At 72.0% G+C, this 54,453-nt stretch carries 56 protein-coding genes and 1 tRNA gene (1 of these 57 only partly in view); 26 read left to right on the top strand and 31 right to left on the bottom strand.

Annotated elements, in window-relative coordinates:
• The 5 genes from fabF to ACZ7DY_RS11355 form a co-directional block, all read right to left on the bottom strand.
• Positions 1-971, bottom strand: the 5' portion of a protein-coding gene (gene fabF / locus ACZ7DY_RS11375) for a beta-ketoacyl-ACP synthase II (RefSeq protein WP_471133087.1). 292 nt of this gene lie to the left of the window's left edge; the window shows 971 of its 1,263 coding nt (coding positions 1-971); its start codon is at positions 969-971; its stop codon lies beyond the left edge, outside the window.
• 70 nt (positions 972-1,041) lie between these two features.
• Positions 1,042-1,290 carry an acyl carrier protein gene (locus ACZ7DY_RS11370; RefSeq protein ID WP_398297354.1) on the bottom strand — a complete coding sequence of 83 codons (249 nt, stop codon included), beginning with the start codon at positions 1,288-1,290 and terminating at the stop codon, positions 1,042-1,044.
• A gap of 97 nt (positions 1,291-1,387) precedes the next feature.
• Positions 1,388-2,389 (bottom strand): beta-ketoacyl-ACP synthase 3, encoded by a 1,002-nt coding sequence (locus ACZ7DY_RS11365; RefSeq protein ID WP_471133085.1) that lies wholly within the window; start codon positions 2,387-2,389, stop codon positions 1,388-1,390.
• Positions 2,390-2,416: 27 nt separating this feature from the next.
• The gene (locus ACZ7DY_RS11360; RefSeq protein ID WP_471133083.1) at positions 2,417-3,328 is read right to left on the bottom strand and encodes an ACP S-malonyltransferase; all 912 of its coding nucleotides are present in this window, start codon (positions 3,326-3,328) and stop codon (positions 2,417-2,419) included.
• Between the two features lie 89 nt (positions 3,329-3,417).
• Positions 3,418-4,662: a PucR family transcriptional regulator gene (locus tag ACZ7DY_RS11355; RefSeq protein WP_471133081.1), complete on the bottom strand. Its 1,245-nt coding sequence runs from the start codon at positions 4,660-4,662 to the stop codon at positions 3,418-3,420.
• Between the two features lie 70 nt (positions 4,663-4,732).
• Between ACZ7DY_RS11355 and ACZ7DY_RS11350 the strand changes: the two genes are divergently transcribed.
• The gene (locus ACZ7DY_RS11350) at positions 4,733-5,395 is read left to right on the top strand and encodes a pirin family protein (RefSeq protein WP_471133080.1); all 663 of its coding nucleotides are present in this window, start codon (positions 4,733-4,735) and stop codon (positions 5,393-5,395) included.
• A gap of 9 nt (positions 5,396-5,404) precedes the next feature.
• Here the strand turns inward: ACZ7DY_RS11350 and ACZ7DY_RS11345 are convergent, their stop codons facing one another.
• Both ACZ7DY_RS11345 and ACZ7DY_RS11340 read right to left on the bottom strand, forming a co-directional pair.
• On the bottom strand, positions 5,405-6,226 hold the full coding sequence (locus ACZ7DY_RS11345) for a serine hydrolase domain-containing protein (RefSeq protein WP_471133078.1): 822 nt from the start codon (positions 6,224-6,226) through the stop codon (positions 5,405-5,407).
• A gap of 47 nt (positions 6,227-6,273) precedes the next feature.
• Complete coding sequence (locus tag ACZ7DY_RS11340; protein WP_471133076.1) at positions 6,274-6,756, bottom strand: GNAT family N-acetyltransferase; 483 nt, start codon at positions 6,754-6,756, stop codon at positions 6,274-6,276.
• 115 nt (positions 6,757-6,871) lie between these two features.
• Between ACZ7DY_RS11340 and ACZ7DY_RS11335 the strand changes: the two genes are divergently transcribed.
• Positions 6,872-7,345, top strand: coding sequence for a MerR family transcriptional regulator (locus tag ACZ7DY_RS11335; protein WP_471133073.1), 474 nt, complete (start codon positions 6,872-6,874; stop codon positions 7,343-7,345).
• Between the two features lie 134 nt (positions 7,346-7,479).
• Positions 7,480-8,421: an aldo/keto reductase gene (locus ACZ7DY_RS11330; RefSeq protein WP_471134496.1), complete on the top strand. Its 942-nt coding sequence runs from the start codon at positions 7,480-7,482 to the stop codon at positions 8,419-8,421.
• 34 nt (positions 8,422-8,455) lie between these two features.
• Here the strand turns inward: ACZ7DY_RS11330 and ACZ7DY_RS11325 are convergent, their stop codons facing one another.
• The 3 genes from ACZ7DY_RS11325 to ACZ7DY_RS11315 form a co-directional block, all read right to left on the bottom strand.
• Positions 8,456-9,337 carry a DUF4429 domain-containing protein gene (locus tag ACZ7DY_RS11325; RefSeq protein WP_471133071.1) on the bottom strand — a complete coding sequence of 294 codons (882 nt, stop codon included), beginning with the start codon at positions 9,335-9,337 and terminating at the stop codon, positions 8,456-8,458.
• Positions 9,338-9,412: 75 nt separating this feature from the next.
• Complete coding sequence (locus ACZ7DY_RS11320; RefSeq protein ID WP_471133069.1) at positions 9,413-10,624, bottom strand: alpha/beta hydrolase; 1,212 nt, start codon at positions 10,622-10,624, stop codon at positions 9,413-9,415.
• A gap of 226 nt (positions 10,625-10,850) precedes the next feature.
• Positions 10,851-11,471 carry a TetR/AcrR family transcriptional regulator gene (locus ACZ7DY_RS11315; protein ID WP_471134494.1) on the bottom strand — a complete coding sequence of 207 codons (621 nt, stop codon included), beginning with the start codon at positions 11,469-11,471 and terminating at the stop codon, positions 10,851-10,853.
• 202 nt (positions 11,472-11,673) lie between these two features.
• Between ACZ7DY_RS11315 and ACZ7DY_RS11310 the strand changes: the two genes are divergently transcribed.
• Positions 11,674-13,284, top strand: a complete 1,611-nt coding sequence (locus ACZ7DY_RS11310) for an MFS transporter (protein WP_471133067.1) — start codon at positions 11,674-11,676, stop codon at positions 13,282-13,284.
• Positions 13,285-13,394: 110 nt separating this feature from the next.
• On the opposite strand, the gene ACZ7DY_RS11305 is transcribed toward ACZ7DY_RS11310, so the two are convergent.
• The gene (locus ACZ7DY_RS11305) at positions 13,395-14,048 is read right to left on the bottom strand and encodes a DUF3159 domain-containing protein (RefSeq protein WP_471133064.1); all 654 of its coding nucleotides are present in this window, start codon (positions 14,046-14,048) and stop codon (positions 13,395-13,397) included.
• A 260-nt stretch (positions 14,049-14,308) separates the two neighbouring features.
• Positions 14,309-15,247: a GlxA family transcriptional regulator gene (locus ACZ7DY_RS11300; RefSeq protein WP_471133061.1), complete on the bottom strand. Its 939-nt coding sequence runs from the start codon at positions 15,245-15,247 to the stop codon at positions 14,309-14,311.
• 211 nt (positions 15,248-15,458) lie between these two features.
• Here ACZ7DY_RS11300 and ACZ7DY_RS11295 point away from each other — a divergent pair, with 211 nt between their 5' ends.
• The 3 genes from ACZ7DY_RS11295 (at position 15,459) to ACZ7DY_RS11285 (ending at position 17,122) form a co-directional block, all read left to right on the top strand.
• Complete coding sequence (locus ACZ7DY_RS11295; RefSeq protein ID WP_471133059.1) at positions 15,459-16,148, top strand: DJ-1/PfpI family protein; 690 nt, start codon at positions 15,459-15,461, stop codon at positions 16,146-16,148.
• 115 nt (positions 16,149-16,263) lie between these two features.
• Positions 16,264-16,620 (top strand): hypothetical protein, encoded by a 357-nt coding sequence (locus ACZ7DY_RS11290; protein ID WP_471133056.1) that lies wholly within the window; start codon positions 16,264-16,266, stop codon positions 16,618-16,620.
• 127 nt (positions 16,621-16,747) lie between these two features.
• Positions 16,748-17,122, top strand: coding sequence for a peptidase inhibitor family I36 protein (locus ACZ7DY_RS11285; RefSeq protein ID WP_471133053.1), 375 nt, complete (start codon positions 16,748-16,750; stop codon positions 17,120-17,122).
• A gap of 302 nt (positions 17,123-17,424) precedes the next feature.
• Here ACZ7DY_RS11285 and ACZ7DY_RS11280 read toward each other — a convergent pair whose 3' ends face one another.
• On the bottom strand, positions 17,425-18,243 hold the full coding sequence (locus tag ACZ7DY_RS11280; RefSeq protein WP_471133051.1) for a potassium channel family protein: 819 nt from the start codon (positions 18,241-18,243) through the stop codon (positions 17,425-17,427).
• Positions 18,244-18,356: 113 nt separating this feature from the next.
• Positions 18,357-21,089, bottom strand: a complete 2,733-nt coding sequence (gene aceE, locus ACZ7DY_RS11275) for a pyruvate dehydrogenase (acetyl-transferring), homodimeric type (RefSeq protein WP_471133049.1) — start codon at positions 21,087-21,089, stop codon at positions 18,357-18,359.
• A gap of 369 nt (positions 21,090-21,458) precedes the next feature.
• Here aceE and ACZ7DY_RS11270 point away from each other — a divergent pair, with 369 nt between their 5' ends.
• From ACZ7DY_RS11270 to ACZ7DY_RS11245, 6 genes are all read left to right on the top strand, one after another.
• The gene (locus tag ACZ7DY_RS11270) at positions 21,459-21,890 is read left to right on the top strand and encodes a DUF3052 domain-containing protein (RefSeq protein ID WP_471133048.1); all 432 of its coding nucleotides are present in this window, start codon (positions 21,459-21,461) and stop codon (positions 21,888-21,890) included.
• A 180-nt stretch (positions 21,891-22,070) separates the two neighbouring features.
• A complete protein-coding gene (locus tag ACZ7DY_RS11265) occupies positions 22,071-22,538 on the top strand; it encodes a peroxiredoxin (protein ID WP_471133046.1) in 468 nt (155 codons plus the stop codon).
• Between the two features lie 112 nt (positions 22,539-22,650).
• On the top strand, positions 22,651-23,226 hold the full coding sequence (locus ACZ7DY_RS11260; RefSeq protein WP_471133044.1) for a TerD family protein: 576 nt from the start codon (positions 22,651-22,653) through the stop codon (positions 23,224-23,226).
• Positions 23,227-23,340: 114 nt separating this feature from the next.
• Positions 23,341-23,916, top strand: coding sequence for a TerD family protein (locus tag ACZ7DY_RS11255; RefSeq protein WP_471133041.1), 576 nt, complete (start codon positions 23,341-23,343; stop codon positions 23,914-23,916).
• Between the two features lie 64 nt (positions 23,917-23,980).
• The gene (locus ACZ7DY_RS11250) at positions 23,981-25,126 is read left to right on the top strand and encodes a DUF475 domain-containing protein (protein ID WP_471133038.1); all 1,146 of its coding nucleotides are present in this window, start codon (positions 23,981-23,983) and stop codon (positions 25,124-25,126) included.
• 147 nt (positions 25,127-25,273) lie between these two features.
• A complete protein-coding gene (locus ACZ7DY_RS11245; protein ID WP_471133035.1) occupies positions 25,274-26,014 on the top strand; it encodes a TerD family protein in 741 nt (246 codons plus the stop codon).
• Between the two features lie 40 nt (positions 26,015-26,054).
• Here the strand turns inward: ACZ7DY_RS11245 and ACZ7DY_RS11240 are convergent, their stop codons facing one another.
• Positions 26,055-26,918, bottom strand: a complete 864-nt coding sequence (locus ACZ7DY_RS11240; protein WP_471133033.1) for a TerD family protein — start codon at positions 26,916-26,918, stop codon at positions 26,055-26,057.
• A gap of 245 nt (positions 26,919-27,163) precedes the next feature.
• Here ACZ7DY_RS11240 and ACZ7DY_RS11235 point away from each other — a divergent pair, with 245 nt between their 5' ends.
• The 4 genes from ACZ7DY_RS11235 to ACZ7DY_RS11220 all read left to right on the top strand — a co-directional run bounded on the left by ACZ7DY_RS11235 (position 27,164) and on the right by ACZ7DY_RS11220 (position 32,029).
• Positions 27,164-28,348 (top strand): HpcH/HpaI aldolase/citrate lyase family protein, encoded by a 1,185-nt coding sequence (locus ACZ7DY_RS11235; protein ID WP_471133032.1) that lies wholly within the window; start codon positions 27,164-27,166, stop codon positions 28,346-28,348.
• A gap of 122 nt (positions 28,349-28,470) precedes the next feature.
• Positions 28,471-30,975 (top strand): phosphoribosyltransferase, encoded by a 2,505-nt coding sequence (locus ACZ7DY_RS11230; RefSeq protein ID WP_471134492.1) that lies wholly within the window; start codon positions 28,471-28,473, stop codon positions 30,973-30,975.
• The gene (locus ACZ7DY_RS11225) at positions 30,972-31,865 is read left to right on the top strand and encodes an HAD family hydrolase (protein WP_471133030.1); all 894 of its coding nucleotides are present in this window, start codon (positions 30,972-30,974) and stop codon (positions 31,863-31,865) included. The genes ACZ7DY_RS11230 and ACZ7DY_RS11225 overlap by 4 nt, the downstream gene beginning before the upstream one ends.
• Positions 31,814-32,029 carry an FmdB family zinc ribbon protein gene (locus ACZ7DY_RS11220; protein WP_471133028.1) on the top strand — a complete coding sequence of 72 codons (216 nt, stop codon included), beginning with the start codon at positions 31,814-31,816 and terminating at the stop codon, positions 32,027-32,029. The genes ACZ7DY_RS11225 and ACZ7DY_RS11220 overlap by 52 nt, the downstream gene beginning before the upstream one ends.
• 52 nt (positions 32,030-32,081) lie before the next feature.
• On the opposite strand, the gene ACZ7DY_RS11215 is transcribed toward ACZ7DY_RS11220, so the two are convergent.
• The 4 genes from ACZ7DY_RS11215 to ACZ7DY_RS11200 form a co-directional block, all read right to left on the bottom strand.
• Positions 32,082-33,041 carry a sugar kinase gene (locus ACZ7DY_RS11215; RefSeq protein WP_471133025.1) on the bottom strand — a complete coding sequence of 320 codons (960 nt, stop codon included), beginning with the start codon at positions 33,039-33,041 and terminating at the stop codon, positions 32,082-32,084.
• The gene (locus tag ACZ7DY_RS11210; RefSeq protein ID WP_471133023.1) at positions 33,038-33,670 is read right to left on the bottom strand and encodes a bifunctional 4-hydroxy-2-oxoglutarate aldolase/2-dehydro-3-deoxy-phosphogluconate aldolase; all 633 of its coding nucleotides are present in this window, start codon (positions 33,668-33,670) and stop codon (positions 33,038-33,040) included. The genes ACZ7DY_RS11215 and ACZ7DY_RS11210 overlap by 4 nt, the downstream gene beginning before the upstream one ends.
• Positions 33,671-33,790: 120 nt before the next feature.
• Complete coding sequence (locus ACZ7DY_RS11205) at positions 33,791-35,143, bottom strand: hypothetical protein (protein ID WP_471133021.1); 1,353 nt, start codon at positions 35,141-35,143, stop codon at positions 33,791-33,793.
• A 302-nt stretch (positions 35,144-35,445) separates the two neighbouring features.
• On the bottom strand, positions 35,446-36,306 hold the full coding sequence (locus tag ACZ7DY_RS11200; protein ID WP_471133018.1) for a DUF4097 family beta strand repeat-containing protein: 861 nt from the start codon (positions 36,304-36,306) through the stop codon (positions 35,446-35,448).
• A 173-nt stretch (positions 36,307-36,479) separates the two neighbouring features.
• On the opposite strand from ACZ7DY_RS11200, the gene ACZ7DY_RS11195 reads away from it, so the two are divergent.
• Positions 36,480-36,551, top strand: a tRNA-Val gene (locus tag ACZ7DY_RS11195).
• 55 nt (positions 36,552-36,606) lie between these two features.
• Here ACZ7DY_RS11195 and ACZ7DY_RS11190 read toward each other — a convergent pair.
• The 3 genes from ACZ7DY_RS11190 to ACZ7DY_RS11180 form a co-directional block, all read right to left on the bottom strand.
• The gene (locus ACZ7DY_RS11190) at positions 36,607-36,819 is read right to left on the bottom strand and encodes a hypothetical protein (protein WP_471133017.1); all 213 of its coding nucleotides are present in this window, start codon (positions 36,817-36,819) and stop codon (positions 36,607-36,609) included.
• 92 nt (positions 36,820-36,911) lie between these two features.
• On the bottom strand, positions 36,912-37,211 hold the full coding sequence (locus ACZ7DY_RS11185) for a hypothetical protein (protein WP_471133015.1): 300 nt from the start codon (positions 37,209-37,211) through the stop codon (positions 36,912-36,914).
• Between the two features lie 73 nt (positions 37,212-37,284).
• A complete protein-coding gene (locus ACZ7DY_RS11180) occupies positions 37,285-37,653 on the bottom strand; it encodes a hypothetical protein (protein ID WP_471134491.1) in 369 nt (122 codons plus the stop codon).
• Between the two features lie 116 nt (positions 37,654-37,769).
• Between ACZ7DY_RS11180 and ACZ7DY_RS11175 the strand changes: the two genes are divergently transcribed.
• Positions 37,770-37,991 (top strand): DUF2277 domain-containing protein, encoded by a 222-nt coding sequence (locus tag ACZ7DY_RS11175; protein ID WP_471133012.1) that lies wholly within the window; start codon positions 37,770-37,772, stop codon positions 37,989-37,991.
• Positions 37,992-38,089: 98 nt separating this feature from the next.
• Here the strand turns inward: ACZ7DY_RS11175 and ACZ7DY_RS11170 are convergent, their stop codons facing one another.
• Entirely contained in the window at positions 38,090-38,716 is a 627-nt protein-coding gene (locus ACZ7DY_RS11170; protein WP_471133010.1) for a DedA family protein, read from the bottom strand.
• A 261-nt stretch (positions 38,717-38,977) separates the two neighbouring features.
• Here ACZ7DY_RS11170 and ACZ7DY_RS11165 point away from each other — a divergent pair, with 261 nt between their 5' ends.
• The gene (locus tag ACZ7DY_RS11165) at positions 38,978-39,625 is read left to right on the top strand and encodes a superoxide dismutase family protein (RefSeq protein ID WP_471133008.1); all 648 of its coding nucleotides are present in this window, start codon (positions 38,978-38,980) and stop codon (positions 39,623-39,625) included.
• Positions 39,626-39,649: 24 nt separating this feature from the next.
• Here ACZ7DY_RS11165 and ACZ7DY_RS11160 read toward each other — a convergent pair whose 3' ends face one another.
• The 4 genes from ACZ7DY_RS11160 to ACZ7DY_RS11145 form a co-directional block, all read right to left on the bottom strand.
• A complete protein-coding gene (locus ACZ7DY_RS11160) occupies positions 39,650-40,108 on the bottom strand; it encodes a DoxX family protein (protein ID WP_471133005.1) in 459 nt (152 codons plus the stop codon).
• A 90-nt stretch (positions 40,109-40,198) separates the two neighbouring features.
• Complete coding sequence (locus ACZ7DY_RS11155) at positions 40,199-42,244, bottom strand: FAD/NAD(P)-binding protein (protein WP_471133004.1); 2,046 nt, start codon at positions 42,242-42,244, stop codon at positions 40,199-40,201.
• Positions 42,245-42,554: 310 nt separating this feature from the next.
• Positions 42,555-44,297: an alkaline phosphatase D family protein gene (locus tag ACZ7DY_RS11150; protein ID WP_471133001.1), complete on the bottom strand. Its 1,743-nt coding sequence runs from the start codon at positions 44,295-44,297 to the stop codon at positions 42,555-42,557.
• A gap of 89 nt (positions 44,298-44,386) precedes the next feature.
• A complete protein-coding gene (locus ACZ7DY_RS11145) occupies positions 44,387-45,040 on the bottom strand; it encodes an HNH endonuclease family protein (protein WP_471132998.1) in 654 nt (217 codons plus the stop codon).
• Between the two features lie 615 nt (positions 45,041-45,655).
• On the opposite strand from ACZ7DY_RS11145, the gene ACZ7DY_RS11140 reads away from it, so the two are divergent.
• The 3 genes from ACZ7DY_RS11140 to ACZ7DY_RS11130 all read left to right on the top strand — a co-directional run bounded on the left by ACZ7DY_RS11140 (position 45,656) and on the right by ACZ7DY_RS11130 (position 48,111).
• Entirely contained in the window at positions 45,656-46,234 is a 579-nt protein-coding gene (locus ACZ7DY_RS11140) for a TMEM165/GDT1 family protein (RefSeq protein ID WP_471132995.1), read from the top strand.
• Between the two features lie 280 nt (positions 46,235-46,514).
• Positions 46,515-47,198 (top strand): HAD family hydrolase, encoded by a 684-nt coding sequence (locus tag ACZ7DY_RS11135; protein WP_471132993.1) that lies wholly within the window; start codon positions 46,515-46,517, stop codon positions 47,196-47,198.
• Positions 47,199-47,367: 169 nt separating this feature from the next.
• Positions 47,368-48,111 (top strand): GAF and ANTAR domain-containing protein, encoded by a 744-nt coding sequence (locus ACZ7DY_RS11130; protein ID WP_471132992.1) that lies wholly within the window; start codon positions 47,368-47,370, stop codon positions 48,109-48,111.
• A 465-nt stretch (positions 48,112-48,576) separates the two neighbouring features.
• Here ACZ7DY_RS11130 and ACZ7DY_RS11125 read toward each other — a convergent pair whose 3' ends face one another.
• Complete coding sequence (locus ACZ7DY_RS11125; RefSeq protein WP_471132990.1) at positions 48,577-48,741, bottom strand: peptidoglycan-binding domain-containing protein; 165 nt, start codon at positions 48,739-48,741, stop codon at positions 48,577-48,579.
• On the opposite strand from ACZ7DY_RS11125, the gene ACZ7DY_RS11120 reads away from it, so the two are divergent.
• Positions 48,740-49,156, top strand: a complete 417-nt coding sequence (locus tag ACZ7DY_RS11120) for a hypothetical protein (protein WP_471132987.1) — start codon at positions 48,740-48,742, stop codon at positions 49,154-49,156. The two genes, ACZ7DY_RS11125 and ACZ7DY_RS11120, sit on opposite strands and share 2 nt — an antisense overlap.
• A 983-nt stretch (positions 49,157-50,139) precedes the next feature.
• Positions 50,140-52,206 carry a DHA2 family efflux MFS transporter permease subunit gene (locus ACZ7DY_RS11115; RefSeq protein WP_471132986.1) on the top strand — a complete coding sequence of 689 codons (2,067 nt, stop codon included), beginning with the start codon at positions 50,140-50,142 and terminating at the stop codon, positions 52,204-52,206.
• Positions 52,207-52,217: 11 nt separating this feature from the next.
• Here the strand turns inward: ACZ7DY_RS11115 and ACZ7DY_RS11110 are convergent, their stop codons facing one another.
• The 3 genes from ACZ7DY_RS11110 to ACZ7DY_RS11100 all read right to left on the bottom strand — a co-directional run bounded on the left by ACZ7DY_RS11110 (position 52,218) and on the right by ACZ7DY_RS11100 (position 53,753).
• Positions 52,218-52,535: an antibiotic biosynthesis monooxygenase family protein gene (locus ACZ7DY_RS11110; RefSeq protein WP_471132985.1), complete on the bottom strand. Its 318-nt coding sequence runs from the start codon at positions 52,533-52,535 to the stop codon at positions 52,218-52,220.
• Between the two features lie 149 nt (positions 52,536-52,684).
• Entirely contained in the window at positions 52,685-53,068 is a 384-nt protein-coding gene (locus ACZ7DY_RS11105) for a hypothetical protein (RefSeq protein WP_471132983.1), read from the bottom strand.
• Positions 53,061-53,753 carry a hypothetical protein gene (locus ACZ7DY_RS11100; RefSeq protein ID WP_471132981.1) on the bottom strand — a complete coding sequence of 231 codons (693 nt, stop codon included), beginning with the start codon at positions 53,751-53,753 and terminating at the stop codon, positions 53,061-53,063. The genes ACZ7DY_RS11105 and ACZ7DY_RS11100 overlap by 8 nt, the downstream gene beginning before the upstream one ends.
• Before the next feature lie 327 nt (positions 53,754-54,080).
• On the opposite strand from ACZ7DY_RS11100, the gene ACZ7DY_RS11095 reads away from it, so the two are divergent.
• On the top strand, positions 54,081-54,453 hold a 373-nt coding region (locus tag ACZ7DY_RS11095; RefSeq protein WP_471132979.1), incomplete at its 3' end, for an FHA domain-containing protein.

Genomic DNA, 54,453 nt, shown 5'->3' with positions numbered 1-54,453 from the left:
GCCTTGATCTCGGCGACGTCACCCTGCGGCGTCGAGGTCGCGTGCGCGTTCACGTGCACGATCTCGGCGGGCTTGAGGTCCGTCGTGTCGATCAGGTTCTGCAGCGCCGCGGCGATGCCGTTGCCGGACGGCTCGGGCTGCGTGATGTGGTGGGCGTCGGCCGAGATGCCCTGGCCGACGGCCTCCGCGTAGATCTTCGCGCCGCGGGCCCTGGCGTGCTCCTCCGACTCCAGGACGATCACGCCGGCGCCCTCGCCGAGCACGAAGCCGTTGCGGTCCGCGTCGTAGGGGCGCGAGGCGCCCTCGGGGTCGTCGTTGTTCTTGGACATCGCCATCATGTTGCCGAAGGCGACGATCGGCAGCGGGTGGATCGCCGCCTCCGTGCCGCCCGCGACGACCACGTCGGCGCGGCCGGTGCGGATCATCTCGACGGCGTAGCCGATGGCCTCCGCGCCCGAGGCACAGGCCGACACCGGGGTGTGGACGCCCGACCGGGCGCCCAGCTCGATGCCGACGTTGGCCGCCGGGGAGTTGGGCATCAGCATCGGCACGGTGTGCGGGGAGACGCGGCGTACGCCCTTCTCCTTGAGCACGTCGTACTGGTCGAGGAGCGTGGTCACGCCGCCGATGCCGGAGGCGATGACCGCGCCGAGGCGGTGCGGGTCCACGGCCGGGTCCTCGCCCGCCTTGGCGGTGTAGCCGGCGTCCGCCCAGGCCTCCTTGGCCGCGATCAGCGCGAACTGCGCCGAACGGTCCAGCTTGCGGGCCTGCGGGCGGGGGATGACCTCGCCCGGCTCCACGGCGATCTGACCGGCGATGCGGACGGGCAGCTCGGCTGCCCAGTCCTGCTCCAGCGCGCTGACGCCGGAGCGGCCCGCGAGCAGGCCCTCCCACGTCGACGCTGCGTCGCCACCCAGCGGTGTGGTTGCGCCGATACCGGTGACGACCACGGTGCGATTGGTCGAGTTCACAGGAAATTTCTCCACGGTGTTGAGGGGATCAGCGGCGCCACCGCCGGGTGGCGACTGAGCACGAGCTGGGTCAGCTCTGGTGCTCGAGGATGTACTTGGTCGCGTCGCCGACCGTCTTCAGGTTCTTGACGTCGTCGTCGGGGATCTTGACGTCGAAGCGCTCTTCGGCGGCGACGACGACCTCGACCATGGACAGCGAGTCGACGTCCAGGTCGTCGGTGAAGGACTTGTCCAGCTGGACGTCCTCGACCGGGATGCCGGCGATCTCGTTCACGATCTCCGCGAGACCGTCAACGATCTCCTTCTCAGTGGCGGCCATGTTGGCGCTCCTTCGCATGTATCAGAGGGTGTGGCGCCCGCCGCGGCAGCGGCAGGTTGGGTCAAGCCGTACGGATCGGAAGATCCGGACGAGATGCCTAGGGGAGGGTAACGACCGTGGCGGCGTACACGAGACCCGCCCCGAAGCCGATGACGAGCGCGGTGTCGCCGCTCTTCGCCTCGCCGGTCGCCAGGAGCCGCTCCATCGCGAGCGGGATCGAGGCGGCCGAGGTGTTGCCGGTGGTGCGCACGTCACGGGCGACCGTGACGTGTTCGGGCAGTTTCAGAGTCTTCACCATCGAGTCGATGATCCGCTCGTTGGCCTGGTGCGGAATGAAGACATCCAGGTCGTCCGCGGTGATTCCGGCCGCGTCCAGCGCCTGCTGGGCGACCTTCGCCATCTCGAACACGGCCCAGCGGAAGACCGCCTGGCCCTCCTGCGTGATGGCCGGGAACTTGTCGGGCGCGCCGTTGCGGTACGCCTCCCAGGACTCGGTCTGCTTGATGGTCTCGGCCTTGTCGCCCTCCGAGCCCCAGACCGTGGGACCGATCCGCGGCTCCTTGGAGGGACCGACGATCACGGCGCCCGCGCCGTCGCCGAACAGGAACGCCGTCGCGCGGTCGCTCAGGTCGGTGAGGTCGCTCAGCCGCTCCACGCCGATCACAAGCACGTGCTCGGCGGAGCCCTCGACGACCATGCCCTTGGCGAGCGTCAGACCGTAACCGAAACCGGCACAGCCCGCGGAGATGTCGAACGCGGCGGGCTTGCCCGCCCCGATCTTGTCCGCGATCTCGGTGGCGATGGCGGGGGTCTGCTTGAAGTGCGAGACGGTGGAGACGATCACCGCGCCGATCTGCTCGGGCGTGATGCCCGCGTCGGCGATGGCCTTGCCCGAGGCCTCCACGGACATCGCGGCCACGGTCTCCTCGTCGGAGGCCCAGTGGCGGGTGGCGATGCCCGAACGGGAGCGGATCCATTCGTCGGACGAGTCGATCGTCTCCAGGATCACCTCGTTCGGCACGACGCGCGTGGGACGGTAGCCGCCGACGCCCATGATCCGTGCGTACGGGTGGCCCTGGCCGGCCTTGATCTTCGACATGCGCTACGGCTCCTTGTCTGTCGTCGGCTAGGAATGCTCGGCGACGAGCGCGCGGGCCGCGTCGAGGTCATCGGGGGACTTCACCGCGAGCGTCTTGACGCCCTTGAGGGCACGCTTGGCGAGACCGGTCAGGGTGCCGCCGGGGCACACCTCGATCAGCGCGGTCACGCCGAGCTCCTGGAAGGTCTCCATGCACAGGTCCCAGCGGACCGGGTTGGCGACCTGGCCGACCAGGCGGGAGATCACGTCGGCGCCGGTGGTGACCGGCCTGCCGTCGCGGTTGGAGATGTAGGTGAGCTTCGGGTCCGCGGGGGTCAGGCCGCCCGCGGCTTCCTCCAGGGCCGCCACGGCCGGGGCCATGTGCTCCGTGTGGAAGGCGCCCGCGACCTTGAGGGCGACCACCTTGCGCACGCCCTCGGGCTTGTCCTCCGCGAGCGCGGCGAGCTGCGCCGCGGTGCCGGCGGCCACGATCTGGCCCGCGCCGTTCACATTGGCCGGGGTCAGGCCCAGCTTCTCCAGGTGCGGGACGGTGGCCTCCGGGGTGCCGCCGAGCAGCGCGGCCATGCCGGTCTCGGTGACGGCGGCGGCCTCGGCCATGGCCAGACCGCGCTTGCGCACGAAGCGCAGCGCCTCGTCGTCGGTGAGCACACCGGCGTAGGCGGCGGCGGTGATCTCGCCGACGCTGTGTCCGGCGACGGCGCCCGGCGTGAGGTCACCGAGTGCCGTGGCGGAGAGCAGACCGGCGGCCACCAGCAGCGGCTGGGCCACGGCGGTGTCGCGGATCGCGTCCGCGTCGGCCTGCGTGCCGTAGTGGGCAAGGTCGAGCCCGATGGCGTCGGACCAGGCGGCGAGCCGGTCTGCGGCGCCGGGGAGGTCGAGCCAGGGGGTCAGGAAGCCGGGCGTCTGAGCGCCTTGGCCGGGAGCGACGAGTACGAGCACTCTTACACTCTCTCTTGTGGACGGTGGGGCCCGCCCGTGGGGACAGGGACGAAGAACGGCTGGGGGAATTGTAGGGGGTCCACAAAACCCTACGACTGGGGATCCCCGTCGGCCAGACGCCCGAGGATGAGCGCGATCCGCAGCGTGAACGCGGAGCGCACATCGGAGGGCGACCAGCCGGTGACGTCAGTCACACGTCGGAGCCGGTAGCGCACGGTGTTGGGGTGGACGAAGAGCATCCGGGCCGCCCCCTCGAGGCTGCTCGCCTGCTCCAGATAGACGCTGAGCGTCTCCAGGAGCGCGGAGCCCGCCTCCTCCAGCGGTCTGTAGATCTCCTCCACCAGCTGATCGCGGGCCGCCGGATCCCCGGCCATCGCGCGCTCCGGCAGCAGATCGTCCGCGAGGACGGGACGCGGGGCGTCCTGCCAGGCGGCGCACGCCTTGAGCCCGGCGGCCGCCGCCTGCGCGGAACGGGTCGCCGCGAGCAGGTCGGGCACGATCGGCCCGGCCACCACGGGACCGGCCGCGTACGGGCCGATCAAAGCCTTCGCCACGTGCAGCGGATTGTCGTTGCCGCCCGCGATGACGACCAGCCTGGCGCCGAGCACGCCGGTCAGGACCTGCAGCTTCGCGTGCCGGGCCGCGCGGCGGATGGCCTCCACGGTGAGCTCGCTGTCGCCGTCGGGGGCGGTGCCGAGGACCACGCAGACATGGTCGGGGGAGTTCCAGCCGAGGGCGGCGGCCCGGGAGACGGCACCCTCGTCGGCCTCGCCGGACAGGACCGCGTTGACGACCAGCGACTCCAGGCGGGCGTCCCAGGCACCCCGTGCCTCGGCGGCCTGCGCGTACACCTGCGCGGTGGCGAAGGCGATCTCGCGGGCGTAGACGAGGAGCGCCTCCCGGAGCACCGACTCGTCCCCGGGCGCCGCGACCTCGTCGATCGCGGACTCCATCACCTCGATCGTCGTACGCACCATCTCCACGGTCTGGCGCAGGGTGATCGCCCTGGTCAGCTCGCGGGGCGCGGTGCCGAAGACGTCGGTGGAAATGGCCTGGGGCGCGTCGGGATGCCGGAACCACTCGGTGAACGCGGCGATACCGGCCTGCGCGACGAGACCGATCCAGGAGCGGTTCTCCGGTGGCATCGCCCGGTACCAGGACAGCGTCTCGTCCATGCGCGCGATGGCCTGCGCCGCGAGGCTCCCGGACGACTTCTCCAGACGCTTCAGGGTCGCCGCGTGGGCATGGGCACTCCGGCGGGCGTCCTGGCCGGACTCCCGGTGGGGCTCCTGGCGGGACTCCTGGTGGGCTTCGTTCGCTGAGGGTTCGGGCACGGGACAAGACTGCCTCATCGGGGCGGGGACGTGCGGTGCCGGGGCCCGCACAGGCCCTACCGTGGGGTGCGTGATTGATGTACGGCGCTCCGGCGACCGGTACCGCGGCGGGGAGATCGCGGCCGGCATCGAGTCCTTCCACGCCCTCTCCTTCGGGCCGCACTACGACCCCGGCAACCTCCGCTTCGGCGCGATCCTGGCCTGCAACGAAGAGCGCCTCGCCCCCGGCGCCGGCTTCGACGAACACCCGCACAGCCACACCGAGATCGTGACGTGGGTGGTCGAGGGCGAGCTCACCCACCGCGATTCGACGGGCCACGAATCGCTGGTGCGCCCCGGCGACGTCCAGCACCTGTCCGCCGCGGGCGGCGTGCGCCACGTCGAACGCAACGACGGGCCAGGCCCCCTGGTCTTCGTCCAGATGTGGCTGGCCCCCCTCGCCCCCGGCGGCGACCCGTCCTACGAAGTGGTCCGCGGCATCGCCGACTCCACGCCGTACGCGGTCCCCGGGGCGGGGGCGCTGCTCCACGTGCGGCGCCCGGCGGCGGGGGAGCGGCTGGGCATCCCGGACGCGCCGTACGTCTATCTGCACCTGGTGCGCGGAGAACTGGACCTCGCCGGCGAGCGCCTGGGCCCGGGCGACGCCGCGCGGATCACCGGCGAGACGGGGCTCGAAGGCGTGGCCGCGGGCGCCGCGGAACTGCTGCTCTGGGAGATGACGGGCAGCCCTTAGGGGCCGCGGTCACCCGCGCAGGTCGGAGAGGACCGCGTCGGTGAACGGGGGCCACACCTCGACGGCCCACGGTCCGAAGGGCCGGTCGGTGAGCGCGACGCAGGCCGCGCCCGCGTCCGGGTCGACCCACAGGAACGTCCCGGCCTGCCCGAAGTGCCCGAACGTCCGCGGCGAGGACGAACTCCCCGTCCAGTGCGGCGCCTTGGAGTCCCGGATCTCGAACCCGAGCCCCCAGTCGTTGGGGTTCTGATGCCCGTACCCCGGCAGGACGCCCTTCAGCCCCGGGTACGTCACGGTCATCGCCGCGGCCACGGTGCGCGCGTCGAGCAGCCGCGGCGCCTGCACCTCGGCCGCGAACCGCACCAGGTCGTCGACGGTCGACACCCCGTCCTTGGCGGGCGAGAGGTCACCTTCGAGCGCGGTGGACGTCATGCCGAGCGGCACGAGGACGGCCTGGCGCAGATACTCCGCGAAGGGGATGTCGGTCGCCTTGGCGATGTGGTCGCCGAGCACCTCGAACCCCGCGTTCGAGTAGAGCCGCCGGGTGCCCGGGGCGGACGTCACCCGGTGCTCGTCGAAGGCGAGCCCGCTGGTGTGCGCGAGCAGGTGCCGCACCGTCGAACCCTCGGGCCCCGCGGGCTCGTCGAGCTCGATCGCCCCCTCCTCGTACGCGACGAGGGCCGCGTACGCCGCGAGGGGTTTGGTGACCGAGGCGAGGGCGAAACGCCGGTCCGTGGGGCCGTGCGTCCCGACCACCGTGCCGTCCGCGCGGACGACGGCCGCGGCAGCGGTGGGGACCGGCCAGTTCTCGATCAACGCCAGGCTCTGCATGCCCCCGAGCCTAAGCGCCCCATGGAGTCAGCCGCACCGAGGGGGTCTCACAGGGTCAGCCGCATCGACGGATCGGGTTTGCGCACGAAGCCGAGCGACGCGTACAGCGGCTCGGCCTCCGGCGACGCGTTGAGGTCCACGCTGGCCGCGCCGCGCTCACGGAACCAGTCGAGCAGCACCGTCATGCAGGCCCGCGCGTACCCCTTGCGCCGCTGCCCGGGATCGGTGGCGACGCTGAACACGCAGCCGACCAGCCCGTGCGGATTGCCCGCACGCCCGATGCGGTAGTCGAGGGTCCCCGCCACCAGCGCGGCGAGCCCGCCCGGCCGCTCCGGGTGGTCGACGACGAACGCCGCGAAGTCCCCGTCGGGCTCGCCGAGCCGCTGCCGTACGGTCACCAGGGACTCGGCGTGCCAACTGGTGTCGGACTCGTCCGCCGAGCGCCCGGCGAAGACGGAATCGATCATCACCTGCCGCAGTCGGAGCAGCTCCCCGGCATCCTCCGGCGTGGCACGTCGTACGAGACTCATGCCCGGCACGGTAGTGACCATGAGGTGAGACGTCTCGCGATTTTTCCCCGTGATCCCTGTGCCCGGAGCGGAATCCACTTGCTTGGAGCGCACTCCAGGGTTCTAGCGTGAGGGCATGACGGTGATGGAGACCACGACCGCTTCGCCCCGCCCCGCCCCGGCGGCCGACATCTGCGCCGCGGCGCCGCTCGGGCCACCGCGCCCGGCGGGCCAGGACCACTACACGATCAGCGAGGTCGCCGCCTTCACCGGCCTGAGCGCGTACACCCTGCGGTGGTACGAGCGGATCGGCCTGATGCCGCACATCGACCGCTCCCACACCGGGCAGCGCCGCTACCGCAACCGCGACCTGGACTGGCTCGCCTTCGTCGGGAAGCTGCGCCTGACCGGGATGCCGGTGGCGGACATGGTCCGCTACGCGGAGCTCGTGCGCGAGGGCGAACACACCTTCGCCGAGCGCCAGGAGCTCCTGGAACAGACCCGGCGCGACGTCCGCAGCCGCATCGCGGAGCTCCAGGACACCCTCGCCGTCCTCGACTACAAGATCGACACATACGCGGGCGCCCGCCGGGCGTCGGAGAGGTCCTGACACCGATGGCCCAGAACATACGCGCGGCGGCTGAGGACTCGGCCGAAGCCACCCCTCCCCACTCCTTCGAGAAGATCGACCGGGTGCGGCTCGGCGCCACCGGGCCCGAGGTCGGGGCCCAGGGCCTGGGCTGCATGGGCATGAGCTTCGCCTACGGGCCCACGGACACCGGCGAGGCCAGGGCCACCCTGGAGCGCGCCCTCGAACTGGGCGTCACCCTCTACGACACCGCCGACGTCTACGGCATGGGCGAGAACGAGGAATTCCTCGCCCCGTTCGTCGGGGCGCACCGCGACGAGATCGTCGTCGCCACCAAGTTCGGCCTCGGCATCGACCCGGGCGCGTCGGCGAAGCGGCGCATCGACAACAGCCCCGCATACATCCGCGCCTGCGTCGACGCCAGCCTGCGCCGCCTGGACACGGATGTCATCGACCTCTACTACATGCACCGGCGCGACCCGCGGGTGCCCATCGAGGAGACCGTCGGCGTCATGGCCGAGCTGGTCGCCGCGGGCAAGGTCAGGCACCTGGGTCTGAGCGAGGTCACCGCGGCCGAGCTGCGTGCCGCGCACGCCGTGCACCCCATCGCCGCCGTCCAGTCGGAGTGGTCGCTCTTCAGCCGCGACATCGAGCGGGCCGTCGTCCCCGCCGCCGCGGATCTCGGCGTGGCCCTCGTGCCGTACTCCCCGCTCGGCCGCGGCTTCCTCACCGGCTCGTTCGTCAACGCGGACGACGAGTTCGGCGAGGACGACTTCCGCCGTCAGCAGCCGCGCTTCACCGGCACCAACGCCGCCGCCAACGCGGCCCTGCTCGCCCCCGTCCGCACCGTCGCCGAGGCCCGCGGGGCGAGCCTCGGGCAGATCGCGCTGGCCTGGCTCCAGCAGCGGGCCGCACTCCACGGCCTGCCCGTCGTCCCCATTCCGGGCACCCGCAAGCCGAGCCGGGTCGAGGAGAACACCGCGGCCACCCGCCTCACCCTCACCGACGACGAGCTGGCCCTGCTCGACCCCATCGCCGCCGGCGTCTCGGGCGACCGCTACGCCGACATGACCTTCACCTCGGCGGGCCGCGAGTGATCCCCCGCCCGCCGGACCGCCCGGCGGGCACGGGTCAGAGCTCCGCCAGCAGCTCGGCCTTCTTCGTCGTGAACTCGTCATCCGTGAGCAGCCCGGCCTGGTGCAGCTCGCCCAGGTGCCTGATGCGGTCGGCGATGTCCGCGGGGTCGCGCCGCACGGGCGGCGGGGCGGTGACGGCCGGGCCGACGCCGTCGGGGTGCGGCGCCGGGCCCGAGGCGCGCACCGCGGCGAGGACCGACGCGGCGAACGGCAGCGACTCGTGGACCGGGCCGTAGCCGAGGCCGAAGACGACGGCGGCCGGGTCCTGGTCGGCCTGGCTGGGCTGGGCGACGGGGCTCTCGCGGCGCAGCAGCCGCAGGTGGCCCTCGAAGACCTCCGGGGAGCGCCATTCGATGCCGCACAGGTCGGTGACGAGGAAGCTCTGGTCACCGGCCTTCCACTTCGCCGACGACGCGCCCGTCCAGAACCAGCGGAAGGAGACCGTCTTGCCGTCGAAGGACGCCTTCCCGTCGTACGCCTTGAACTGCAGGGGCGCCTCGGGGGCGGCCACCAGGAAGCGGTCCGCCGGCTCGCCGTCGTCGGCGCGCAGCTGGGCCCGCAGCTCGTCCGCGTAGTACTCCGCAAGAGTCTCCCGCTCGGCGGGCAGCACGAGGCGGTACGGGTCGCAGCCCTCCTTGAGCTGGCCCGCGGCCGCCTCCATCAGCGGATCGGCGCCCGGTCTCGGCACGGCATGCAGAACCACCGTACCGCGTTTGCCGGGGGAGAGTGTCACCGCCGCGATCGCCTCAAGGGGGATGCGCCGTTCACCGAGGGTCTGGAAGAGCCTCGGCGTGCGGATTCCCCGTTCGAAGCGGATGAGCACGGAGTCGGACTGGAACTCCCAGGCGGCATGAAATCCGGCCAGTACGTCACCCATGCGGCTCATCGTAGGCGGCACGAGCGCCTCCGTCCCTCCTGCGGCGGGCCGCTGTTTCATCGATTTCTACGCGCGTCAGGTCGCTGCCGCGCCGGAAATACCCTTCCGGCAGGCGCTGTCCGCGCTCGCGCAGCGCACCCCGTGGTACGCACCGGTACCGATTTCCGCGAAGTTGCGCAGACTCTCCGTGCCCGGCTCGAAATAGCCGGTGTGGCCCTTCGCGCCGGCGGCGGACAGCACCCGCGCGCCGAAGCCGCCGGAGACCGGGTCGGCGCCGTGGCCGAGCCCGCCGAATTCCATGTTCGGGACATCCTGGATCCAGTCGTCGCCGTCCCGGGTGGCCCAGATCCGGGCCCCCGTGCCCAGCTGCGACGCCGTGTCGGCGCGCATGCCGGGGCTGCCCGCCACCGCGATGTCGGTGACCCGGGCGGGCAGCTTCCGTGCGGCCACCCCGCACACCACGGAGCCGTAGCTGTGGCAGTACAGCGCGACCGGGGTGCGGCCGGGCAGGCCGCGCACCATGGCTTCGAGGCGCTTGGCCCCCTCCTCCGCGCGCATGGCCGTGGCCGCGTCCACGCCGATCCCCACGGGCGCGGTGTAGTCGGCCCAGGCGATCACGGCGGTACGCGCGCGTGGGTTCACCGCGTGCTCCGCGCGGTAGAGCGATCGCGCCATGCCCACCGGGGCGGAGTACTTGCGGAACGTACGCTCGAACGTCAGGACGTTGGTGTCGACGCCGGGCACGACGACCGAGACGCGGCGGGCCCTGTCGAGGTCCCCGAAGACCTCGGCCATGCGGCCGGAGCCCATCGGGTCGAAGGCGATGACCTGGCGTTCCGGGCGCATCATGACCCCGAAGCGCTTCATCCTGCGCTCGGCCTCCTGCTGCCCCAGGGGCGAGAGGCGCTTGTCGTGCATGCGTTCGTGCTCGATCTTGCGGGCCTGCCCGAGGGCGATGCGGTTCGCGCGGTAGCGCAGCTCGGCGGGGGCACCGTTCATGTTGCCGACCGCGAGCGGGTAGCGGGCGGCGAGCCGGTGGCGCTGCCGGGTGTCGAGCGAGGCGAAGAAGTGCGCGAGGCGGCCCGCGGGGGCGTCGACGTCGGGCAGTGCCCGTCCGCCGATGTGGCCGTGCTCCCACGCCGAGCGCGCGGCTTCGAGGGGCGAGGCGTCGCCCCTGTCGTGTCGCACGGCGGTCCAGCCGGTGGTCGCCAGCATGACGAACACGACGGCGAGCGCGAGCAGGGCGCGCCAGGCGTTGAGTTGAGGGGAGGAGTCGAAGGAAGTCACTACGGAACACCCTAGGAGAACCGTGATGTTTACCGTGCATCGCGTGAGGCAGATCACGTTTCTTGACGGGTAATTGAGGCAAAGCGGGCGCATATTGAGTCATTCCGTCACGCTCTGTAGGCGGTTTCGGAACGGAATGAACAGCCTGACGATCACCGTGGGTACGCGTGCCGTGGCTCAACCCTTGGGGGCAGCCCATGGGTTGACCGGCGCCGCGCGGCGGGCGTTATGGGCGGGGGCGCCAGTCTTCCGCGAGCGCGGGCCCGAGGTGGTCGAGGTACTCCTCCGTGAGCGCCCGGATCGACTCCAGGCTGGAGTCCTCGCCCGCCCCCCACAGGCGCCCCGTCACCCGCATGACGCCGCTGAAGGCGGCCACCGCGACGCGCGGGCGCGGGTCGCGGTCCAGGTCGAGCCCCTCGCGCTCGGCGATCACGCGGGCGACCTCGTCCTCCATCTCGATGGAGCGCCGCAGGTGGACGGCGAGCAGGGAGGGCGTGGACTCGATCATCTGGTAGGTGCGCATGTGGAGTTCGACCGGGACGACCTCCTCGATGGACTGCCCCATCGCCTCCCAGGCGCCGAGGACGGCGCCGCGCAGGGCCGTCAGCGGGGCCTCGTGGGCCGGGCGGTCGCGCACGGCCTCGACGAACCGCGCCTCGATCATCTCCTGGACGGCGAAGGCGGCTTCCTGCTTGTTGGCGAAGTACCGGAAGAACGTGCGCTGGGAGACGTCGACGGCCTCGGCGATCTCGTCGACGGTCGTCTCCTCGTACCCCTTGGTCGTGAAGAGTTCGAGCGCCACGCGCAGGAGGGCGTCGCGGGTGCGCTGCTTCTTGCGCTCGCGCAGCCCCGGCCGCGAGGGCTCGGCGGCGGGGTCGCGGGCGGTCTCCGTGCGCGCCGCCGGGGCGTCCGTCGCTCGCTGCGTGGTCTTCACACCCGGCCCTCTTCTCTCACCGTTCGCGCAGTTCACCCTACCTGTGAGGCACGTGACAGTCACCGACTTGTGAATTTGTTTGTCAACTGTCAGACGCTGTCACTAACCTCGGGACATGACTAGTCAGACCACCGTCGACAAGGCGGGCAAGGCACCGGAGCCCACGCCGGTTCCGGACCCGGCCAAGGGGCTCCGCGGCCACCCCTGGCTGACACTCTTCGCCGTCGCGATCGGCGTGATGATGGTCGCCCTGGACGGCACCATCGTGGCGATCGCCAACCCGGCCATCCAGAAGGACCTGGGCGCCACCTTCGCCGACGTCCAATGGATCACCAACGGCTACTTCCTCGCGCTCGCCGTCGCACTGATCACCGCCGGCAAGCTCGGCGACCGCTTCGGCCACCGGCAGACCTTCCTCATAGGCGTCGTCGGATTCGCCGCCGCCTCCGGAGCCATCGGCCTCTCCGACAGCATCGCGCTGGTCGTCGCCTTCCGCGTGCTCCAGGGGCTCTTCGGCGCCCTGCTGATGCCCGCCGCGCTCGGCCTGCTGCGCGCCACCTTCCCGGCCGAGAAGCTCAACATGGCCATCGGCATCTGGGGCATGGTCATCGGCGCGTCCACCGCGGGCGGCCCGATCATCGGCGGCCTCCTCGTCCAGCACGTCAGCTGGCAGTCCGTCTTCTTCATCAACGTGCCGGTCGGCGTCCTCGCCCTCGCCCTCGGCCTGGTCATCCTCAAGGACCACCGCGCCGAGAACGCGCCCCGCTCCTTCGACGTCCTCGGCATCGCGCTGCTCTCGGCGGCCATGTTCTGCCTGGTCTGGGCGCTCATCAAGGCGCCGGACTGGGGCTGGGGCTCCGGCCTGACCTGGACCTTCATCGGCGCCTCCGTGCTGAGCTTCGTACTCTTCGCGCTCTGGGAGACGAAGGTCGCGGAACCGCTCGTACCGCTGGCCCTGTTCCGCTCCGTGGCGCTCTCCGCGGGCGTGGTCCTGATGGTGCTCATGGCCGTCGCCTTCATGGGCGGGCTGTTCTTCGTCACCTTCTACCTGCAGAACGTGCACGGGATGAGCCCCGTCGACAGCGGCCTGCACCTGCTGCCCCTCACCAGCATGATGATCGTGGGCTCCCCGGTGGCGGGCGCCATGATCACCAAGGTGGGCCCGCGCATCCCGCTCGCGGGCGGCATGGTCTTCACCGCCGTCGCCATGTACGGCATGTCCACGCTGGAGGCGGGCACCGGCAGCGGCCTCATGTCGCTCTGGTTCGCGCTCCTCGGCCTCGGCCTCGCCCCGGTGATGGTCGGCGCCACGGAGGTCATCGTGGGCAACGCGCCGATGGAGCTCTCCGGTGTCGCCGGCGGCCTCCAGCAGGCCGCGATGCAGATCGGCGGCAGCCTCGGTACGGCCGTCCTGGGCGCCGTCATGGCCTCCAAGGTCGACAGCGACCTGCCGGACAACTGGGCCGCGGCGAAGCTGCCGCCGCTCAGCGAGACCCAGCTCGACAAGGCCGCGGAGGCCGTCCAGGTCGGCGTGGCGCCGGTCCCGCCGAAGGCCCCGCCGTCCGTCGCCGACCAGATCACCTCGGTCGCGCACGACACCTTCATGTCGGGCATGGGCCTGGCCTGCCTGGTCGCCACCGGGGTCGCCGTCGCCGCCGTCTTCGTCGCGTTCCTGACCAAGCGCGGCGACAACGCCGAGGCGGGCGCGGGCGTGGGCCACATCTGAGACGCGGGACGGACCGCGGTCGCCGCTCGATCCGTTGCGGCCCGACCCGGGTCCGGAACCGGTGGAGAACCGGCCCCGGACCCGGGTCACGTCACACACCCCGGGTCATGTCACACACCTGCGTCAGGATGTCCGAGCGTGCCCCGAGCCGGTGAGAGGGCCGCCGGAGCCGGTGCCGGGGCAGCCGTCCGCTCCCTGGTCACCGCCCTGCGGGAGAGCACCACGGAGAGCGCCGTGACGGCGGCCCATATCGGGCCCATGAGGATGTGCAGGAGCGCGAGCCCGGCGACCTCACTCCAGTGGTACAGCGCCACCTGTGCGGCCAGGCTCGCCAGACTCACCAGCGAGATCACCAGCGTGATCATCGCGTAGAAGCGGTGCAGTCTCCGGTGCGAGCGCCACTGCGGCGGACCGCCCACGATCCGGTTGGCCACCAGACCGGCCAACGGCCGGCCGGCCACGATCGACAGCAGGCACGCCGCCGTGGCCAGGGCCGGGAGCAGCATCGGCAGCAGGAAGAAGCCGCGCGTGTCTCCGGTCCCCGCGGCCACTGCCGCGCAGGCTGTGGCCAGCAGGGCGCCCACGACGGCGTCCCGGACCTGCTGGCGGGCCCGTAGCCGCCAGGCGAGTACGAGCAACGCGGTCACGGTCGTGGCGACGACCGCCGGGCGCATGCCGCTGACCTGGTTGGCGCAGAGGAACACGAGCGTGGGGGCCGCTGCCGCCACAGCGGAGGTGATGGACGCCGCGCTCGGCGCTTTCATCGCCCGTTCCTCTCCACGCCGCCGGTTCGGCGACCGCCGGCTCCAAGGACACGGTGACCCCGCCCGGGTCCACCCCGGCGGAAAACGCGACTGTGAACGTACATGTGAGAGACCTTCGTCGGACCTGATGCCGGCGACCGCCGGCTCCCGGTCCGACGCTACGAGGCCGCGGGCACGGCGTTCATAGGCGTAAGTGACACGTTGTGACGGGATCTCGCCACGGCGCGCCCCCCGCCCGGTCGACGGGTCCCGGACGGGGATCAGCGGAAGGTGCGGCGGTAGGTGTGGGGGCTCACGCCCGTGGTGCGTTTGAAGCGGTCACGGAAGGCCGTGGGGGAGCCGAAGCCGACCTGGGCGGCGATGCGCTCGACGGAGTGGTGCGTGGTCTCCAGGAGGTGCTGGGCCTGGCGGATACGGGCCCGGTGGAGCCACTGGAGCGGGGTGGTGCCGGTCTGTTCGCTGAAGCGGCGTATCAGGGTCCGGGTACTGAACCCGGCGCGGGCGGCGAGGTCGGCGAGGGTGAGGTCGCGGCCGAGGTTGTCCTGGAGCCAGGTGAGCAGGGGTTCCAGGGCGGAGCCCTGCGGAGTGGGCGGGTGGTCGTGGACGATGAACTGTGCCTGGCCGCCTTCGCGTTCGAGCGGCATGACGGACAGGCGGGCCGCGTCGGCGGCGACGGCCGAGCCGTAGTCGCGGCGGATCAGATGCAGGCACATGTCCAGGCCGGCGGCGGCGCCGGCCGAGGTGAGGAACTGCCCGTTGTCGACGTACAGGACGTTCGGGTCGACGTCGATGTCCGGGTGGGCGGCGGCCAGGAGGCCGGCCGCGGACCAGTGGGTGGTGGCCCGCAGGCCGTCCAGGAGCCCGGTCGCGGCCAGGGGAAAGGCGCCCGAGCAGATGGAGGCGATGCGCGTGCCGCCGTCGGCGGCCGCCCGCAGCGCCTCGCGGACGCTCGACGGGAGCGGGGCCGAGGGGGTGGCGGTGCCGGGCAGGATGATCGTGTCGGCGCCGCTGAGCCCGTCGAGACCCCAGGGCGCGCGCAGGGTGAAGGCCCCGGCGTCGATCTCCGGCCGTTCGGCGCACACCCGGATCTGGTAGCCGGGGCGCCCGTCCGGAAGCCGGGTACGGGTGAAGACCTCGATCGGGGTGGAGAGGTCGAACGGGATCACCTGGTCCAGCGCGAGAACGGCGATGGTGTGCATGGCCGGACCATACTGCTCCGCAGACCGGCGTATCTGCTCCCGGGACCGTCGAAATCCCGGTCAGCCGCAGTTCAGCGGCCTTTTCCCTCGCCTTGTCACTATCCCGTTGAAGAGTGTCACTCACGCCACTGGGTGACCGGGGTGGCAGCTCGTTAGGTTCGTGGCACGTCCGGCGACCGGCCGGACTCTCCGGACCTCGAAGGGCCCCTCCATGCACGCCCAGATCGTCTTGTTCGACGGATTCGATCCGCTCGATGTCATCGCTCCCTACGAGGTGCTGTACGCGGGCGGCACCGCGTCCGCGGGCGCGGTGAGCGTGGAACTGGTCTCCGCCGAAGGGCCGCGCGAGGTGGTCAGCGGCACCGGCGGGCTCGCCCTGCGCGCCACCGGCACCCTCGACCCCGGGCGCGCGGGCCTGATCCTGGTCCCCGGCGCGTCGGGCCGCGTCGGAGAACCCGGCGACACCCCCGCCCACGACGCGGGGGCCGGGGAGCGGCAGCAGGACGAGACCATTCCCGTACTGCTGGGCCGCACCCTGACCACCGAACTGCCCGCGATGCTGACGGCCGCGATGGAGAACCCCGAGGTGACGGTCGGCACCGTGTGCGGCGGCTCGCTCGTCCTGGCCATGGCCGGGCTGCTGGAGGGACGTCATGCCACCACCCACCACTTGGGCCTGGACATGCTCGACGCCACCGGAGTCCACGCGGTGAGCGCCCGCGTCGTCGATGACGGCGACCTCGTCACCGGCGCCGGCGTCACCTCGGGGCTCGACCTCGGCCTGTATCTGCTGGAGCGCGAGGTGGGCCCGCGGATCGCCCACGCCGTCGAAGGGCTGTTCGCCCATGAGCGCCGCGGCACGGTCTGGCGCGCCGAGGGCCCGGAGCCCGCCCGGCTCTGACCTGCCGTCCCTCCTCCGTACTCCGGTACTTCCGTACTCCGGTACGCACTTACTGCCGTACTCCCGTATTGCCGTACCGCCCACCGTCACCACACCGTCAGAGAAGAGCAGCAGCATGTCCGTCGAAGGCACCTGGGACCTGTCCATCTCCACCCCCATCGGCAGGATCAAGGCCGTGACCGAGTTCCGGCGTGAGGACGGTGGCCTCGTCGGGGTCGCCCGCGCGGCGGGAGACGGGGAGGAGGTACCGCTCACCGACGTCGCCCTCGACGCCGACCGGCTCACGTGGAAACAGGCCACCACCAAGCCCATGCGGCTGAACCTGACCTTCACCGTGACGGTGGACGGCGACACCCTGACGGGAATCTCCAAGGCCGGGCGCCTCCCGGCCTCCAAGGTCAGCGGCGAACGCCGCACGCTCCGAGCGGGAACGGCGCCTCAGGGGTCGTCGGGGGAAGCCTCTCAGGGATGACCCCTCGGGGATGACCTGGGGGGCTTTCGCCTATCCGGGTGACGCACATTCGTACCCCTTCCGAGGGCCCGGCCGCCGGGTCCAGAGTGCAGGGAGAAGATCCGCACGCCACACGGGGGTTGAACAGATGCGTACGACCATGCCCACGACCGTCGCCGCGGCCGCACTCGCCGCGGTGATCCTCACACCCGCACACGCGGGCGCCGCCGCCCCGCCGACGCTCCGCGGCTGCGGACCCGGCGAGCTCTGCCTCTGGGAGAAGGCGGAGTTCCGGGGCGCCCGCCATGTGTACGAACTGGCCGGCATCGACATCGAGAGCTGCGTCGCGCTGCCGGAGGGGGGCAGCGCGCAGGCCCTCGCCAATCGCACCGGCCGGCCCGTCACCGTCTACCAATCGGCGGAGTGCGCCGAGACCGGCGAGTTCAACACCTATCCGGGCAGCGGCACCTGGGCACCCGAATCTCCCTACCGGGTAAGGGCGTTCAAGGTCTGGGAGAGATGAACGGGGGTACTCGTCGAGACAGGCCCGGACCGGCCGACTCGAGGAGTGATGATGGCGGGCTTCGGACACACCACGCGCAAGCACCCCGGCTCACGCGGCCGTACGTGGTCGCGGAGCCGGCAGGACCGCGCGACGCTCGGGGCCGCAGAGGGGCCGGTGCCCGCCCGGTACCCGCCCTGGCGGCCCTCGTCCTCGGCGTGATCGGCACCGTCCTGGCTCTCATGGCGATGGCGGGGACGGCCACGACGAGCGGCTTGCTCTGAGCCGCGGCACGTCCTGAACCGGAGGTCTGCCACCCCGGTTCAGGACACCGCCGCCGCTCCACCGCCTCCTTCGCGAGCCGGTGACCCCGCGCCGCCGCCCTCACCCCGGCCGGGCCCGGGCACCGCGCCCGGCTCGGTGGGGGACAGCGCCGCCACCTGCGCGCGCAGCGCCCGTACCTCCGCCGTCAGCGCCTCGATCGCCGCCGTCTGGCGCCGTTCCTCGACGTCGTCCTTCTCGAAGCGGGAGATGAACCACGCCGCGATGTTCGCGGTGACGACACCGAGCAGGGCGATGCCCGACAGCATCAGACCGACCGCGAGCACCCGGCCGAGGCCCGTCGTCGGCGCGTGATCGCCGTAGCCGACCGTCGTCATCGTGGTGAAGGACCACCACACCGCGTCACCCAGGGTCTTGATGTTCCCGTGCGGCGACTCCCGCTCCACGGAGAGCACCGCCAGGGAGCCGAACATCAACAGCCCCACCACCGAGCCCGCGACGTACGTCGTCAGCCTGATCTGCGACGCCATCCGGGCCCGCCGGCCGACGAGCGCCAGCGTGGCGACGAGGCGCAGCAACCGCAGCGGCTGAATCATCGGAAGGAGTACGGCGCACAGGTCCAGCCAGTGGGCGCGGACGAACCGCCCGCGGTGCTCGGTGAGGAGAAGACGCACCGCGTAGTCGAGAGCGAAGGAGCCCCAGACGAACCACTCCACCCAAGAACAGGTCCGCGCCACGGCCCTGCTCGCGTCGGGCGCCACGATCGGCACGGCGTAGGCGACGGCGAAAGCCACCGCCAGCGCGAGGAGCGGGCGTTGGGTGCGCTGCTCCCAGCGGATCTGGGCCGGTTGTTCCTTCATGGGCGCATCGTAGAAAACGTCGGGGAAAACGCCGGAGGGCGGCGGGCCCGATGGCCCGCCGCCCTCCGCACGAGGCGCCGTGCTGACGCGCGCGCACGCCGCGCGTGTGCTCCCTACGCGTCGCCGCCGGCCGCACCCGGGTCGGCGGCCGTGACGTCGAGCAGCTGGTAGCGGTCGATCGCCTGCTTCAGGAGCGAGCGGTCGACCTTGCCCTCACGGGCCAGTTCGGTCAGCACGCCCACCACGATCGACTGCGCGTCGATGTGGAAGAAGCGCCGGGCCGCACCGCGCGTGTCGGCGAAGCCGAAGCCGTCCGCGCCCAGCGACTGGTACGTGCCGGGCACCCAGCGGGAGATCTGGTCGGGGACGCTCCGCATCCAGTCGGAGACGGCCACGAACGGTCCCTCGGCGCCGGACAGCTTCTGCGTGACGTACGGGACGCGCTGCTCCTCCTCGGGGTGCAGGAGGTTGTGCCGCTCCACGTCCACGGCGTCGCGGCGCAGCTCGTTCCAGGAGGTCGCCGACCAGACGTCCGCCTTGACGTTCCACTCCGAGGCGAGGATCTGCTGGGCCTCGACCGCCCACGGCACCGCGACGCCGGACGCGATGATCTGGGCCGGGATGGCGCCCCGCTCACCGGACTTGAAGCGGTAGATGCCCTTGAGGATGCCCTCGACGTCCACGTCGGCGGGCTCGGCCGGGTGCTGGATCGGCTCGTTGTAGACGGTGAGGTAGTAGAAGACGTCCTCGCTGTCGGGGCCGTACATCCGGCGCAGGCCGTCCTTGACGATGTGCGCGATCTCGTACCCGAAGGCCGGGTCGTAGGCGACACAGGCCGGGTTGGTCGAGGCGAGCAGCTGCGAGTGGCCGTCCGCGTGCTGCAGGCCCTCGCCGGTCAGCGTGGTGCGGCCGGCGGTGGCGCCGAGGACGAAACCGCGCGCGAGCTGGTCGGCCATCTGCCAGAACTGGTCGCCGGTGCGCTGGAATCCGAACATCGAGTAGAAGACGTAGACCGGGATCAGCGGCTCGCCGTGGGTGGCGTAGGCCGAACCGGCGGCGATGAGGGAGGCCGTGCACCCCGCCTCGGAGATGCCGTCGTGCAGCATCTGGCCCGTCGGCGACTCCTTGTAGGCGAGGAGGAGTTCGCGGTCCACGGCCTCGTACTGCTGGCCGAGCGGGTTGTAGATCTTCGCGCTCGGGAAGAACGCGTCCATGCCGAAGGTGCGGTACTCGTCGGGGGCGATCAGCACGAAGCGCTTGCCGATCTCCTTGTCCCGCATGAGGTCCTTCAGGATGCGGACGAACGCCATGGTGGTGGCGATCGACTGCTGGCCCGAGCCCTTCTTCGCGGCCGCGTACGTCTTGTCCTCGGGGAGCGGCAGCGACTTGGCGCGCACCACGCGGGTCGGGACGTAACCGCCCAGGCCCTTGCGGCGGTCGTGCATGTACTGGATCTCTTCGGAGTCGCGGCCCGGGTGGTAGTACGGCGGGGCGCCGTCCTCAAGCTGCTTGTCCGTGATCGGGATGTGCAGGCGGTCGCGGAAGCCCTTGAGGTCGTCGACCGTCAGCTTCTTCATCTGGTGCGTGGCGTTGCGGCCCTCGAAGTTCGGGCCGAGGGTCCAGCCCTTGACCGTCTGGGCGAGGATCACCGTCGGCTGGCCCTTGTGGGCCTTGGCCGCCGAGAACGCAGCGTAGATCTTCTTGTGGTCGTGACCGCCGCGGCCCAGGTGGAGGATCTGGTCGTCGGTCATGTTCTCGACCATGGCGCGCAGCCGCTGGTCGTCGCCGAAGAAGTGGTCGCGGATGTAGGCGCCGGTCTCCGTCGCGTACGTCTGGAACTGGCCGTCGGGCGTGGTGTTCAACTTGTTGACCAGGATGCCGTCGCGGTCCTGCGCGAGCAGCGGGTCCCAGCTGCGGTCCCAGACCAGCTTGATGACGTTCCAGCCGGCGCCGCGGAACTGCGACTCCAGCTCCTGGATGATCTTGCCGTTGCCGCGTACCGGGCCGTCCAGGCGCTGCAGGTTGCAGTTGACGACGAAGGTGAGGTTGTCCAGGCCCTCGCGGGCGGCGATGGAGAGCTGGCCGAGCGACTCGGGCTCGTCCATCTCACCGTCGCCGAGGAACGCCCAGACGTGCGACTTGGAGGTGTCCGCGATGGAGCGCGCCTCCATGTAACGGTTCATCCGCGCCTGGAAGATCGCGCCGAGCGGGCCGAGGCCCATGGAGACGGTCGGGAACTCCCAGAAGTCCGGCATCAGACGCGGATGCGGGTACGACGAGAGGCCGTTGGGCGCCTTGGACTTCTCCTGGCGGAACGCGTCGAGCTGCTGCTCGGAGAGCCGGTCGAGGAGGTAGGCGCGGGCGTAGATGCCGGGGGACGCGTGCCCCTGGAAGAAGATCTGGTCGCCGCCGTCGCCCTCGTCCTTGCCGCGGAAGAAGTGGTTGAAGCCCACGTCGTAGAGCGAGGCGGAGGAGGCGAAGGTGGCGATGTGGCCACCGACGCCGATACCGGGGCGCTGGGCCCGGGAGACCATCACCGCGGCGTTCCAGCGGGTGGCGTTCAGGACCTTGCGTTCGATTTCCTCGTTGCCGGGGAAGAACGGCTCGTCCTTGGTGGCGATCGTGTTGACGTAGTCCGTGCTGCGCATCTCGGGCACGGCGACACGCTTCTCGCGCGCCCGCTCGATCAGCCTGAGCATCAGGTAGCGGGCCCGTTCCCGGCCGCGTTCGTCGACCGCGGCGTCGAGGGAGTCGAGCCACTCCTGGGTCTCTTCGGGATCGAAGTCCGGGACCTGACTCGGCAGGCCGCCAATGATGATCGGGTTGCGATCGGATCCGGAAGCCACGCTGTTCCTTCGCTGTCGGGGCTCTCGCCTGGGGTTCTGCCTGGCCGTGCACCGCTCCCCATCGTGTACCTCGTGGAAGCGCACGTCATGTCTACCGATGGGTAACCGAGACGTTCATTCGGCGACCCTGGGGTAGGCTCGGCCCAAATCGCAACGATACGCCCATCCTGCCTAGTCGCTTCGTAGAGGCGTTCGGTCTCATACGGATGTGGCGCCCGTTGCGGCGACACGGTCGGGAACGTCACCGTTTCGGCGGTCTCGGCGGCCGGGTACTTGCGCGATCCGCCCCGCCCGTGTGGACTACGGCCAACGCCCCGCGTACGCGCGTGGCTGACAGGCATTCCCAAAAACATGATCAGGAGGCAATCCGTGAGCGCGACCGCGGACCACGCGGAGACGAACCTTGCCGTAAGGCTTGGTTTCCAGCCCGACCAGGTGGTCCAGGAGATCGGCTACGACGACGACGTCGACCAGGAGCTCCGCGAGGCCATCGAGCAGGCCACAGGCACAGAGCTCGTCGACGAGGAGTACGACGACGTGGCCGACGCCGTGGTGCTCTGGTTCCGTGAGGACGACGGGGACCTGACTGATGCGCTGGTGGATGCCATCGCGTACATGGAGGAGGGCGGCTCCATCCTGCTGCTGACTCCCAAGACCGGCCGTGACGGTTACGTCGAGCCGAGCGAGATCGGTGAGGCGTCCACCACCGCGGGCCTGTCCCAGACCAAGAGCATCAACGCCGGCAAGGACTGGAACGGCAGCCGGCTGATCACCCCCAAGGGGGCGGCGAAGAAGCGCTAGCCCCCGGCTGAGCCCCGGCCCCAGAGCACGATCGTGAGGCCCCCACCGACGCACGTCGGCGGGGGCCTCACGCACGTGGGCGCGGCTCCGGCGCACGCGTGGCGCCGTGATCGGCGGACGTAGGGTGGTTCTCACCCGAACAGCCCCACCCGAGGGGCTCCGTCGAAGGGATGCGTAGTCATGGCGCTCGCTGGAATCGCGACCGGCACCAAGGCCCCGGAATTCGAGCTGAAGGACAACCACGGCCGGACCGTGCGGCTCTCGGACTTCCGCGGCGAGAAGAACGTGGTCCTGCTCTTCTACCCGTTCGCGTTCACCGGCGTGTGCACCGGCGAGCTCTGCGCGCTGCGGGACGCCCTGCCGAAGTTCGTCAACGACGACACCCAGCTGCTCGCCGTCTCCAACGACTCCATCCACACGCTGCGCGTCTTCGCCGAGCAGGAGGGCCTCGAGTACCCGCTGGTCTCCGACTTCTGGCCGCACGGCGAGGTCAGCCGCGCCTACGGCGTCTTCGACGAGGAGAAGGGCTGCGCGGTGCGCGGCACCTTCATCATCGACAAGGAGGGCGTGGTGCGCTGGAGCGTCGTCAACGACCTGCCGGACGCCCGTGACCTGAACGAGTACGTCAAGGCGCTCGAAACGCTCTGAGCGAGCCCTGTTTCCGCTCGCGGCCGGGAACCGGTCACTAGGATCCACACGTTGATCCGATGGCAAGCAACGCTTGGGGCTCCCCGCCCCTGGACACCAATTGGGAGGACTCGTGGGAGTCAGCCTCAGCAAGGGCGGCAACGTATCGCTGAGCAAGGAGGCGCCGGGCCTGACCGCGGTTCTGGTCGGCCTCGGCTGGGACGTCCGCACCACCACAGGTACGGACTTCGACCTCGACGCCAGCGCGATCCTGACGAACGCGGAAGGCAAGGTCACCAGCGACCAGAACTTCGTGTTCTTCAACAACCTGAAGAGCCCCGACGGCTCCGTCGAGCACACCGGTGACAACACCACCGGTGAGGGCGAGGGCGACGACGAGGCGATCAAGGTCGACCTGGCCTCGGTCCCCGCCGACGTGGAGAAGATCGTCTTCCCGGTCTCCATCTACGACGCCGAGACCCGCCAGCAGTCGTTCGGCCAGGTGCGCAACGCGTTCATCCGCGTCGTCAACCAGGCCGGTGGCGCCGAGATCGCGCGGTACGACCTCTCCGAGGACGCCTCGACGGAGACCGCGATGGTCTTCGGCGAGCTGTACCGCCACGGCGCGGAGTGGAAGTTCCGCGCCGTCGGCCAGGGGTACGCCTCGGGCCTGCGCGGCATCGCGCAGGACTTCGGCGTCAACGTCTGAGCCGAAGACATCTGAGCCGAAGACACCCTCGCGCTCCGCGTCCGGCGCCGCACCACACGCGTGCGGCGCCGGACGTGCTCACGACCTGCTTCTCACTCGGGGAGGACCATCACCATGGGCGTCACACTCGCCAAGGGAGGCAACGTCTCCCTCTCCAAGGCCGCACCCAACCTCACCCAGGTCCTGGTCGGCCTGGGCTGGGACGCGCGCTCCACCACCGGCGCCCCCTTCGACCTCGACGCCAGCGCCCTGCTGTGCCAGGCGGGCAGGGTCCTCGGCGACGAGTGGTTCGTCTTCTACAACAACCTGAAGAGCCCCGACGGCTCCGTCGAGCACACCGGGGACAACCTCACGGGCGAGGGCGACGGCGACGACGAGTCGCTCCTGATCGACCTCTCCAAGGTGCCGGCCGGCTGCGACAAGATCATCTTTCCCGTCTCGATCCATGAGGCGGACAATCGCGGCCAGACGTTCGGCCAGGTCAGCAACGCCTTCATCCGCGTCGTCAACCAGGCGGACGGACAGGAGCTCGCGCGCTACGACCTCAGCGAGGACGCCTCGACGGAGACCGCCATGATCTTCGGCGAGGTGTATCGGTACGGGGGCGAGTGGAAGTTCCGCGCGGTCGGACAGGGGTACGCGTCGGGTCTGCGCGGTATCGCTCTAGACTTCGGGGTCAACGTTTCGTAAAGCCGGGGACCGGCGCGGGGGAGACCGCTAAACGGGAGCCCGTACATACACGATTGGGTAGCCAGTGCTTCTGAAAACCTTCGGCTGGTCGTTCGCGGTCACCGCGCTCGGCTTGGTCGCCGCGGTGCTCTACGGGGGGTGGACAGGCTTCGGCGTCGTGGCGATCCTGTCCATCCTCGAGATCTCGCTGTCCTTCGACAACGCGGTGGTCAACGCCGGAATCCTGAAGAAGATGAGTGCCTTCTGGCAGAAGATCTTCCTCACCGTCGGCGTGCTGATCGCCGTCTTCGGCATGCGGCTCGTCTTCCCCGTCGTGATCGTCGCCATCAGCGCAAAGATCGGCCCGATCGAAGCGGTCCGTCTCGCTCTCAACGAGAAGGACCACTACAAGCAGCTGGTCACCGACGCGCACCCGTCGATCGCCGCCTTCGGTGGCATGTTCCTGCTGATGATCTTCCTCGACTTCGTCTTCGAGGACCGGGACATCAAGTGGCTGGGCTGGCTGGAGCGCCCGCTCGCCAAGCTCGGCAAGGTCGACATGCTGTCGGTCTGCATCGCGCTCGTCGTGCTCCTGGTCTCGGCGATGACCGTCGCCACCCACGCCCACCAGCACGGCGGCGCGCATGTGGACAAGGCGCAGACGGTCCTCATCTCCGGCATCGCGGGGTTGATCACGTATCTCGTGGTCGGCGGCCTCTCCGGCTACTTCGAGAACAAGCTGGAGGAGGACGAGGAGCGCGAGCACGAGGAGGAGGAAGAGGCCAAGCGGACCGGCAAGAAGGTCCCGGCGGTCGTGATGGCCGGCAAGGCCGCCTTCTTCATGTTCCTCTACCTCGAGGTCCTGGACGCGTCCTTCTCCTTCGACGGCGTCATCGGCGCCTTCGCGATCACGAACGACATCGTCCTGATGGCGCTCGGCCTCGGCATCGGCGCCATGTACGTCCGGTCCCTCACCGTCTACCTGGTCCGCCAGGGCACCCTCGACGACTACGTCTACCTGGAGCACGGCGCGCACTACGCGATCGGCGCCCTCGCCGTGATCCTCCTGGTCACCATCCAGTACGAGATCCACGAGGTCATCACCGGCTCCGTCGGCGTCATCCTGATCGCCTGGTCCTTCGTCTCCTCCGTGATCCGCAACAAGCGCATGGCGGCGGCCGAGGGACAGGGCAGCTCGGGTGAGAAGGCCGAGGTCTCCTCAGGAGTCTGAGACTGACCGATTCCCTTGCCTCGCCGTCCGATTCCGGTTCCCGGAGTGTGACGGCGGCCGGGGCGAGGAACGCTCTGTGCGGGGCGGCCGTCGAGGAGATGTCCTCATGGCCGCCCCGTCGGTATTCGGGCAACATTTGGGGGCGGAATGTCCTTCTGGGACGGTCTGTGGCGTGGGCGTTCGATGGACTTCGAATCGGGCAGCGCCGCCACCAACTCGATCGAACTGACCAAACGGCACCCGACGGTCTCGCTCTCCAAACAGGGCGCGGCCACCGGCAACCTGCGCGTCAACCTCTCCTGGCAGATGCGCACCTCCGACATCATCGGCAAACCGCCCCGGGGCGGCGGCCTGCTGCGGCACCCCTTCAAGCTGTTCCAGCCCGACGTGGTGCAGGCGCACACCCAGGGCGTGGTCAACGTCGACCTCGACATCGGCTGCCTGTACGAGCTGATGGACGGCACCAAAGGCGTCGTACAGCCCCTGGGCAGCTTCTTCGGCAGCCTCAACGCCCCGCCGTTCGTGAAGCTCAGCGGCGACGACCGGTTCGGCTCCCCGTCCGGCGAGACGATCTACATCAACCTCGACCACCGCGAGTCCATCAAACGGCTCCTGGTCTTCGCCTACATCTACGACCAGACGCCGGCCTTCGACCGTACGCACGCGAAGGTCACGCTCTACCCCAGCAACGGGCCGCGGATCGAGATCGACCTGGACGAGCGCCAGCCGCAGGCCCGCTCCTGCGCGGTCTTCACCATCGAGAACGTGAAGGACGAGCTGACCGTGCGCCGCGAGGTGAAGTTCGTCTACGGCTTCCAGGCCGAGCTGGACCGGCTGTACGGCTGGGGACTCCAGTGGGGCCGGGGCTACAAGTCCAAGGTCGGCTGAGCCCCGCTCCTCTCGTCCCGGACCTGCTCGCCCCCCGCCCTCAGCGGGGCAGGAACTGCGGGCCCTGCGGAGGCAGCCGGAAGTTCGGGTCCGGCATCGGCGTCACCGGCTGCGGATAGCCGTACGACGGCTGGGCGACCGGGGCCGGCTGCGTCATCGGCGTCGGCTGCGTGGGCGCCGCGGGCGGGTAGCCGTAGGAGGGCTGGGGCGCCGGGTGCCGCGGCGGCTGCGGGTAGCCGTAGGCGGGCTGCGGGGCCGGCTGGGCGGCCACGGACGGCTGCGCCACCGGCTGCCGGGGCACGGGCTGCTGGGGCGGCAGCGGCTGGGACGCCGAGGGGGCGGGCTCCGGAGCGCCCGGGTCCGAGTCGTCCACGGAGATGCCGAAGTCGGAGGCGAGCCCCTCGAGGCCGTTGGAGTACCCCTCGCCGAGCGCGCGGAACTTCCACCCCTCGCCGCGGCGGTAGAGCTCCCCGCAGATCAGCGCCGTCTCCTCGCCGGTCTGCGGCGTGATGTCGAAGTAGGCGAGCGGCTCGCCGTCGGCCACCGTGGCGTCGTACAGGAGGATCCGCAGGGCGGGTACGTGCTCGAAGGAGACGCCCTCCGCCGACGCGGCCAGGAGCACCCGGCTCACCGCCGGGTCCATGCCCGCCAGATCCGTCTGGATCGTGTCGGTCAGCCCCTCGGCGACGCGCTTCTTGCCGAGCCGCCAGACCTTGCCCGCCGGGTGGCGCGGCTGGTTGTAGAAGACGAAGTCCTCGTCCGAGCGGACCCGGCCGTCGCCGCCGAGCAGCAGCGCCGACGCGTCGACGTCCGGGACGCCCTGGCCGGGGGTCCAGCGGAGCACGGCGCGGACCGCCGAGGCTTCGAGCGGGACGTTCGACCCCTTCAACATGGCGTGCGTCATGCGGTCATCCTGCCTTCCCCCGCACGGGTGGTACAACGCGGGGGGCCCAAGGTCCCGACCGCGTCACCAGGCTCCTGACCTGCGGGTGCTGCGAGCGTGCGACGGTTGTGTGGTGAGCATGTGTGACATGGCCGGGTTACCTGAAGTTCATGCCCGGAGGGAACCCCCGGCACCCGTCTCTACGTACTATTACCGGCCACCTCAATCGGCCCACGTCGGCGAAACAGGCGATAGCAAGGAGTCACATGCGTCATTTCGGGCACATCGCCCCTGAGGTGCGGCAGCGCCTCTTCCACCGGGAGCCGTGTGCCTTCACCGCGGACTCCCCGCCGCAGCTGCTCGCACCGGCGCTCGGCGCCACGCTCTACAGCCCGGCCACCCGCCCCCGCCTCGCCGACGACATCCTGAAACAGGCCGGGCGTGGCGTGGTCTCGATGGTGATCTGCCTGGAGGACTCCATCGACGACGCGGAGGTCGCCGACGCCGAGGCGAACCTGGTCCGGCAATTCGCCGACCTGGCGGAGCGGGACGCCGAGCCGCCCCTGCTCTTCATCCGCGTCCGCACCGCCGAGCAGATACCCGACCTGGTCCGCAGGCTCGGCCCGAGCGTGCGCCTGCTGTCGGGGTTCGTGCTGCCCAAATTCACCGAGGAACGCGGCGTCCCGTTCCTGGAGGCGCTGACCGCCGCCGAGGCGGAACTGCCCGCCGGCCCGCCGGGCACCGGCCGCCGGCTCTTCGCCATGCCCGTCCTCGAATCGCCCGAGCTGCTGCATCTGGAGAGCCGCGCCGAGACCCTCGCCGGGATCGCCCGCACCGTCGACAAGTACCGCGACCGGGTCCTGGCGCTGCGCCTCGGCGTCACCGACTTCTGCTCCGCGTACGGGCTGCGCAGACCGCCGGACATGACCGCCTACGACGTGCACATCGTCGCCTCCGTCATAGCCGACGTGGTCAACGTCCTCGGCAGGGCCGACGGCACGGGCTTCACCGTGACCGGCCCGGTCTGGGAGTACTTCCGCGTCCAGGAGCGGATGTTCAAGCCGCAGCTGCGCCGCAGCCCCTTCCTGGAGAGCCGGGCCGAGGAGCTGCGGCAGGCCCTCATCGAACACGACATGGACGGCCTGCTCCGCGAGATCGAGCTCGACCGCGCCAACGGCCTGCTCGGCAAGACCTGCATCCACCCCTCCCACGTCCTGCCCGTGCACGCGCTCTCCGTGGTCAGCCACGAGGAGTTCAGCGACGCCGAGGACATCCTGCGCCCCGAGCGCGGCGGCGGCGGGGTCCTGCGCTCCTCGTACACGAACAAGATGAACGAGGTGAAGCCGCACCGCGCCTGGGCCGAGCGGACCCTGCGGCGCGCCGAGGTCTTCGGCGTCGCCAAGGAGGACATCGGCTTCGTGGAGCTGCTCACCGCGGGACTGCCCGCCTGACCGGCAGGGCCACCCGCTCGACGGCGGCGATTCCGCCGGACCGGCCGGCCTTCCGCCGGCCACTGAACACAAGGGACATGACGTACGTGACTGAAGACGCGAAGCCGCCGACGACGAAGGCGATGGGACCGGCGGGGTCGGCAGAGCCCGCGGGTGCCGCGAGTCCCGCGGGGACGACCGTGTGGTCGGGGAGCTGGGTCGCCGAGCGGCTCGGCGTCGCGATCGACGGCGACGAGGCGCTGCCCGGCATGCTCGGCCTCGCGCTGCGCCGCAACCCCAAGCGGGCGCACCTCCTGGTCTCGAACGTCCTCGGCAAGCACGTGCCGCAGCACCCCTCGGTCGTGTACGGGGCCGGCCACGGCCTCGGCCTCCGGGTCCGTGAGCTGCTCGGCGACGACGAGGCCCGGCGCGCCGTCGTCCTCGGCTACGCGGAGACCGCGACGGGCCTCGGCCACGCCGTCGCCGACGGCCTCGCCCTCGCCCCCTACCTGCACTCCACCCGCCGCCCCGTCGCGGGCGTCGAGCGCGCGGGCGGCTTCGAGGAGTCCCACTCGCACGCCACGTCGCACCTGCTGCTGCCGGAGGACCCGCGGCTGCTCGCGGGGGACGGCCCGCTGGTCCTGGTCGACGACGAGTTCTCCACCGGCAACACCGTCCTGAACACCATCCGCGCCCTGCACGAGCGCTTCCCGCGCGAGCGGTACGTGATCGTGGCCCTGGTCGACATGCGCTCGCCCGATGACCGGGAGCGCCTGGCCGGTTTCGCCCGCGAGCTCGGCGCGCGCGTCGACCTCGTCGCGACGGCGTCCGGGACGGTGCGGCTGCCCGACGGCGTCCTGGAGAAGGGCCGCGCGCTGGTCGCCGAGCACGAGAAGCACGAGGCGCGTGGGGCGCACGAGGGGCAGGAGAGTGCCGTCGTCCCGCGGCCCCGCGCCGGACGCGGCCCCCTCACCCGCGTCGAGCTCGGCTGGCCCGCCGGCGTGCCCGACGGCGGCCGCCACGGCTTCACCCCCGCCCACCGGACCGCCCTGGAGGCGGCGCTGCCGGGCATGGCGGCCCGCGTCGCCGACGCGCTGCCGGCCGGGGCGCGCCGGGTGCTCGTCCTCGGCTTCGAGGAGCTGATGTACGCGCCGCTCGCGCTCGGCGTCGAGCTGGAGCGCCGCACCGGCGCCGAGGTGCTGTTCTCCACCACGACCCGCTCGCCCGTGCTCGCCGTGGACGACCCCGGCTACGCGATCCGCACCCGCCTCGCCTTCCCCGCGCACGACGAGCCCGCCGACGGGCCCGGGACGCGGTACGCCTACAACGTCGCGGGCGGCGGCTTCGACGCGGTCCTCGCCGTCGTGGACTCGGTCGCGGACACCCCGCGGCTGCACGCCCCCGACGGCCTCCTGGCCCAGCTCTCCGCACACACCGGACACGTCCTGCTGGCCACCGTCCCCTCGTACGTCCCCGAAAGGCCCTCCATGCTCCCCGAGCCCCTCCGCGGCCCCGCGTTCTCCTCGTACGCGCCCGAAGACGTCGGCTGGCTGCTCCAGGACCTCTCCGGGGTGACGCTCGAAGCGCCCACGGAGGAGCGGGAGGAGGCGATACAGAGCGGTGGCGCGCACTACGCCGAGTCGTTGCCCGTCGAGTACCAGCCGAGCGAGCGCTACCAGGAGCTGTTCCGCTCCGCGCTCGACACCTCCGCCGCCCGCATCGCGCAGGCCGTCGGCACGGTCACCGAGACCGTGCTCGCCGAGCGGTCGCCGCGCCCCGTCCTCGTGTCGCTGGCCCGCGCCGGCACGCCCGTCGGCGTCCTGATGCGCCGCTGGGCCGCGCACCGGCACGGCCTCGACCTGCCGCACTACGCCGTGTCGATCGTGCGCGGCCGCGGCATCGACGCCAACGCGCTGCGCTGGCTCGCCGCCCACCACGACCCCGCCGACGTCGTCTTCGTCGACGGCTGGACCGGCAAGGGCGCGATCACCCGCGAACTGGCCGACGCCGTCCGCGCGTTCGAGGCGTCCGGTGGCCCCGCGGGCTTCAGCCCGGAGATCGCGGTGCTCGCCGACCCCGGTTCGTGCGTCCGCACCTACGGCACCCGCGAGGACTTCCTCGTCCCCTCCGCCTGCCTCAACTCCACGGTGTCGGGGCTGATCTCGCGTACGGTGCTCCGAGCCGACCTGGTCGGACCGGACGACTTCCACGGCGCCAAGTTCTACCGCGAGCTCGCCGGTGCCGATGTCTCCGGCGACTTCGTCGACACCGTCGTGGCCCGCTTCGGCGAGGTCGGTGACGCGGTGGACGCACAGGTCAAGGAGGCGCTGTCCGCCGACAGGGCGCCGACCTGGGAGGGTTGGGCCGCCGTCGAGCGGATCAGCGAGGAGTACGGCATCCACGACGTCAACCTGGTCAAGCCGGGCGTCGGCGAGACGACCCGCGTGCTGCTGCGCCGCGTCCCCTGGAAGATCCTCGCCCGCGCGGGCGCCGGTGCGGACCTCGACCACGTGCGGCTGCTCGCCGAACAGCGCGGCGTCCCCGTCGAGGAGGTCGGCGAACTCCCGTACACCTGCGTGGGGTTGATCCACCCCAAGTACACACGCGGGGCGACGGGCGCGGACGGCAGGGCGGTGGCCTCCCGATGACCGCGATCGTCGCGAGCGACCTCGACCGCACCCTCATCTACTCCGCCGCCGCGCTCGGCCTCGCCATGCCGGACGCCGAGGCGCCGCGGCTGCTCTGCGTCGAGGTCTACCAGGGCAAGCCGCTCTCGTACGTCACCGAGACCGCGGCCGGGCTCCTCGACGAGCTGGGCCGCTCCACCGTCTTCGTGCCGACCACGACCCGCACCCGCGAGCAGTACGGGCGCATCCATCTCCCGGGCCCCGCACCGCGGTTCGCGATCTGCGCCAACGGCGGGCACCTCCTCGTCGACGGCGTCTCCGACCCCGGCTGGCAGGCGGCGGTCGCGCGCCGGCTGTCCGCCGAGTGCGCCTCGCTCGACGAGGTCCGCGCCCATCTGGTGCGGACCGCCGACCCGGCCTGGCTGCTCAAGGAGCGCGTCGCCGAGGACCTCTTCGCCTACCTCGTCGTCGAGCGCGCCCTGCTGCCCGACGCGTGGGTCGAGGAGCTCGCCGCGTGGGCGCGGACCCGCGGCTGGACCGTCTCGCTCCAGGGCCGCAAGCTGTACGCCGTGCCGAAGCCGCTCACCAAGAGCGCGGCGGTGCGGGAGGTGGCGCGGCGGACCGGCGCCGAGGAGATCCTCGCCGCGGGCGACTCGCTGCTCGACGCTGACCTGCTGCTCGCCGCCGACCGCTCCTGGCGGCCGGGCCACGGCGAGCTGGCCGACACGGGGTTTCGCGCGCCGGGTCTCACGGTGCTCGCGGAGCGCGGGATCGCGGCGGGCGAGGCGATCGCCAGGGCGTTCCTCGGGGCGTGCGGCGGGCGGCTCCCCGCGGCGGGGGCGCCCGTTAGCCTGGACCCATGCCTCGATACGAATACCGCTGCCGGTCCTGTGGCGACACCTTTGAACTGAGCCGCCCGATGGCCGAGTCGGCCGACCCCGCGACGTGCCCCGCCGGGCACGAGGACACGGTGAAGCTGCTGTCGACCGTCGCCGTCGGAGGCGCCGCGCCCGCGCCCCGCGGTGGTGGCGGGGGCGGCGGCGGTGGGTGTTGCGGCGGGGGCTGCTGCGGCTGACGTGACGCAGGGGAGGGCGTGAGGGGCACTTCGGTGCTCCCTCGCGGCGGGGCTAGCGGACGACCGTTCCCGGCCCCGCCGCCAGCAGTCCCAGCTCCGCCCGCGTCGGCGCGCCCTCCCAGTCGCCGCGCGACGCCACCGCGAACGCACCCGTGGTGACGGCGCGGCCCAGGCGGCCCGCCACGTCCGCGCCGTCCAACAGCGCCGACAGATACCCCGCGACGAACGCGTCCCCCGCGCCCACCGCGTCCACGGCCCGCACCTCGCGCGCCGGCGAGCGGAGCATGCCCTCGGCGGTGCGGGCGGTGGCGCCGTCCGCGCCGAGTTTGACGACGACCTCGCGCACGCCCCGCGCGAGGAGGAACGTCTCCGGGGCGTCGGCGGGCGCCGACTCCGGCAGACACAGGGGCAGTTCGTCGTCGGAGGCGATGAGGACGTCCACGTACGGGATCCAGGAGCGCAGCTCGGCCGCCGCCTCCTGCCGACTCCACAGCCGGGAGCGGAAGTTGACGTCGAGACACACCTCGCTGCCGTGCTCGCGCGCGAGCCGCAGGGCACGCCGGCACGCGTCGAGAGGCGCGGGACCGAGCGCCGGGGTGATGCCCGTCAGATGCAGGACGCGCGGCGGGCGGCCGGAGGCGAACGCCGCCTCGACCGCGTCCGGGCCAAGCCGCGAACCCGCCGAGCCCGCGCGGTAGTAGTGCACGCGGGTCACCTCGGGCAGCCGCGGCTCGAAGAGGATCAGCCCCGTCGGGGCGTCCGGGTCGCGGGTGGCCGCGGAGACGTCGACGCCCTCCGCGCGCAGCGTGCGCAGGACCAGTTCGCCGGCCTCGTCGTCGCCGACCGCGCCCGCCCACCGCACGGGATGGCCGAGCCGGGCCAGGCCGATGGCCACGTTGCTCTCGGCGCCTGCGACGGAGAGGTCCATCGAGCCGCCCAGCTTCAACGGGCCGCTGCCGCGCAGGGCGACCATGGTCTCCCCGAGGGTGAGGACACCACCGGGCCCGCTCATCGTCCGGCCTCCGTCACCCGTACGAACTCCGCCGCCCGTGCGCGCAGGGCGTCCAGATCGCCGCCGTCCGCCGCGTCGCCGATCAGCGGCGATCCGACGCCCACGGCGACCGCGCCGAGCGCCAGGTACGCCTCGGCGGCCGCCGCGTCCACGCCGCCGACCGGCACGAACGGGGTGTCGGGGAACGGCGCCCGCAGCGCCTTGAGGTAGGCGGGACCGCCCATCGCGGACGCCGGGAAGACCTTCAGCGCCGTCACGCCCGCAGCCCGGGCCGCGATGACGTCGGTCGGCGTGAGGACACCGCCGAGCACCGGAAGACCCAGCCGTACGGCTTCGTCGACGCCCGCGCCGAGCCCCGGCGTGACGATGAGGTTGGCACCCGCATCCGCGGCCCGGCGCGCGTCGTCCGCGGTGAGGACGGTGCCGGCACCGAGCCAGGCCTCCGCACCGAGCTCCGCCCGCGCCCGGCGCAGTACGCCCATGGCGTCGGCACCGCTGAGGGAGACCTCGACCAGCGGAACGCCGGACTCCACGAGCGTCATGACCGTACGGAAGGAGGCGTCCGGGTCGGTGCCGCGCACGATGGCGACGAGGCGGCGGTCCCGGAGAACGGCGGAGAAGTCGACCATGCCCCCACATTCGCACAGCGGTTCCCACGGACCGGGTGGGGGTCTCGGCCGGTGGGCGGGAGCGGTCAGTCATGTTCCAGGCGCTCTCGGGGCCCCGGCCGCGGGCGGCCGTGAGCGCGGTCAGGCGCCCTGGCCCCGCTCCTCCCGTATCTGCGCGACCACGCGCGCCACGGTCGTGCGGACCGCCTCGGTCTCGGTCAGGAAGTGCCAGTAGTCGGGGTGGCGGCCCTCCAGGGAGGCCACGGCGCGGTCGAGACGGGCCACGGAGTCGTCGAGCGGGCGGGCGTGGCGCGGCTCGGGCGTCTGCCGGCCGGCCATCGCGAGCCGCTGCGCGTCCCTGATCGCGAACCGGGTGCGTTCGATCTCCTGCTGCGGGTCCTTCGCCACCGCGTTCAGCCGCTGGAGCCGGTCGCCGGCGGCGGAGACCGCCTCGTCGGTGGAGTTGAGCAGGGCGCGGACCGTGGAGAGCAGCGAGGTGGCGTCCGGCCAGCGCTGCTCGTCCCGGGCCTGCTGCGCCTCCTTCAGCTTGGTCTCGGCCTGGCGCACGCTCTCCCCTGCCTGGTCGGGGACGTGCTGCAGGTCCTGCCAGCAGGCGGCGGAGAAGCGGCGGCGCAGCTCGCTGAGGACCGGTTCGACCTGGCCGCTGCGGGTGGTCAGCGCCTGCGCGCGAGTGCGCAGCGAGACGAGGCGCCGGTCGATCTCGGCGGCACGCTCCGGCAGCCGCTCGGCCTCGGCGCGCACGGCCTCGGCGTCGCGCAGGACGCGGTCGGCGCGCTGGAGCGTCTCCGGCACGCCGTGCCGGCCCGCGCCCTGGTTGAGCTTGGTGAGCTCGGGGCCGAGCGCGGCGAGGCGGGCGGCGAGGTCGTCGGCCTTGAGCCCGGCCGCGCGCACGGCGTCGAGCGCGTTGCTCGCGGCGAGCAGGGTCTGGCGGGCCCGCTCCACGGCGGGGGCGAGGCGGGCCAGCTGGGTCTCCGCCTTGTCCAGCAGCGGGCCGAGGCTCTCCCGGAAGCGGTCCAGCTCCTGCTTGGCCCGGTCCAGCTCGTCCTTGGCCCGGCTGAGCTCGGTCCTCGCGCGGGCCGCCACCGAGGACTCCAGGTCGTCCCGGTCCAGGTCGTGGGCGTCCACCGCGCTGATGTACTGGTGGCTGACCTCGTCGATGCGGCGGCCGATCGCCTCGAAGTCCGAGACGGCGCGCAGGCCCGCGGGCGAGGAGTCGACGGCGACGATCGTCTCGATGGAGATGCGCAGATCGCGCTGGGCGGTGTCCAGCTCGTAGAAGGCGGCGGCCGCGGCGTCCTTCGCGGCCTGCGCCTCGGCGCGCACGCTTTCACCGCGCCCACCGAACCACCGGCGCGTACCGCCGCCCGTGAAGGCGGCCGGGACGGCGGCGGCGAGCAGCGGCAGGGAGAGGGTGACGGCGGCGATGAGGGTGAGGGAGCCGGTGAGGGGGCCGCGGCGGGGGCCGCGGCGCACGCTCCCGCGGGATCGCCCCTGGGATCGACGGAGGGGCCCACGCCGACGCGGGGCGCGAGCGGTTACCTCGCTCGGGACCCCGGCCGGTACCTCGGCCCCGACGGTGACCTCAGTCGCGACTTCGGTCCTGATCTCGCTGGTGATCTCGCTGGTGATCTCGGTCGTGATCTCGGTCGTGATCTCGATTCTGTCCGGCGTGTACGGCTGCGAAGGTGTCGCCGTCACTATCCCTCTCCCGTACTGTCATCCGCCCTGCCCGGTGTCACATTCTCCCACCGGTCAAGGACGAATACACGGGACCGTCAGTTCGCGCTGCGCACGGTGACCGCGCCGTCGGAGCTGCGGACGTTCACGTGGTGGGGGCTGTGGTCGTCGCGCGGCACGGAGATGTCGACGGAGCCGTCGGCGCTCTCGGTCCGTACGTCGTACGCGACCTTGCTCCCGTCCTTCTTCCCGGGCAACGCGATGTCGACGGACCCGTCCTTGCTGTGGGCCTCCACGCGATCGGGCACGCCGGCGAGCTCCAGTCGTACGGCGCCGTCCCGGGAGTCGACGCTCAGCCGCCGCGACGTGACGCCGTCGGCGCGGATGGACCCGTCGGAACTCCGCAGGTCCAGCGGGCCGTCGGAGCCGTCGATGTCGATGGATCCATCGGAGCTGTGCAGGTTCAGGGGCCCGCGGTTGTCCTTGACGGCGACCGAACCGTCCTTCGTCCGCACCCGCAGCCCGTTCCGGAACCCGGCCGCGGTGACCTTCCCGTCCTTGTTCTCGACGGTCACGGCGACCCCGCGGGGCACCTCGATGCGGTGCCTGGCGGAGCAGTCGGAGATGAGGCCGGAACAGCTCATGCCGAGCGTGAGCCGGTCGCCCTCCATCTTCCAGGTCACCTTGGGGTCACTCCCCAGCACGGTCTTCCCGTCGAACCACCGGGTCACCTTCACCTTCCCCCGCTGCCCGGCGCCTCCGACCGGGACCAGCTCCAGCGCGGAGTCACTGGCCTCGATGGTCAGGGTCTTGCCCGCCAACGCGAACGTCCGGTGCTCCGGTTCGGAGTCCTCCCCGGCATCGGCGCCGCAGGCCCCGACGAGCAGGGTGAGGGCGACGGTCCCGCCGACGGCGATGAGTGCGCGGGTTGCGCGCGGACGGCGGGTGCGGATGGTCATGACGGTTCCCCCTGGAAGTGATCTTGTGCGTCTCCGCTTGACTGTACGGAGTCCCCGGGCGCGGGAGGACCCGGACGGCCACCGGTTCGGGGTGGGGTTAACCCCCGGCCCTTCGACCCCGGCCCGGGTTTGCGGGGCACTGCCTGCGGCAAGGTAGGCTGTCCACTCGTCCCGGGCGCGTAGCTCAGGGGTAGAGCGCCTCCCTTACAAGGAGGATGTCGGCGGTTCGAAACCGTCCGCGCCCACCGGGTATGACAGGCAAAAGGCTCCTCGCCTTGATCGGCGAGGGGCCTTTTGCCGTCATGGGGTGGGGTCGGCGTTGTTCTTGGTCAGGCGTCGTAGGTGCTCGCGGGTCCAGCCGGTGATGCGGGCCGCCTCGGCCTGGGCACCGCGCTCGTCCGTCTCGCGGAGGAACGTGACGGCCTCGGCCTGGAGGTCCGCGCGGGCCGCTTCGAGGGCGGCCTCGGCTTCGCGGTAGCGGGTGGCGGCGAGTTCGAGTCTGGCGGTGTCCATGGCCGCGAGTCTGACACAAGGTTGGCCAACCGAGTAGGCCAACACTCGTGGTTCATTCCTGCGACCTGAACTTCCGTCCCCTGGGCGGGGGTTCAGCGGCCGGATCCCGGGTGGGTCCTGCGGTAGCGGCGGTCCCAGCGTTCCTGGCGCTCCTTGCGGAGGCGGTAGTCGCGGTACGTCTTGGGGTAGCCCCCGCCTCCGCCCCCGCCGGCTCCGCCTCCGCCGCCTGTGGCCGCGCCTCCGGCGCCGGAGGCGCTCTTCTTCGCGGGGGAGCCGCTGTCGTAGAAACGGAACAGGTAGAAGGCGAGTGCCGCCGCGGCCAGCCACAGCAGGGGCTGGTCGAAGCCCAGGCCGAAGAGGGCCAGGATCGCGATGACGATGAGAACGTTCATGCGCTGCACCTCCGTGGCTCGAAGGGGGCTCTCTGCGAGGTGGTAGGGAGTCAACGCCCGCCGTCCACCCCTGTCAATGCCCGGCGGAGAGGGAGTCGTCGGCCGCCTCGTGGACGTGCTTCAGGCGGGCCCTCGCGGCGACGACGTCCGGGCCCGAGAGCTGTTCCCAGTAGCTGTGGCAGCTCACGAAGACCGCCAACTCCCGCTCCCGCGCCCGGAGTTTCTCGACCTCGGCCTGTTCTTCGGGGGTCCAGCCGGGGGAGGCGGGGCGTTCGATTTTCCGCCAGCCGCCGGTGTCGCTGAAGCCCTCCAGCGGCTCGACCGACCAGGGCAGGCGTTTGAGCAGGGCCAGGAGCGTGGAGCGGACCTGGTGCAGTTCCTCCTGGCCGGCGAGGAGGTCGCTCGGGAAGTCATGGGCTGGAGTGGCGGGCACGGACGTAATGGTACTCCTGTTCGAATTGAGGGTGGGATGGGTGGGCGGGACTGTTCGCCGCGGTTCGTGTCGCCGGTACGCGGTACTCCTGACGGAGACCGGGTGCCCGGTGGCAAGCTGGAGGCATGTGCCGCAGCATCAAGACGCTCCGCCCGCCCGTCATCCCCGAGGACGCCACCGAGGAGGAGATCCGGGCCGCCGCGCTCCAGTACGTGCGCAAGGTCTCCGGGTTCCGCGCCCCGGCCGCGCACAACCGCGAGGTCTTCGACCGCGCCGTCGACGCCGTCGCCGAGGCGACGGCGGAACTCCTCGCGGGGTTGGAAGTCCGCGGGGCGCGCGCGTCCTAGCGCCGACCGGCCGGGACGGTCCGGGCTAGTGCGCGCCCGGAAGGGGAGATGAAGAGGTTACGGGGAGGGGGGTAGGCCCCACCCCTCCCTCCGGCCGCTCAGCCCGTCGGCGCGTCCGCCGGCCTGGGGCGTCGCACCAGGAACGCCGCGCCCGCGCCCGCCGCGAACAGCGCGAGCAGGGAGACCCCCGTGGCGAGCCACGTCGCGCCCAGCCACTGGCCGCCGAAGTAGCCGAGGGCGACGCTGTAACCGGCCCAGGCCACGCCCGCCAGCGCGGACCAGGGCAGGAACTCGCGCAGCCTCCGGTGGGCCGCGCCCGCGCCGAGCGAGACGATCGAGCGGCCCGCGGGCGCGAAGCGCGCGATGACGACGAGGACGCCGCCGCCCCTCGCCAGGGCGGTGCCGAGTCGTTCCTGCGCCGTGGTCAGCCGGCGGGAACGGGCGATGGCACGGTCGAGACGTTCGCCGCCGCGCCAGGCGACGCGGAAGGCGACCATGTCACCGAGGACGGAAGCGGTCGCCGCGCAGAGGAGGAGCATCAGGATGTCGGGCACCCCGCGCGGCACCTGCCCTGCGCCGGTTCCCGCCGCGGCGGCGGCGGTGGCCGACATGATGACGATGACGCCGCTCGGCAGGACCGGCACGAAGACGTCGAACAGGACGGACAGGGCCACGACCGCGTAGATCCACGGACTGCCGGTCAAGGCCCCCACACTCTCAAGCACCGTAACTCCCCGTTACTCCCCGGTCGGCAGCGCGTTGCCGCTGGTTGTCGCGGAGTACGGCAGGGGCGGCCTGATGACAGCTGTACAGCGTACGCCGCGCGTGCGGCGGGAGATCCACTGGGGGCCGGGATGTTCCGTACGTCACGTTCACCCGCCTGCCTGCCCCGATGCGGCGTACGGCCGTGAAGTCCCGTACGAACGAGTCAGTGCTCAGACCCAGACCCAGGCCGAGGGCGAGCGACACGAGGGACGGAGCGGGCGATGGTGGCAGGACTGATGGCCGGTGCCGTGGCGGCGGCGCTGCTCGCCGCGGGCGGCGGAGCGGGCGTGGGCGTAGGCGTGGTGGATGGTGCGGCCGGTGGCGCGACCGGGCCGTGGGTGAAGGCCGAGGCGCGGTTCGCGCCGCCCACCGCCTTCATCCCCTCACCGGCGATCACGTACGACATGAGGCTGGTGCCCGCGGGCTCCTGGATCAGGGTCGAGCAGTTCAGCGGCGCGAAGGGCACGGACGTCCGGCTGCGGGTCGAGGGCATGAAGCCGGGTCACGCGTACGGGGTGCACGTCCATCAGAAGCCGTGCGGTGCGTCGCCCGAGGCGGCCGGCGGTCACTACCAGCACCGCGTCGACCCGGTGCAGCCGTCGAAGGATCCGGCCTACCTCAATCCGAGGAACGAGGTGTGGCTGGACTTCACCGCCGACGCGGAGGGTTCGGGCTCGGCGCGCGCACGGCACGCCTGGGCATTTAGGCCGGGTGAGGCCGCCTCCGTCGTGCTCCACGACGTGCCGGGCGGTGCGGGGGAGCGGGCCGCGTGCTTCACGGTGCCGTTCACGCCCACGCATGCGCCCACACATACGGCCACGCACACGTCCAAGCCCGCGTCCAAGAAGGCGGACGCGCCGCGCCCCTGAGCGGGCGCGACGGGGGTTCGCGGGTCAGGCCGCCGTCAGCGTGCGCTTCGCGTCCGTGTCCTCGTCGTCCGTGCCGCGCTCGCCGCGCGAGGTGAAGAGCCGGTCGAGGGCGAGCGCGCCCGGCCCGGTGAAGACGAGGAGCAGCATGGCCCAGCAGAACATCGCCGCGGCCTCGCCGCCGTTCTGCATCGGCCACAGGGCCTCGGGCTGGTGGACCTTGAAGTACGCGTAGGCCATCGAGCCGGACGAGATGAGCGCGGCGGCGCGGGTGCCGAGGCCCAGCAGGACCAGGCCGCCGCCGACGAGCTGGATGACGGCCGCGTACCAGCCGGGCCAGGTGCCGGCCGGGATCGTGCCGCCTCCGGGGGCGCCGCCGAGGACGCCGAAGAGGGAGGCCGCTCCGTGGCAGGCGAAGAGCAGGCCGAACACGGCGCGGAAGAGGCCGAGGGCGTAGGGCTGGGCGCTGTCGAGACGTCCGGTCATGGTGGGGGACTCCTTCGGCTGGGGGACGGTAACCGAGCGGAGGCCCAAGATTAGGAGCACCTAATTAGTACTTGCAAGTTCAACATTCGGTTATCCGGAGATTCCGCTTCCTCTTTGTCCGGTTGCCGTGCGGGGTTCCGGGAGCGTCCCGGATGCCCCGGCGGTGGTGCGCAGAGCGGCTCGCGCCACCGCGTCCGCGTCCGACAGTGTCACCGAGTCCACCCCTGGTCGGGCACCGGCCGCGGTCACCCAGTGGACCCCCTCGGTGGGCACCCCGAACGCGAACCTCCGCGCGTGCGGCCGACCTTGACGGCCCATCAGGCGGTACGGGCGAGGCGTCACGTCCAAGCCTCCGGTTTCGTAACCGTCGACCACGTGCGGGCGGCACCCGCCGTCCGCGAGGAGCCGCCGGAGCAACGGATCGGTGGTGCGTCGCACGTCCGGTTCGGGCAGCCGGGCCTCGATCAGCGTGGTCACCCGCACGGCGGAATCGGGTACGTCGGGGGAGTGTGCGGTGAACGCCCCGTCCGCGACCTCCACCGTCAGCCGCGGGCCGAGCACGTCGAGGATGCCCGCCTCGATCAGCGCCGTCATCTCCTCGATGCGGCGGCGCGGCGGGCCGATGGAGAGGAAGGCGTTGAGCGGCGTGTACCAGCGGTCGAGGTGGTCGCGGCGCGAGGTGCCGGAGAGGCCGCCGTGGTCGACGATGCCGCGGAGTTCGTTGCGCAGGTCGCGCAGGACGTCGAGCGCGGCCTTCGACGGGCCCGCCACGTTGCCGAGAGCGGCTTGCGCGGCGTCCTCGCGCAGCCGGGCGAGGAGCCAGCGGCGGTGCGCGTGCGGCGAGGCGAAGGGCAGGGGCGGGTGCGGCCGCGAGAGCCGGTCCCAGGACCAGCGGTCGTCCTCGGCGATCCCGAACTCGTCGAGGACCAGGGCCTCTTGGGGGCTCCCGTGGTCCGCGGCGAGAAACCGCTCGCGGAAACCGCCCACCGTCGCGTCCGGGCGCGGACCGGCCCCGCCGCCCCGAGCGTGCCCGACTTGCCGAGCATGCCCGGCTACCCGGCCGAGTCCGGCGTGCCGGTTGGCCAGCAGTGTCGCGTAGTAGACCGTCTCGACCTCCTTCGCGATCAGCGGCCATATCTCGTCGAGGAAGTCGGGCGCGTCGCCGCTGTCGGCCCGTTTGCGGAAGCGGGCCACGACGTCACCAGTGAGGACGGCCGGTTCGTGACGGCCGTACGGCCCCTTCGCGTTGTCGCCGCGCGCCTGGTACGGGACGCCGCGCCGTGAACCGGCGTACAGGCGCGGCTCGTTGCCCGACGGCTCGTAACGCAGGGCGCCGTCGGGTGTCCGGACGAACCGGCCGCCGCGGCCGTCCGTCAGCAGGGCCATGTGGTCGAAGAAGTTGAGGCCGAGGCCGCGCAGCAGCACCCGTTCGCCGGGGGCGATGACGGAGAGGTCCAGGTCGGCGGGGTTGGCGGGCGGGAAGTGGCGCAGGGCGTGCCGGGTCGCGTGGTCGGCGAGGCGCCGCTGTTCAGGGTCGCCGGTCGTCGGCAGATGGCCCTGGGCGAGGACGACGGCGGAGAGGCCGGTCAGTTCGTTGCCGTTGTCCAGTACGAGCTTCTGCAGCCCGTCGGCCGTCTCGTCGAGGTGCACCGCGCGCGCCGCGTGGACGCGGACGCGCACCGTGTCGGGAGCGCCGCGCACCGCTTCGGCGAAGACCCACTCCAGATAACGGCCGTAACAGGCGCGGGTCGGATAGTCGTCGGGACCGAGCCCCGGCGCGTGCCCTCGCGCGGCCCACTCGTACAGGCTCGGGCCCGGCCGTATCGGCCCGGAGCAGTCGACGCTCGCGTCCGTGTAGAGGGTCACCTGGGAGGCAACGGTGTTCATCAGGAGCTCGGCGGGCTGTGCCGTCCGCCATACCTGGCCCGCGCCCGGCGGGGCGGGGTCGACGACGTGGACCGTCAGGCACGCCCCGGGGGAGAGGAGTTCGGCCGCCGACGCGCAGAGCCGTTCGAGCACGCTGGTGCCGCGGGGGCCGGCCCCGACCAGGGCGAGAGCGGACGTGGTGCCGGGTGCGGGCCCGGATGCGGATGCGGATGCGGTTCTGGGTACGGGCGCGGATTTGGGCGCGGACAAAAGCGGTGCTCCCGGGGCATAGGGGATGCTGGACGAGGAAAGCCCGCCTCATCATGCCGTCGGACGCCCCGATGTCCAGCCCGCCGGAGGATGCGCTTCCGGGCATGACCTGTGGCAGGTGGGTCTCGCGTGACCGGTGTGACCAGTGTGGATACGGCCTGTGGGCCGGGTGCGGACGCAAGGTGTGGGTCCGGTGCGGATACGGGGCGGTGGAGGCTCGGGGAACGAGCTCCCGTAACTCCGTAGCCCCGTGACTCCGTACAGACGCGGCGTGCGAACCGCTCGTACGACCCTGCTCACCCGCCCCCCTTCACGAAAGCCCCCGCTCCGTGGCCGTCTCCAGCCGTGCCCCGCCGCCCCGCACCGCCCGTGCCTGGTCGAGCCGCAGCCGTGCCGAACGGCCGCGCAGCGTCAGCGTCATGAGCTGGTTGCCGAACCACGGCCCGCCCGTCCTGCGCCAGTCGATGCCCGCCTGCGTCACCCCGCCGTGCCGCGCGAACCGCCGCCCGAGGGCCCGTCCCGTCCGGCTCCAGCCGAACCGGAAGCCGAGCCTGACCGACGCGGGGATGGAGTTGTGGACGGGGGAGCACGTCAGCTGCAGGACGCGCGCCGCCGGGCCCTGCCCCGCGGGCCAGCTCGGCTCGGCGACGTAGGCGTGGTGGACGTCACCGGAGAGCACGCAGACCGTCGCCGGGGCCCGCGCCCCCGAACCGGCCTCCGTGATCAGTTCGGTGAGCGCCTCGAAGGAGGCGGGGAAGGCGGCCCAGTGCTCCAGGTCCGAGCGCCGGCGCAGGTTCTCGCCGAAGCGCGCCCAGCGGTCACCGCGCCCGCCCCGGCAGAGCGCGGCGTTCCACCCCTCGGCGTCGTGGATGAGGTGGGGCAGCAGCCAGGGCAGAGACGTGCCGATGAGGAGGTGGTCGCAGCCGCCCGGGTCGGCCAGCGCCTGTTCGCGCAGCCAGCGGGCCTCCTCGGCGTCGAGCATGGCGCGCCCGTCCTCCGCCAGGACGCGGGCCGCGCGGGTGTCGACCATCAACAGGCGTACGCGCCCGAAGTCCCGCCGGTAGCTCCAGCGGGCGGCGGTCGCGTCCGCGTCGGCCGCGGAGACGAAGGCGCGCAGCGCGTCCGTGCCGTCCGGGGCCGCGCACACGGAGGCGTAGACCTTGTCGCGGGCGAGTTCCCCGGGCGGCAAATTGCCGAGGTGCTGGTGGACCCAGTACGACATCAGGCCGCTGAGCAGGCGCTCGCGCCACCAGGGCGTGGCCCGCATCTCGGCGAGCCAGGCGGCGCTGGTGTTCCAGTCGTCGATCACGTCGTGGTCGTCGAAGATCATGCAACTGGGGACGGTCGACAGCAGCCAGCGGACCTCGGGGTCGAGCCAGGACTCGTAGTAGAGGTGGGTGTACTCCTCGTAATCCGCGACCTGCGCGCCCGGCGGTTCGGCGAGGTCCCGGCGGGCGGCGAGCCAGCGGCGGGTGGCCTTGGAGGTCTGGTCCGCGTACACCTGGTCGCCCAGGAGCACCAGGACGTCCGGGCGCTCGGCGGCCGGATCGGCGGCGATGCGGGCGGCGAGCGTGTCCAGCGCGTCGGGGCCGACGGGATCGTCCTCGCCGGAGGGCGGCGCGGCCCACCGGCAGGAGCCGAACGTGACCCGCAGCTCCACGTCGTCGGCCCCCGCTGCGTCATGGGCTCCCGCGGGGTCACCGGCTCTCGCGCGGTCATCTGCCGCCGCGGGCGTGCGGATGGTGCTCGGCGGGAAGGGCGAGTCGGGCAGCGGCCAGACGGCGTCCCGCGCCTCCTCGCCGAGCCGCGACTCCTCGCCGGACCGAACCCCTTCGCCGAGCCGCACCTCGTACGCCGTCTCCGTGCCGGGGGTCAGCCCGGTGACCGGGACGAGCGCGTAGTGGTGGCCCGCGACCTGGAAGGTGCGCGCCGCGCCGCGCGCGCCGTCCGCACACCGCACCTCGGCGGTGCAGGGCCGGTCGGCCTCGACCCAGACGGTCGCCGTGGACCCGTCGACGTACCTCAGCAGTGGACCAAGGCGTAGCCGTGCCACAGGTGATCACCCTCCTCCGTCGCCCCGTACGGTACGGAACGCCGGAGAAGGGCGGGCCGGTTCCAGGTTTCCGGTGTCCGTCGGCCGGATCAGCAGCGGCCGAGGATCGAGGAGAGCGCGCTCTTCTCCTCGGAGTTCACGGTGAGCTTGTAGTAGTGCTTCACGTCCACCCACATCCGCGCGTAGTAGCAGTGGTACGAGGCGGTGGGCGGCAGCCACTCGGCGGGGTCCTGGTCGCCCTTGGCCTGGTTGACGTTGTCGGTGACGGCGATCAGCTGGGGCCGGGTCAGGTCGTTGGCGAAGCCCTCGCGCTGCGCGGTGGTCCAGCCGCTCGCGCCGGACTTCCAGGCCTCGGAGAGCGGTACGACGTGGTCGATGTCGAGGTCGGACGCGACCGTCCAAGTGGCCCCGTCGTAGGCGGACTTCCAGGTGCCGGAGGTGGCGGCGCAGGAGGCGTCCTGCCGGACGTCGGTGCCGTCGCGCTTGAGGACGACCTCACGGGTGTTGCAGGTACCGGACTGCGTGCTCCAGTGCGGGAACTTGTCGCGGCTGTACCCGTCGGACGAGCCCTCGGCCTTCACGGTCAGCTCGCCGAGGTAGGTGCGGGCCGTGGCGGCACTGACCGGGGCGGGCGGCGCGGCCTGGGCGGGGGTGCCGGTGAGGAGGGCGGTGGCGGAAGCCAGGGCGACGGCCGCGGCGGCGAAGGCGGGCCGGGTGTGTCGACGCGCGTAGACGACGGACATGTGAACTCCCTTGGTGTGGGGGGCGGTTGACCGGTGGGGCGGTCAGAGTTGCGTGGTGGGGTTGCCCGTGGGTGTGCAGCTGGTGACAGGGTCGCGTCAAACAGGTGCCGAATTCAATAGTTCTGGCGCGGTGTCATGTGGTGGGCGAGCAGGGGGAGTTGGGGCGGGAGGGCGACGCGGGTGGTTTGGGGTGTTTGGGGGGTGGGCCAGGGGGCTCGTGTCCCGTGTCCGGGGGACGTCCCCCGGGGCGCGACTGGGCGGGACGGGGTTCAGTGGCGGCGTACGGCGTACGGCGTACGGCGTGCGGCGCTCCATGGCGTCGAGTGGCCGGGAGGAGGCCCCGTACCTGCGGCGTCGCGTACCATGGATGGCGCAGAAGGGGAGTAGCTCTTCGCCGGACCGTCGACATACTGCTCAGCTCGTCTGAGCCGGCGCCCGGAGGCAGGCCCCGTGGGGCAGGCCAGCGAGACCTTCGGCAAGCAGTGCCCGGCGTACGCACCCGCGTACGCCGAGACGCGCACATCCGTGTGCGTCCGTGTGCGCTGCCGTGCCGAGGTGTCGTACGCGAAGCGGTGGAACACTCTCGGTGGGGCGGCCCCGACCGATTGAGGAACCTTGATCAGCATCAGCGTGACGGCGCTCGTCTTCGGCGTCGTCTTCCTGGCCGAGCTGCCCGACAAGACGGCCCTGGCCGGGCTCGTCCTGGGCACGCGCTACCGCGCCTCGTACGTCTTCGCCGGCGTGGCCGCCGCCTTCGCCCTCCATGTCGTGCTCGCCGTCGCGGCGGGCAGTGTCCTGACCCTGCTGCCGCAGCAGCTGGTGCAGGCGTTGACGGGCGTCCTCTTCCTCGGGGGCGCCGCGATGCTGCTGCTCAAGGGCGGCGACGACGAGGAAGAGGTCAAGCAGCCCGCGGACCAGAGCTTCTGGAAGGTCGCGGGGGCCGGGTTCATGCTCATCCTGGTCGCCGAGTTCGGTGACCTGACGCAGATCATGACCGCGAACATGGCGGCCCGCTACGACGACCCGCTCTCCGTCGGCCTCGGCGCCGTACTCGCCCTGTGGGCGGTCGCCGGACTCGGCATCGTCGGCGGAAAGGCCCTGATGAAGCGGGTGCCGCTCGCGCTCATCACGAAGATCGCGGCGCTGCTGATGCTGGGGCTCGGGGTGTGGAGCCTGTACGAGGCGATCGCGTGACGCGGGGCGGGCCTTCGTGTGTCGTGCGGGAGGGGTGAAGCGGTGCCGGCGCCGATGTCGGGGACTTCGGTTCCGGTGCCGGTCTCGCAGGGTCCCCGTCAGTCGCCTCAGCACGCCGCAGCGGGTCCCATTTGGGCGGCTTGAGGGGTCTGACCTGCGGCGTTGGCTTTTGCCGGGCTTATTTTGTACCGTGCAGGAACAAAGTGGCTCCGCCCGTACTCCCTGACCGGCGGGCGGGGCCGCCTTGATCTTCCGCCGCCTCTGCGCTCTGGAGCACCCGATGACGGCCACGACCGCCGACCCCGTCGCACCCGTTCTGACCGCGCGGGCCGTTCTCCTCGACATGGACGGCACTCTCGTCAACTCCGACGCGGTGGTCGAGCGCTGCTGGCGGCGCTGGGCGGCGCGGCACGGCCTCGACTTCGACGAGGTCATCAAGGTCGTCCACGGGCGCCAGGGCTACGCCTCCATGGCGGTGCTGCTGCCGGACCGGCCCATGGAGGAGAACTACGCGGAGAACCGCGAGATGCTCGCCGCGGAGACCTCCGACATGGAGGGCGTCGTACCGGTTCCGGGCGCGCCCGCGTTCATGGCGGCCCTGGCCGACCTGCGCCTGCCGCACGCGCTCGTGACCTCCGCCGACGTACCCCTGTCCACCGGGCGGATGGCCGCTGCCGGTCTTGCGCTGCCCGACGTACGGGTGACCGCGGAGAGCGTGAGCGCGAGCAAGCCCGACCCCGAGGGGTTCCTCAAGGGTGCCGCCGCGCTCGGCTTCGATCCGGCGGAGTGCGTGGTCTTCGAGGACTCCGAGGCCGGGATACTCGCGGGCCGCGCGGCCGGCATGCGGGTCGTGGGCGTCGGCTCCCGGGCCGCCGAGTTCGCCCCAACGGTGCACGTCGAGGACCTTTCCGGTGTTCGGGTCGCCGACGCGGGCGACGGGACGATCCGCCTGACGTTCGGCTGAGCCCGGGGTCGCGCAGAGCGGGCGGGGTTGCGTAGAGCGGGGCCGCGGCAGGACTGTGAGGGATGCGGTCCCTCATCGGCGTACCCCTCTCTCCTCTTCCACCTCTGGTTCCCCTCCCGCACACCCGCTGCCCCGCAGCGGGCCGCGCGGCCCGCGGGACGGAATCCTGATGGCCTGCGCGCACGTCGAACCGGACGACACCACCACCAGCGTGGTCAACCTGCTGCTGGACACCGAGACCCTGGACGGCCTCCTGCGCGCCCTGGCCGAGGCGGCCCTGCGCCACGCGCGGGGCGCGGACGGCTGTGGCATCACGCTGCTGCGGGCGGGGGAGTTCCTCACCGTCACCAGCGTCGGCACCAGCGCCGCCCACCTGGACGAGAAGCAGTACGGCCTGGACGCCGGACCCTGCCTCCAGGCCCTGCGCTCCGGCGAGGAGGTGTACGTCGCCGACCTGATGGAGGAGGCGCGCTGGGGCAGCTACCCCGCGTACGCCGTGGCCGTGGGCACCAGGTCCTCCCTGTCGTTCCCGATCGCCGCCCACACCGACACCGCCGGCGCCCTGAACCTGTACGCGCCGCTCCCGCACGCCCTGGAGGCCGCCGACCACTCCGCGCTGCGCGCCCTGGCCTCCGAGGCCACCGGAGCCATCGAACTGGCCCACCGCATGGTGCGTTCGCGCCAGTTGACCGCCGACGTGCGGGCGGCGCTGCGCCACCGGAGCATCATCGACCAGGCCGTCGGCATCATCATGGCCCAGCAACGCTGCCCCAGCACCGAGGCGTTCGCGATCCTGCGCGCCGCCTCGCAGAACCGCAACGTCAAGATCCGTGACCTGTGCGCCGATCTGATCACCCGGCTCACCGGCCGACGCCCCCAGACGCCACCGGAGTTCAAGCCGCCCGGGTCCTGAGCCGGGCGCAGAGGCGCGGCGCACCGGTCGCGTACCGTGAGAAATGCCAGGTCAGGCGATGTTCCGATCATGCGGGCCAACCCGCTATATTCGCCGAGGAGTTGGGACAAAGCTCCGTGACCGCACCGGCATCCGTCCCGCCTGCTCCACACTCGTGGCCGACGTCGACCGGATGTCCGGCGGACCGCTGGAGCCGCACCGCCGACCACGCGGCTCCAGCTCGGTCCTCCCCCGGGGAGACCTCCCGCGATCCCCTGCGGAGGACCCCGCGTGAGGAGCCGACGAGGGGGAGCCTCGCTCCTCGCGCGCCCGGCGGCCGTCGCCTCCCGAATGGGCGGCGGTCGCCCCCTTCGGCCGCCGCGGCGACCGGCACACCACGCTACGCCGACTCGCCGCGCCCGCCGCCCACGTACCGGAAAAACTTCACGGCCCGTCGGCCGGCGGACCCGTCTCGGCCGACGGGGATCAGGGTTCCGTCGTCTCCGACTCCAGGCTGCGACGCGTCTGGCGGCCGTACTCGCCCGGGGCGTCGTCCCGCAGGCCGCGCGCCCACTGGTAGCGGACGACGGCCTCGGTGACCTGAGAGGAGTACATGCCGTCCCGCTCGCCGATGTACAGGTACAACTGCATGAGCCTGCCCTGTAGTTCGGCGACCTCAGGCCCCTTGTCGCCCTCCCGCAAGGTCGTGTCGGCCGTCCTGCGGGGAGGCGCGGGCGACGCATCCGTACCGACGGAACCCGTCGCGCGCGCCGTGTGCGGGGGCGGCGAGGACGAGGGCGGCGGGGACGAGCGCGTGGGTGTGGGTGTGGGTGTGGGGAGCGTTTTCGGGCTCGGCGGCGCGGAGGGCGTTCGCGAGGCCGACCTGACGGCCCTCGCCGAGGGCGGTGCGGGCTTCGTCGGGTCCGCGTACGCCGACGCCGCGTCGCCGCCCGGCAGTGACCGGTCCCGGTTCGACCCGTCCGTGGCCGACGAGACGAGCCCGACGGCGAAGACCACGGCGGCGGTGACGGCCGCCGCGACGCCGGCCCCGGCGAGCAGGAGATAGGGGCGCTCACGGGCGGACCGCTCGTGCGAGGAGGCCTCGGCTGCGGGCTGGGGTGTCCGTGCCTCACCCGTGGCGACCGGGCGTACGTCCGCCGTGGCCGGCGGCGGGCGGTCCGCTCCCCGGGGCGGCAGAGGCGGGGGCTCGTCCGTGGAGCCGTCTGGGTCGGGCAGGGATACGTAGGGACGTATCCGCAACGGAGTGAAGTCCTCCGCGACGGCCGCCTCGGCCGACCGGACCTGGCTCCGTTTCCGACGCGTGGCGTCGGCCTCGGCCTCGGCCTCAAAGGCGCGCGGCGCACAACCACAAGTGCCGGCAGTCCCGGCATCTCCCGGCCCGCCCACATCCCCGCCGCCGCACCGCGAACACCGCCGCCCCCCGTCCCCGTCGGCCCGGCCCTGCGCACCGGGCGGACGCTGCCCTTCGGGCCGAACCTGCGTGCCCTGGGCGTCCCGCGTGCCCGGGGTCTCCTGCGCGCCCTGGGTGTTCCGCGCGCCCTGGGTGTCCTGCGTGTTGCGCGGACCTTGCGTCTCGTGCGGAGCCCGGGAGTTGCATGGGCCTTGCGCGTCGCGCGGAACCTGGCTGCCGCGCGGACCCGGAGCACCCGGAGCACCCGGAGCACCCTGCGCACCCGGAGCACCCTGCGCACCCTGCGGAGCCTCCGCGCCGCGTAGCCCCTGCTCCGGCCGCTCGCCGCCCACTCCGTCGCGCTCGGCGGGACCTTCGCGTTCCGCGCCCCCGTCCCGGCGGCCCTGCCCGTACCGCCCGCCCCGCCCATCCCCTCCGCTCACCGGCCGTCCCTCCCCTCCGCCGCTCAGCCTCTCCGCCGCCAGACCTCCGCTGTCCCGCCCCCACCGTCCCGGCCCCCCACCGCCCCGCCCTCCCCAAGAGCTCGCCAGAGATTATGCAGACCCCTGCTTCAACAGGCCATAACCGGAGACACGGACCAGGATGGAAAGAGAAGGACGGACCCCTGGGAGGTGTCCATGACGGAGGATGTCAGCGCCCGCCCCGCCGGGCCGGAGCCCGGTGCCGTGCCGGTCAGGGCCGGAAACGGGTCCCCGCACGGCGGCGTCCTGGTCTCCATCGGCGCGCTGCTTCTCGGGATGCTGCTCGCGGCTCTCGACCAGACCATCGTCTCCACGGCACTGCCGACGATCGTCAGTGATCTCGGCGGCATGGACCACCTCTCCTGGGTCGTCACCGCGTACATGCTGGCCGCGACGGCCGCGACCCCGCTCTGGGGCAAGCTCGGCGACCAGTACGGGCGGAAGAAGCTCTTCCTCACCGCGATCGTGCTCTTCCTCGTGGGTTCGGCGCTGTGCGGCATGGCGCAGAACATGCCGCAGCTCATCGGCTTCCGCGCGCTCCAGGGACTCGGCGGCGGCGGGCTCATGGTGCTGTCCATGGCGATCGTCGGCGACCTCGTGTCACCGCGCGAACGCGGCAAGTACCAGGGGCTGTTCGGCGCCGTCTTCGGCGCGACCAGTGTCCTCGGGCCGCTGCTCGGCGGTCTCTTCACCGAGCACCTCAGCTGGCGCTGGGTCTTCTACGTGAACCTGCCCATCGGCGCGATCGCCCTCCTCGTCATCGTCACCACGCTGCACATCCCGGTGCGCGACACCCGGCACACCATCGACTACCTCGGCACGTTCCTCATCGCGTCCGTCGCCACCTGTCTGGTCCTGGTCGCCTCGCTCGGCGGCACCACGTGGGCCTGGGGTTCGCCGCAGATCATCGGCCTCGCGGTGCTGGGCGCGGTCCTCGCCGCGGCGTTCGTGGCGGTGGAGCGCAAGGCCGCCGAACCGGTGCTCCCGCTGAAGCTGTTCCGGATCCGCACCTTCACCCTCTCCGCGGTGATCAGCTTCATCGTGGGCTTCGCGATGTTCGGCGCGATGACGTACCTGCCGACGTTCCTGCAGGTCGTGCAGGGGGTGACGCCGACCATGTCGGGCGTGCACATGCTGCCGATGGTGGCCGGCATGCTCCTGTCCACCACCGCGTCCGGGCAGATCGTCAGCCGCACCGGCCGCTGGAAGGTCTTCCCCGTGGCGGGCACGGCCGTCACCACGGTCGGGCTGCTCCTGCTCCACCGGCTGGACGAGCACAGCGGTACGGGCGAGATGAGCGCGTACTTCTTCGTCTTCGGCCTGGGACTCGGCCTGGTGATGCAGGTACTCGTCCTCATCGTGCAGAACGCGGTGAGCTACGAGGACCTGGGTGTCGCGACGTCGGGCGCCACGTTCTTCCGCTCGATCGGCGCCTCCTTCGGAGTCGCGATCTTCGGCACGATCTTCACCAACCGGCTCGGCACCAAGCTGACCGACGCCCTCGCGGGCCAGCAGCTGCCGCCGGGTCTGAACGTGGACACTCTGAAGGCCGACCCCCGCGGCATCTCACGCCTCCCCGCCGACCTGCGCCCCAGCGCCCTGCACGCGTACGCCTCGTCGATCACGGACGTCTTCCTGTACGCGGCGCCGGTCGCCCTGGCCGCCTTCGTCCTCGCCTGGTTCCTGCGCGAGGACAAGCTGCGCGTCTCGGTGACGGCACCGGACACGACACAGACGCTGGCGAGCAACCCCGTGGAGCGTTCGTCGTACGACGAGTGCGCACGGGCCCTTTCGGTGCTCGGGACGCGCGAGGGGCAGCGCGCGATCTACGCGACGATCACCGAGCGGGCCGGCTACGACCTGCTGCCCGCGGCGAGCTGGCTGCTCCTGCGCATCGTCCGGCACGGCTCCGTGGAGCCCGGTGTCCTCGCCGAGCGCACCACGGTGCCGTTGACCGTCATCACGGCCGCCGCCCGCCAGGTCGAGGAGCGGCGGCTCGCGGAACGGCGCGGCCCGGAGATGGTCCTGACCGACCGGGGCCGCGAGGTCGCGGGCAGGCTCGCCGAGGCCCGCGAGGAGTCCCTGTCGGAGCTCCTCGGCGACTGGTGGAGCCCCGACCGCCCGACCGACCTGACCCACCTGGTCCGCCAACTCAGCTCCGAACTCTGCGGCTCCGAGTCGGAACGCCCCCACAACGGCGCGACACCGGCCCACGCGTCCTGAGACGCGCCGCTTCACCCGTTCTTGGGTGCCGCCTGCTGGACGACCTCGAAGGACCACACCGTCGAGCCGCTCGCGGCCGGCTTCGGGCGGTCGCCGCCGCCCTGGTGGGCCGACTTCATCGGGCCCTCCATCCAGGCCTGGAACGACTCCTCGTCGCGCCAGCGCGTGTAGACCAGGTAGTCGTCGGTGCCCTCGATGGGGCGCAGGAGTTCGAACCACTCGAAGCCGTCCGAGTTCTCGACGGAGCCCGCGCGGGAGGCGAAGCGCTTCTCGAGGGTTTCCCGCTGCTCGGCGGGGACGGTCAGTACGTTGATCTTGACTACGCTCATGGGCCCATCCTGCCGGACGCGGTCACCGGGTGACCGGACGGGGCGGGCCGGGCAGGGCGTGGGCATGGGTGAGCCCCGGGATTGCCGGAGGTCTTCTGCCTTCGACAATCCCTGGGGCTCGCTCGCGTGGTTGCTGTGCTGTTGCTCGCCTACAGGCGCAGCAGGCGCTCGGCCGTCTCGCGGTAGTCGCGCAGGGCGAGGCGGAGTTGCTCCGTGTCGCCCGTGTCGGCCGTCGTGCCGGTACCTGTATCGCCCGTGCCGGCCGTCGTGGCGCCGGATGGAGGGATCGCGGACCCGGGGGCCGGGGGCTCGCCGGGGGTGCCCTCGGCGGTCGGGTTCTGCCAGCTCGTGCGCAGGGTGCGGCGCCGTTCGGCGAGGATGTGGGTCAGATCGGTGATCGCTTCCTCCAGGATGCGGTCGGCGTTCTCCACGGCGGTCCGCGGGGCGTCGACGAAGCCGTTCACGGCGTTCTGGAGGCGCAGCGTCAGCTTGTCGCGTGCGTCGGGCGGGAAGAGAGCGGACGGCTCAGCCATGCTGGACTCCCTTGGTGATGCCGGTGGAACGCTTGTCGGTGCGGTGCCGGTCGCCGCGTACGGCGTCGGCGTCGGAGCGCTGCTCCGAGACCAGGGCGTCGAAGAGACCCCGCGCCTCGATCATGGCGGCGCGCATCTCCTCCGTACCGGACGCGACGTCGGCGTCGGTACCGGAGAGGGTGCCGCCCATGGTGCCGGTCCTGCCCTCCTCGGGGCCCGTCGTGGCGAGGGCCGCACGGTGCACCTTGCGGTAGCCGTGCACGTGGTGGGCGTGGTGCACCGAGAGCGCCTCGACCTGGTCCTCGTAGTGCCCGGCGTCCGGGAAGCCACGGGCCCCTGCCAGCTCGGCGATGAGCCGGTCGGCTTCGGCCACCGCCTCACGGGGGGAGTCGACGAAGCGCTCCTGGGCGACGGTCCAGCGGGCCGTGTACTGCTCGCGCGCCGCCGGCTCCAGGGGACGGATGCGCAGCGAACCGTGCCGCTTCACGCGCTCGCCCAGGTCGCGTTCGGCGGCCTTGGTGTCACCGTCGTGCCGGGCGACCGCGCGGTCGTACTCGGGTCCGAAGCGGCGTTTGAGTCCGTGCTTGCCGCCCGCGCCCCGCTTGCCGTTCATCACGGCGAGGGCGCCGACGGCCAGGAGAGCCACGACGACCACGATCAGAGCGATGATCAGGACTGTGGACATGAGTGGGTGCCTTCTCGCTCGGGGATCGGCCTGGGCGCGAGACCCGGTGGGCCTCGGCACCCCGTACCCCGGTTCGAGTTGCCCGGAAACGGCGCGCCAAACGGGCCCGCCCGCTCTCCGCCACGGGTGGCGCTCCCGCCGGTCCCGCGCCACCTCGTCGAGGTCGTACGGCCTCAGGCCGAGCGGCGGCCCGGGCGGCAATGTCCCAGGGGTCGTGCGCCCCGCCCGGTCGGGCACTTAGGATGCGGCAGCGCGCGACGCTCCAACCAGGCTCGCGCCGCGGTGATTTGGATGTGGGCCGGAGCTGAGCCGAAGGAGCGTACCGACGTGCTGGAGCTGACCATGGTCGCGGTGTCCGGGGCGGACGCGGGGGCGACCGCAGGCATGCTCATGGCCGAGGCGCCGAGCGAACCGGGCGCGGTGCTGCGCGTCGGGCGGGACCGGAGCGTGTGCCGTCTCGTGACGCCCGACGACTGGCTGTTCATCTCCCGTACGCACCTGGAGTTCCGCTGCGGGCCCGACGGGGCCTGGTCCGTCAGCTGGCTGCGCGGCTCGAACCCCGATCCGGCCTCGGAGGTGCGGGTGGTGTCCGCGGGGGCGGGGGGGGCGAGAGCGCGCCCCACGAACAAGCAGGAACGCGGAGAAGGGGAAGGTGCGTTTCCCACACAGGTCTGGGGCGCGAGCCCTGTGGCACCCTCTG

This window comes from Streptomyces sp. NPDC037013, from assembly GCF_055607265.1.
The sequence above is the reverse complement of the archived record's forward strand: the minus strand, read 5'-3'. Positions and strand labels throughout refer to the sequence as shown.

Bases quoted from the DNA above. Each gene is read 5' to 3' on its own strand.
- ACZ7DY_RS11210 (WP_471133023.1), bottom strand. From the start codon at position 33,670: ATGGTCGACTTCTCCGCCGTTCTCCGGGACCGCCGCCTCGTCGCCATC.
- ACZ7DY_RS11295 (WP_471133059.1), top strand. From the start codon at position 15,459: ATGCACGCCCAGATCGTCTTGTTCGACGGATTCGATCCGCTCGATGTC.
- ACZ7DY_RS11340 (WP_471133076.1), bottom strand. From the start codon at position 6,756: ATGAGTCTCGTACGACGTGCCACGCCGGAGGATGCCGGGGAGCTGCTC.
- ACZ7DY_RS11165 (WP_471133008.1), top strand. From the start codon at position 38,978: ATGGTGGCAGGACTGATGGCCGGTGCCGTGGCGGCGGCGCTGCTCGCC.
- ACZ7DY_RS11290 (WP_471133056.1), top strand. From the start codon at position 16,264: ATGTCCGTCGAAGGCACCTGGGACCTGTCCATCTCCACCCCCATCGGC.
- ACZ7DY_RS11130 (WP_471132992.1), top strand. From the start codon at position 47,368: ATGGCCTGCGCGCACGTCGAACCGGACGACACCACCACCAGCGTGGTC.
- ACZ7DY_RS11285 (WP_471133053.1), top strand. From the start codon at position 16,748: ATGCGTACGACCATGCCCACGACCGTCGCCGCGGCCGCACTCGCCGCG.
- ACZ7DY_RS11120 (WP_471132987.1), top strand. From the start codon at position 48,740: ATGAGCCTGCCCTGTAGTTCGGCGACCTCAGGCCCCTTGTCGCCCTCC.
- ACZ7DY_RS11300 (WP_471133061.1), bottom strand. From the start codon at position 15,247: ATGCACACCATCGCCGTTCTCGCGCTGGACCAGGTGATCCCGTTCGAC.
- ACZ7DY_RS11255 (WP_471133041.1), top strand. From the start codon at position 23,341: ATGGGCGTCACACTCGCCAAGGGAGGCAACGTCTCCCTCTCCAAGGCC.
- ACZ7DY_RS11330 (WP_471134496.1), top strand. From the start codon at position 7,480: ATGGGCATGAGCTTCGCCTACGGGCCCACGGACACCGGCGAGGCCAGG.
- ACZ7DY_RS11125 (WP_471132990.1), bottom strand. From the start codon at position 48,741: ATGCAGTTGTACCTGTACATCGGCGAGCGGGACGGCATGTACTCCTCT.
- ACZ7DY_RS11225 (WP_471133030.1), top strand. From the start codon at position 30,972: ATGACCGCGATCGTCGCGAGCGACCTCGACCGCACCCTCATCTACTCC.
- ACZ7DY_RS11345 (WP_471133078.1), bottom strand. From the start codon at position 6,226: ATGCAGAGCCTGGCGTTGATCGAGAACTGGCCGGTCCCCACCGCTGCC.
- ACZ7DY_RS11185 (WP_471133015.1), bottom strand. From the start codon at position 37,211: ATGAACGTTCTCATCGTCATCGCGATCCTGGCCCTCTTCGGCCTGGGC.
- ACZ7DY_RS11235 (WP_471133032.1), top strand. From the start codon at position 27,164: ATGCGTCATTTCGGGCACATCGCCCCTGAGGTGCGGCAGCGCCTCTTC.
- ACZ7DY_RS11200 (WP_471133018.1), bottom strand. From the start codon at position 36,306: ATGACCATCCGCACCCGCCGTCCGCGCGCAACCCGCGCACTCATCGCC.
- ACZ7DY_RS11190 (WP_471133017.1), bottom strand. From the start codon at position 36,819: ATGGACACCGCCAGACTCGAACTCGCCGCCACCCGCTACCGCGAAGCC.
- ACZ7DY_RS11265 (WP_471133046.1), top strand. From the start codon at position 22,071: ATGGCGCTCGCTGGAATCGCGACCGGCACCAAGGCCCCGGAATTCGAG.
- ACZ7DY_RS11110 (WP_471132985.1), bottom strand. From the start codon at position 52,535: ATGAGCGTAGTCAAGATCAACGTACTGACCGTCCCCGCCGAGCAGCGG.
- ACZ7DY_RS11240 (WP_471133033.1), bottom strand. From the start codon at position 26,918: ATGACGCACGCCATGTTGAAGGGGTCGAACGTCCCGCTCGAAGCCTCG.
- ACZ7DY_RS11220 (WP_471133028.1), top strand. From the start codon at position 31,814: ATGCCTCGATACGAATACCGCTGCCGGTCCTGTGGCGACACCTTTGAA.
- ACZ7DY_RS11370 (WP_398297354.1), bottom strand. From the start codon at position 1,290: ATGGCCGCCACTGAGAAGGAGATCGTTGACGGTCTCGCGGAGATCGTG.
- ACZ7DY_RS11160 (WP_471133005.1), bottom strand. From the start codon at position 40,108: ATGACCGGACGTCTCGACAGCGCCCAGCCCTACGCCCTCGGCCTCTTC.
- ACZ7DY_RS11105 (WP_471132983.1), bottom strand. From the start codon at position 53,068: ATGGCTGAGCCGTCCGCTCTCTTCCCGCCCGACGCACGCGACAAGCTG.
- ACZ7DY_RS11135 (WP_471132993.1), top strand. From the start codon at position 46,515: ATGACGGCCACGACCGCCGACCCCGTCGCACCCGTTCTGACCGCGCGG.
- ACZ7DY_RS11100 (WP_471132981.1), bottom strand. From the start codon at position 53,753: ATGTCCACAGTCCTGATCATCGCTCTGATCGTGGTCGTCGTGGCTCTC.
- ACZ7DY_RS11145 (WP_471132998.1), bottom strand. From the start codon at position 45,040: ATGTCCGTCGTCTACGCGCGTCGACACACCCGGCCCGCCTTCGCCGCC.
- ACZ7DY_RS11230 (WP_471134492.1), top strand. From the start codon at position 28,471: ATGGGACCGGCGGGGTCGGCAGAGCCCGCGGGTGCCGCGAGTCCCGCG.
- ACZ7DY_RS11325 (WP_471133071.1), bottom strand. From the start codon at position 9,337: ATGGGTGACGTACTGGCCGGATTTCATGCCGCCTGGGAGTTCCAGTCC.
- ACZ7DY_RS11245 (WP_471133035.1), top strand. From the start codon at position 25,274: ATGTCCTTCTGGGACGGTCTGTGGCGTGGGCGTTCGATGGACTTCGAA.
- ACZ7DY_RS11335 (WP_471133073.1), top strand. From the start codon at position 6,872: ATGACGGTGATGGAGACCACGACCGCTTCGCCCCGCCCCGCCCCGGCG.
- ACZ7DY_RS11305 (WP_471133064.1), bottom strand. From the start codon at position 14,048: ATGAAAGCGCCGAGCGCGGCGTCCATCACCTCCGCTGTGGCGGCAGCG.
- ACZ7DY_RS11175 (WP_471133012.1), top strand. From the start codon at position 37,770: ATGTGCCGCAGCATCAAGACGCTCCGCCCGCCCGTCATCCCCGAGGAC.
- ACZ7DY_RS11115 (WP_471132986.1), top strand. From the start codon at position 50,140: ATGACGGAGGATGTCAGCGCCCGCCCCGCCGGGCCGGAGCCCGGTGCC.
- ACZ7DY_RS11215 (WP_471133025.1), bottom strand. From the start codon at position 33,041: ATGAGCGGGCCCGGTGGTGTCCTCACCCTCGGGGAGACCATGGTCGCC.
- ACZ7DY_RS11365 (WP_471133085.1), bottom strand. From the start codon at position 2,389: ATGTCGAAGATCAAGGCCGGCCAGGGCCACCCGTACGCACGGATCATG.
- ACZ7DY_RS11310 (WP_471133067.1), top strand. From the start codon at position 11,674: ATGACTAGTCAGACCACCGTCGACAAGGCGGGCAAGGCACCGGAGCCC.
- ACZ7DY_RS11280 (WP_471133051.1), bottom strand. From the start codon at position 18,243: ATGAAGGAACAACCGGCCCAGATCCGCTGGGAGCAGCGCACCCAACGC.